The sequence below is a fragment of the Corynebacterium sp. CCM 9203 genome, assembly GCF_041357675.1.
Taxonomy (GTDB): domain Bacteria; phylum Actinomycetota; class Actinomycetes; order Mycobacteriales; family Mycobacteriaceae; genus Corynebacterium.
In genome coordinates this window covers 576714-634384 of record NZ_JAUERY010000001.1, presented here as the reverse complement: position 1 = coordinate 634384, position 57671 = coordinate 576714, and the positions used below count along the sequence as shown (strand labels likewise).

49 protein-coding genes (2 of these 49 cut by a window edge) are annotated in these 57671 nt (G+C 59.5%); 18 read left to right on the top strand and 31 right to left on the bottom strand.

What is annotated here, in order from left to right:
• From QWU44_RS02775 to QWU44_RS02755, 5 genes are all read right to left on the bottom strand, one after another.
• A protein-coding gene (locus QWU44_RS02775) for a dihydrofolate reductase family protein (protein WP_370914166.1) crosses the window boundary here: on the bottom strand, positions 1–106 show its beginning. It extends 521 nt beyond the left edge of the window; 106 of the gene's 627 nt are visible here — the first part of the coding sequence; it begins with the start codon at positions 104–106; its stop codon lies off the left edge, out of view.
• Between the two features lie 283 nt (positions 107–389).
• Positions 390–821, bottom strand: a complete 432-nt coding sequence (locus QWU44_RS02770; protein ID WP_370914165.1) for a cupin domain-containing protein — start codon at positions 819–821, stop codon at positions 390–392.
• Between the two features lie 151 nt (positions 822–972).
• On the bottom strand, positions 973–2067 hold the full coding sequence (gene meaB / locus QWU44_RS02765; protein ID WP_370914164.1) for a methylmalonyl Co-A mutase-associated GTPase MeaB: 1095 nt from the start codon (positions 2065–2067) through the stop codon (positions 973–975).
• Between the two features lie 5 nt (positions 2068–2072).
• Entirely contained in the window at positions 2073–4373 is a 2301-nt protein-coding gene (gene scpA / locus QWU44_RS02760; RefSeq protein WP_370914163.1) for a methylmalonyl-CoA mutase, read from the bottom strand.
• A gap of 8 nt (positions 4374–4381) precedes the next feature.
• The gene (locus QWU44_RS02755) at positions 4382–6229 is read right to left on the bottom strand and encodes a methylmalonyl-CoA mutase family protein (RefSeq protein ID WP_370914305.1); all 1848 of its coding nucleotides are present in this window, start codon (positions 6227–6229) and stop codon (positions 4382–4384) included.
• Between the two features lie 286 nt (positions 6230–6515).
• On the opposite strand from QWU44_RS02755, the gene QWU44_RS02750 reads away from it, so the two are divergent.
• On the top strand, positions 6516–7289 hold the full coding sequence (locus QWU44_RS02750) for a TVP38/TMEM64 family protein (RefSeq protein WP_370914162.1): 774 nt from the start codon (positions 6516–6518) through the stop codon (positions 7287–7289).
• A 132-nt stretch (positions 7290–7421) separates the two neighbouring features.
• On the top strand, positions 7422–8000 hold the full coding sequence (locus QWU44_RS02745; protein ID WP_370914161.1) for a MarR family transcriptional regulator: 579 nt from the start codon (positions 7422–7424) through the stop codon (positions 7998–8000).
• Positions 8001–8070: 70 nt separating this feature from the next.
• On the opposite strand, the gene QWU44_RS02740 is transcribed toward QWU44_RS02745, so the two are convergent.
• From QWU44_RS02740 to QWU44_RS02730, 3 genes are read right to left on the bottom strand one after another with little or no spacing between them, the layout of a single operon-like run.
• Positions 8071–9285, bottom strand: a complete 1215-nt coding sequence (locus QWU44_RS02740; RefSeq protein WP_370914304.1) for an SPFH domain-containing protein — start codon at positions 9283–9285, stop codon at positions 8071–8073.
• 35 nt (positions 9286–9320) lie between these two features.
• A complete protein-coding gene (locus QWU44_RS02735; protein ID WP_370914160.1) occupies positions 9321–9749 on the bottom strand; it encodes an NfeD family protein in 429 nt (142 codons plus the stop codon).
• 44 nt (positions 9750–9793) lie between these two features.
• Positions 9794–10636 carry a DUF3097 domain-containing protein gene (locus QWU44_RS02730; RefSeq protein WP_370914159.1) on the bottom strand — a complete coding sequence of 281 codons (843 nt, stop codon included), beginning with the start codon at positions 10634–10636 and terminating at the stop codon, positions 9794–9796.
• 34 nt (positions 10637–10670) lie between these two features.
• Between QWU44_RS02730 and QWU44_RS02725 the strand changes: the two genes are divergently transcribed.
• Positions 10671–11489, top strand: coding sequence for a hypothetical protein (locus tag QWU44_RS02725; RefSeq protein ID WP_370914158.1), 819 nt, complete (start codon positions 10671–10673; stop codon positions 11487–11489).
• A 10-nt stretch (positions 11490–11499) separates the two neighbouring features.
• Here QWU44_RS02725 and QWU44_RS02720 read toward each other — a convergent pair whose 3' ends face one another.
• The 6 genes from QWU44_RS02720 to QWU44_RS02695 form a co-directional block, all read right to left on the bottom strand.
• Positions 11500–12063, bottom strand: coding sequence for a TetR family transcriptional regulator (locus QWU44_RS02720; RefSeq protein ID WP_370914157.1), 564 nt, complete (start codon positions 12061–12063; stop codon positions 11500–11502).
• 39 nt (positions 12064–12102) lie between these two features.
• Positions 12103–12828, bottom strand: a complete 726-nt coding sequence (locus tag QWU44_RS02715; RefSeq protein WP_370914156.1) for an ABC transporter permease — start codon at positions 12826–12828, stop codon at positions 12103–12105.
• Between the two features lie 5 nt (positions 12829–12833).
• Positions 12834–13589 (bottom strand): ABC transporter ATP-binding protein, encoded by a 756-nt coding sequence (locus QWU44_RS02710; protein ID WP_370914155.1) that lies wholly within the window; start codon positions 13587–13589, stop codon positions 12834–12836.
• A gap of 120 nt (positions 13590–13709) precedes the next feature.
• A complete protein-coding gene (locus tag QWU44_RS02705) occupies positions 13710–14801 on the bottom strand; it encodes a ferrochelatase (RefSeq protein ID WP_370914154.1) in 1092 nt (363 codons plus the stop codon).
• Positions 14802–14888: 87 nt separating this feature from the next.
• On the bottom strand, positions 14889–16835 hold the full coding sequence (locus QWU44_RS02700; protein WP_370914303.1) for a DIP1281 family NlpC/P60 protein: 1947 nt from the start codon (positions 16833–16835) through the stop codon (positions 14889–14891).
• Positions 16836–17486: 651 nt separating this feature from the next.
• On the bottom strand, positions 17487–17966 hold the full coding sequence (locus tag QWU44_RS02695; protein WP_370914153.1) for a DUF6676 family protein: 480 nt from the start codon (positions 17964–17966) through the stop codon (positions 17487–17489).
• Between the two features lie 439 nt (positions 17967–18405).
• On the opposite strand from QWU44_RS02695, the gene acnA reads away from it, so the two are divergent.
• The 3 genes from acnA (at position 18406) to QWU44_RS02680 (ending at position 22849) form a co-directional block, all read left to right on the top strand.
• Positions 18406–21228, top strand: a complete 2823-nt coding sequence (gene acnA, locus QWU44_RS02690) for an aconitate hydratase AcnA (protein WP_370914152.1) — start codon at positions 18406–18408, stop codon at positions 21226–21228.
• A 209-nt stretch (positions 21229–21437) separates the two neighbouring features.
• On the top strand, positions 21438–22037 hold the full coding sequence (locus QWU44_RS02685; RefSeq protein ID WP_370914151.1) for a TetR/AcrR family transcriptional regulator: 600 nt from the start codon (positions 21438–21440) through the stop codon (positions 22035–22037).
• Positions 22038–22105: 68 nt separating this feature from the next.
• Positions 22106–22849 carry a glutamine amidotransferase gene (locus QWU44_RS02680; RefSeq protein WP_370914150.1) on the top strand — a complete coding sequence of 248 codons (744 nt, stop codon included), beginning with the start codon at positions 22106–22108 and terminating at the stop codon, positions 22847–22849.
• A gap of 11 nt (positions 22850–22860) precedes the next feature.
• On the opposite strand, the gene QWU44_RS02675 is transcribed toward QWU44_RS02680, so the two are convergent.
• Positions 22861–23412, bottom strand: coding sequence for a DUF1990 domain-containing protein (locus QWU44_RS02675; RefSeq protein ID WP_370914149.1), 552 nt, complete (start codon positions 23410–23412; stop codon positions 22861–22863).
• Between the two features lie 398 nt (positions 23413–23810).
• Between QWU44_RS02675 and QWU44_RS02670 the strand changes: the two genes are divergently transcribed.
• Positions 23811–24002, top strand: coding sequence for a hypothetical protein (locus QWU44_RS02670; RefSeq protein WP_370914148.1), 192 nt, complete (start codon positions 23811–23813; stop codon positions 24000–24002).
• Between the two features lie 225 nt (positions 24003–24227).
• Here QWU44_RS02670 and QWU44_RS02665 read toward each other — a convergent pair whose 3' ends face one another.
• Positions 24228–25859 carry an ABC-F family ATP-binding cassette domain-containing protein gene (locus QWU44_RS02665; RefSeq protein WP_370914147.1) on the bottom strand — a complete coding sequence of 544 codons (1632 nt, stop codon included), beginning with the start codon at positions 25857–25859 and terminating at the stop codon, positions 24228–24230.
• A 17-nt stretch (positions 25860–25876) separates the two neighbouring features.
• On the opposite strand from QWU44_RS02665, the gene QWU44_RS02660 reads away from it, so the two are divergent.
• On the top strand, positions 25877–27115 hold the full coding sequence (locus QWU44_RS02660) for a lycopene cyclase family protein (protein ID WP_370914146.1): 1239 nt from the start codon (positions 25877–25879) through the stop codon (positions 27113–27115).
• On the opposite strand, the gene QWU44_RS02655 is transcribed toward QWU44_RS02660, so the two are convergent.
• The 9 genes from QWU44_RS02655 to QWU44_RS02615 form a co-directional block, all read right to left on the bottom strand.
• Positions 27112–27690, bottom strand: coding sequence for a hypothetical protein (locus QWU44_RS02655; protein ID WP_370914145.1), 579 nt, complete (start codon positions 27688–27690; stop codon positions 27112–27114). The two genes, QWU44_RS02660 and QWU44_RS02655, sit on opposite strands and share 4 nt — an antisense overlap.
• A 244-nt stretch (positions 27691–27934) precedes the next feature.
• Positions 27935–30766, bottom strand: a complete 2832-nt coding sequence (locus QWU44_RS02650; protein ID WP_370914144.1) for an exo-alpha-sialidase — start codon at positions 30764–30766, stop codon at positions 27935–27937.
• A 415-nt stretch (positions 30767–31181) separates the two neighbouring features.
• Positions 31182–31610, bottom strand: a complete 429-nt coding sequence (locus QWU44_RS02645; protein WP_370914143.1) for a metal-sulfur cluster assembly factor — start codon at positions 31608–31610, stop codon at positions 31182–31184.
• The gene (gene sufU, locus QWU44_RS02640; RefSeq protein WP_370914142.1) at positions 31610–32056 is read right to left on the bottom strand and encodes a Fe-S cluster assembly sulfur transfer protein SufU; all 447 of its coding nucleotides are present in this window, start codon (positions 32054–32056) and stop codon (positions 31610–31612) included. Before sufU ends, QWU44_RS02645 begins: the two co-directional genes overlap by 1 nt.
• Positions 32056–33333, bottom strand: a complete 1278-nt coding sequence (locus QWU44_RS02635) for a SufS family cysteine desulfurase (RefSeq protein ID WP_370914141.1) — start codon at positions 33331–33333, stop codon at positions 32056–32058. Before QWU44_RS02635 ends, sufU begins: the two co-directional genes overlap by 1 nt.
• Complete coding sequence (sufC, locus tag QWU44_RS02630; protein WP_370914140.1) at positions 33333–34088, bottom strand: Fe-S cluster assembly ATPase SufC; 756 nt, start codon at positions 34086–34088, stop codon at positions 33333–33335. Before sufC ends, QWU44_RS02635 begins: the two co-directional genes overlap by 1 nt.
• A gap of 81 nt (positions 34089–34169) precedes the next feature.
• Positions 34170–35354 carry a Fe-S cluster assembly protein SufD gene (sufD, locus tag QWU44_RS02625; protein WP_370914139.1) on the bottom strand — a complete coding sequence of 395 codons (1185 nt, stop codon included), beginning with the start codon at positions 35352–35354 and terminating at the stop codon, positions 34170–34172.
• Positions 35355–35359: 5 nt separating this feature from the next.
• A complete protein-coding gene (sufB, locus tag QWU44_RS02620) occupies positions 35360–36805 on the bottom strand; it encodes a Fe-S cluster assembly protein SufB (protein ID WP_370914138.1) in 1446 nt (481 codons plus the stop codon).
• Positions 36806–37543: a helix-turn-helix transcriptional regulator gene (locus QWU44_RS02615; protein WP_370914137.1), complete on the bottom strand. Its 738-nt coding sequence runs from the start codon at positions 37541–37543 to the stop codon at positions 36806–36808.
• 422 nt (positions 37544–37965) lie between these two features.
• Here QWU44_RS02615 and mptB point away from each other — a divergent pair, with 422 nt between their 5' ends.
• The 5 genes from mptB (at position 37966) to QWU44_RS02590 (ending at position 43561) form a co-directional block, all read left to right on the top strand.
• Complete coding sequence (gene mptB / locus QWU44_RS02610) at positions 37966–39663, top strand: polyprenol phosphomannose-dependent alpha 1,6 mannosyltransferase MptB (protein WP_370914136.1); 1698 nt, start codon at positions 37966–37968, stop codon at positions 39661–39663.
• Positions 39660–40646, top strand: coding sequence for an ABC transporter ATP-binding protein (locus tag QWU44_RS02605; protein WP_370914135.1), 987 nt, complete (start codon positions 39660–39662; stop codon positions 40644–40646). Before mptB ends, QWU44_RS02605 begins: the two co-directional genes overlap by 4 nt.
• A gap of 2 nt (positions 40647–40648) precedes the next feature.
• Entirely contained in the window at positions 40649–41455 is an 807-nt protein-coding gene (locus QWU44_RS02600) for an ABC transporter permease (protein WP_370914134.1), read from the top strand.
• 73 nt (positions 41456–41528) lie between these two features.
• Complete coding sequence (locus tag QWU44_RS02595; protein ID WP_370914302.1) at positions 41529–42527, top strand: heme A synthase; 999 nt, start codon at positions 41529–41531, stop codon at positions 42525–42527.
• 71 nt (positions 42528–42598) lie between these two features.
• Positions 42599–43561, top strand: a complete 963-nt coding sequence (locus QWU44_RS02590) for a quinone oxidoreductase (RefSeq protein WP_370914133.1) — start codon at positions 42599–42601, stop codon at positions 43559–43561.
• Positions 43562–43590: 29 nt separating this feature from the next.
• Here QWU44_RS02590 and QWU44_RS02585 read toward each other — a convergent pair whose 3' ends face one another.
• Entirely contained in the window at positions 43591–44523 is a 933-nt protein-coding gene (locus QWU44_RS02585; RefSeq protein WP_370914132.1) for a heme o synthase, read from the bottom strand.
• Between the two features lie 440 nt (positions 44524–44963).
• On the opposite strand from QWU44_RS02585, the gene tkt reads away from it, so the two are divergent.
• From tkt to pgl, 5 genes are all read left to right on the top strand, one after another.
• Positions 44964–47063, top strand: a complete 2100-nt coding sequence (tkt, locus tag QWU44_RS02580) for a transketolase (RefSeq protein WP_370914131.1) — start codon at positions 44964–44966, stop codon at positions 47061–47063.
• Positions 47064–47241: 178 nt separating this feature from the next.
• Positions 47242–48321, top strand: coding sequence for a transaldolase (gene tal, locus QWU44_RS02575; RefSeq protein WP_370914130.1), 1080 nt, complete (start codon positions 47242–47244; stop codon positions 48319–48321).
• Between the two features lie 98 nt (positions 48322–48419).
• Positions 48420–49976: a glucose-6-phosphate dehydrogenase gene (gene zwf / locus QWU44_RS02570; protein ID WP_370914129.1), complete on the top strand. Its 1557-nt coding sequence runs from the start codon at positions 48420–48422 to the stop codon at positions 49974–49976.
• A gap of 46 nt (positions 49977–50022) precedes the next feature.
• Positions 50023–50991, top strand: coding sequence for a glucose-6-phosphate dehydrogenase assembly protein OpcA (locus QWU44_RS02565; protein ID WP_370914128.1), 969 nt, complete (start codon positions 50023–50025; stop codon positions 50989–50991).
• A 27-nt stretch (positions 50992–51018) separates the two neighbouring features.
• Positions 51019–51771: a 6-phosphogluconolactonase gene (gene pgl / locus QWU44_RS02560; protein ID WP_370914127.1), complete on the top strand. Its 753-nt coding sequence runs from the start codon at positions 51019–51021 to the stop codon at positions 51769–51771.
• Positions 51772–51927: 156 nt separating this feature from the next.
• On the opposite strand, the gene secG is transcribed toward pgl, so the two are convergent.
• The 5 genes from secG to gap form a co-directional block, all read right to left on the bottom strand.
• Positions 51928–52164 carry a preprotein translocase subunit SecG gene (gene secG, locus QWU44_RS02555; protein ID WP_370914126.1) on the bottom strand — a complete coding sequence of 79 codons (237 nt, stop codon included), beginning with the start codon at positions 52162–52164 and terminating at the stop codon, positions 51928–51930.
• A 197-nt stretch (positions 52165–52361) separates the two neighbouring features.
• Complete coding sequence (gene ppc, locus QWU44_RS02550; RefSeq protein ID WP_370914125.1) at positions 52362–55112, bottom strand: phosphoenolpyruvate carboxylase; 2751 nt, start codon at positions 55110–55112, stop codon at positions 52362–52364.
• Between the two features lie 204 nt (positions 55113–55316).
• On the bottom strand, positions 55317–56099 hold the full coding sequence (gene tpiA / locus QWU44_RS02545) for a triose-phosphate isomerase (protein WP_370914124.1): 783 nt from the start codon (positions 56097–56099) through the stop codon (positions 55317–55319).
• Between the two features lie 72 nt (positions 56100–56171).
• Positions 56172–57386 carry a phosphoglycerate kinase gene (pgk, locus tag QWU44_RS02540; protein ID WP_370914123.1) on the bottom strand — a complete coding sequence of 405 codons (1215 nt, stop codon included), beginning with the start codon at positions 57384–57386 and terminating at the stop codon, positions 56172–56174.
• Between the two features lie 180 nt (positions 57387–57566).
• Positions 57567–57671 carry the 3' end of a type I glyceraldehyde-3-phosphate dehydrogenase gene (gap, locus tag QWU44_RS02535; protein ID WP_370914122.1) on the bottom strand. 900 nt of this gene lie beyond the right edge of the window, so the window shows 105 of its 1005 coding nt (coding positions 901–1005); its start codon lies off the right edge, out of view; it ends in the stop codon at positions 57567–57569.

Sequence of the window (57671 nt, the reverse complement as noted above, 5' to 3'; positions counted from 1 at the left end):
CCCCGTGATCCTGGTCGAGGAGCCAGCTCACGTCCCCGTCTGGACGGGTGATGAATCCATCCAGGCTGGTGACGATGAATACGAGGCCTTTCCAGTTGCGCTCCATGCGGTATGTTCCTCTCGGATCGATCTCCGGGCGCCTATCGTCGGACACCCCTCCCCCGGGAAGGATACGTCCTTGATAAACCCCGGGTGATACCCCCAAGCCTAGGTCCGAAGCGGCATAAAGTGTCAACTTCCATACCTACAATCCCACCATTCACCACCCCCAGGGGTGAATGGTGGGATTCGACGGGAAAAGACCGACGCAGGATCTCGTTATAACCCGCGAACAACGGAGACGGTACCCGGAAGTCGGGTACCGTCTCCGAGTCATGCTCATCCGAGGATCAGTGGTCGTGCTGCTCGTTCGGATCGTTGTCGGCATCTTCCTTCGTGGCATGGATCGTGCCGTGAACGTGGTCTGGAGCAGCATAGATCGAGTAGACCTTGAGAGGCTCGGTTCCTTCGTTGACGACATTGTGCCACTTGCCTGCAGGAACGAAGATCGCCCAGTCATCTTCGACAATTCTGTCGATGTCGAGGTTAGCCGGGTCATCACCGATCATGACGTGTCCCGCTCCGGCTTCGACACGGAGGAACTGATCATGGTCATCGTGGACCTCAGCACCGATTTCGCCACCTGCGGGAATGTTCATTACCGTCATCTGGAGGAACTTGCCGGTCCATAGTGTATCCCGGAAATTCTCGTTCTCCTCCGTGGCTTTCTCGATGTTAAGGACATACGGATTGGGGCCGTGGTCGGTACGAAGATCAGACATATAAGTCTCCTTTTATCCATAGAGTTTGCCGCCCTCGAAAACCACTGTACTCAGGTTGCGGGGGTGATGCATTTGAGCTGGTTGATCAGAGCTTCGGGTGTACGGGACAGGAACGCTCAACGCACGAAACGACAATGTTCCGGCATCTACCTCATTCTGAATCGAGGGCCTCAAGTATCTTCTCAGCAGCGAGCGTGGGAGTGATCCGTCCATGCCACAGACGGTCCTCGACCCGCTCTCGGATCTCCCCCACCCGCGCATTCGTGTTGAGTCGCTGGAGGAGGGTTTCATGGACCATCGACCACATCCACCCCACCTGCTGTTCCCGCCTGTTCTCCTCGAACCGACCGCACTCCAGCATCGCGGCATGGTGATCCCGTACGATCTGCCAGAACCTGTCGACACCGTCTCCCTCCACCGCCGACATCGTCAGCGTCGGTGGATGCCAGACAGAATCCTCACTGCGCACCATCCTGAGCGCCGCGGACAGTTCCCGTGCCGCACGTTTCGCGGCTTTGATATTAGAGCCGTCGGCCTTGTTGATGGCCACCAGATCGGCCATCTCCAGCACACCTTTCTTGATGCCCTGAAGCTGATCTCCTGCACCCGCCAATGCAAGGAATGTGAAGCAATCGACCATATTCGATACGGCAACCTCCGATTGCCCCACTCCCACTGTTTCGACGAGAATGACGTCGAAACCGGCAGCCTCGAACACGACCATTGCTTCTCGCGTGGCCTTGGCCACACCGCCGAGAGTGCCGGCAGATGGGGAGGGCCTGATGAACGCATCGTCCTGCGTCGACAGCTTCGACATCCGGGTCTTGTCTCCGAGGATGGACCCACGTGTCCTGGTCGAGGAAGGATCGATTGCGAGAACCGCAACCCGGTGTCCTTCCGTAATCAACTTCATGCCGAGCGCCTCGATGAACGTCGACTTCCCCACCCCCGGAACCCCGGTTATCCCGACTCTGAGCGCATCCCCGGAGAACGGCAGCAACCGCACGAGGAGTTCCTGAGCAAGTACCCGGTGGGCAGGAGCACTCGATTCCAGCAGCGTGATCGCCCGGGATACGCGGGTCCGGTCCCGGTTCCTGACTGCCTCGAACAGCTCATCGACATCTATACGACGTCGGGCACGACGGACCACTTCCGGGGCGATGGCCGTCGCAGAACCGAGATCTGTCCCCGCCGTCGTAGTGAGCGAACCGAGATGGTGTTCAAGGAAACCGTCGTCGATGCTCATTCTGGCTAAAGGCCTTTCTCTGATTCGACCGGTGTACCACAGCAGGGCCCCTCGGCCCTCTCAGCCGTGGCCTGCAGGTCATCGGGTAGATGCAGGTCGAAACCGAGGTTTGCCGATAACTTCGTGATCATGTCGATCGCGGAATCCGCGATGACCGTGCCGGGTGGATAGATCGCAGCAGCGCCGCAGTCGTAGAGTTCCTGGAAGTCCCCTGGGGGGATGACACCACCAACGACGATCATGATGTCCTCGCGACCGAGTTTGGCGAGTTCGTCCTTCAACGCGGGCACCAGGGTGAGATGACCGGCTGCGAGGGAGGACACTCCGACAACGTGCACATCGGCGTCAACGGCTGCCCGGGCTGACTCCGCGGGCGTCTGGAACAAAGGCCCGACATCGACGTCCATTCCGAGATCCGCGTAGGCGGAGGCCACGACCTTCTGGCCACGATCATGTCCGTCCTGGCCCATCTTCGCGATGAAGATGCGCGGTCGACGACCCTCCTCGGCCTCGAAAGCATCGGCCATCGCGATGGCGCGCTGGACGTTGCTCACGGTTCCCTCCTTGCCAACCTCGTCCCTGTAAACCCCGGACAATGTTCGGATCTCAGCTTCGTGGCGCCCGAAGACCTTCTCCATCGCGTAGGAGATCTCCCCTACTGTGGCTTGAACGCGGGCACAGTCGACTGCGAGTTTCAGTAGATTGTGCTCCAGATCGCCGGCATCCTTCGACTCCATCCGGCAGGCTTCAGTGAGCTTGTCCAGTGCGATCTGAACCGCGTCATTGTCACGTTGTGCACGAAGACGATCGAGTTTCTCGAGTTGTTCCTGACGGACCTTGGTGTTATCGACCTTGAGTACCTCGATCTCCTCGTCTTCCTCGGCGATGTACTTGTTGACGCCGATGAGTGCTTGGCGACCGGAATCGATGCGTGCCTGTGTTCGGGCCGCTGATTCCTCGATACGTAGTTTCGGGATGCCTTCAGCCGTAGCTTGGGCCATCCCACCTGCTGCCTCGACCTCTTCAATATGTGCTCGGGCACGATTCGCCAGCTCATTGGTCAACCACTCGATGTAATAGGAACCCGCCCATGGATCGACGGGGCATACCGTTCCAGATTCCTGTTGCAACAGGAGTTGAGTGTTCCGGGCGATGCGTGCGGAGAAATCTGTCGGTAGAGCCAGTGCCTCGTCCAGCGCGTTGGTATGCAGTGATTGGGTGTGTCCCTGCGTCGCAGCCATCGCCTCGATACAGGTGCGCGGGACATTGTTGAAGACATCCTGCGCGGTCAATGACCATCCCGAGGTCTGCGAGTGGGTACGTAGGCTCTGGCTCTTCTTGTTCTTAGGTTCAAAATCGCCGACCAGCTCGCTCCAGAGGAGACGCCCGGCCCGCAGCTTTGCGATCTCCATGAACGTGTACATGGAGATGCCCCAGAAGAACGACAGTCGTGGTGCAAATTTATCGACGTCGAGACCAACCTCCTTACCCGCACGGATGTACTCGACGCCATCTGCGAGGGTGTACGCGAGCTCGAGATCGGCCGTCGCTCCGGCCTCCTGGATATGGTAGCCCGAGATCGAAATCGAGTTGAACCGCGGCATTTTCAGCGATGTGTACTCGAAGATGTTCGAGATGATGCGCATTGAGGGTTTCGGCGGGTAGATGTAGGTGTTGCGGACCATGAACTCCTTGAGGATATCGTTCTGGATGGTCCCCGCGAGCTGTTCCGGTCCGACGCCCTGTTCCTCTGCAGCCACGATGTAGAGGGCGAGGATCGGCAGAACGGCACCGTTCATCGTCATCGATACAGACACCGCCCCAAGATCGATACCCTCGAACAGTTGACGCATGTCGAGAATGGAATCAATCGCCACACCCGCCATACCGACGTCACCGAGGACACGCTCGTTATCCGAGTCGTAACCACGGTGGGTAGCCAGGTCGAAGGCGACGGACAGTCCCTTCTGCCCCGCCGCGAGGTTCCTCCGGTAGAACGCGTTCGATTCCGCCGCAGTGGAGAACCCCGCATACTGGCGGATCGTCCATGGCTGGTTGGTGTACATGGTCGGATACGGGCCACGCATGTACGGAGGAGCGCCGGGAAAGGAATCTAACGGGTACGGTGAATGCCCCCCGTCACCCAGGACGGCGGTATCCCGATCCGAACGGGTGTAAACCCGCTTAACACCGATACCCTCCGGTGTCGCCCAGATCTGACCAGCCTCCGTACCGGGAACATCAACAGGAGAGACGACCTCACCGGTGGTACGCGGGATGTCATGGAAATTCGGGATGGTACTCATGGTAAGTGTCATGCTCCCAGCATCTCGAGCAGGCCAGCCAATGTGGCCGCAGCATCAATGGTCAGGTTGAGATAGTCGTCGGGGGTGTCCTCAGCATCCACGAAAGACTTCGGGGATCCCGCGACCAGGAGTCTGCCTATACCCGCTGCGCGGGCGGCACGGATCGCTTCGGTACCTGTGGCGGTATATTCGGGGTCTGCCCCACAGAGCACTGCGATACGAGCACCTCGTACAGCCTCAGTGAACTCGTCGGTACCCGGTACGAGCTGTCCGGGATTGACAACCTCGATCCCACCGGAGGCGAGGAGGTTCGTGGCAAAGCCCGTCCGCAGGTTGTGCTTGGCCAGGGGTCCGATCGGGATGAGTACCGCCCGGGGCCTGGTGCCGTGTTCCTCCAGGAATGCGTCTGAACGGTTTCTCAGGGCTTCGAAGCCAGCGGCCCACCGCCGGACACCGACCGGTTCAGTACGGAGCTCCACCGGCAGCGGTTTCTCGGCGAGGTTCGGGAACTCGTTGATACCGGTAATCTTCCTGCGTCGATGGGCCACGTCATCCCTGAGCATCTGGTACGACGCATCCAACGAGGACTGGAGATCACCGGATGCACGGTATCTGCGGAACCCCCCTTTCCCCTCGACACACGTGAAGATGTCCCACGCAGCATCAGCCAGCTCCCGGGTCAAGTCCTCGATGAAATAGGATCCTCCTCCCGGGTCAACGACGAATCCGAGATGAGATTCCTCGAGCAGCAGAAGGTTCGTGTTCCGGGCGATTCTGTGTGCGAAGGATCTCGACGTACCCGGGAGCCCACCGGGCACCGCTGAATCGAACGGAAGAACCTCCACATCCGTCGCTCCACCAACTCCGGCGGCGAACGCAGCGACGGTGCTGCGCAACATATTGACCCACGGATCACGTTGACTGAACATGGCCGGAGCAGTCACAGCGTGCTGAGGTGCGGCCCCGGCCTCCGCGTGTCCGATAACTTCGGCAACCCGTGCCCACAGCTCCCGGGCGGCACGAAACTTGGCGATCTGGGCGAACTGCTCATCAGTCGCAGCGAACCGGAAGGACACCTGGCGGAGTGCTGCGTCAGTATCCAGACCGGCATCGACCAGCACACGCAGGTACTCGACACCGGCGGCGAGTGCGAACCCCACCTCTTGAGCATCAGTCGCCCCTTGGTTACTGAAGGCGGCCCCGTCGACGAGAATCGCACGAACATCTCCGGGATGTGCTGCGGCCTCGACCGCCAGCTCGGTCGCCTCGTCGAGACTGATCGAGTCTCCCGAACCGATCATCGCGGTGAGTGGCGTACAGGAAAGTTCCACCGACACCTGCTCCGGGTTATCCGATGCGTCAATGAGCGGGTATAACTCACGAGCCGCCGCCGAGGTACGTACTCCGGCGTGCAGCCGGATCGGTACGAGCTCCAGGAGCACGCCATTCAACAGTTCGGAGAGGTCCTCGGGTGCCGGATCATCAGTGAGATCCAGGATGATGTCCGTGGTTCCGTTATACAGGGCATGGAGAATCTGCTTGTTGATGGTGGGAACATCGCCGAACCCCTCGTTCCCGAAGGTCTCCGACACCCCCCACCCTGCGCGTTGGGCATCCTTGATCTCATTTCCACGGGTGAAGGGAAATACCCCGGGTGCAGCGAGTTCAGCGAACTCGTCAGCGCGGGTGTAAAGGGGACGGATACCGATGCCGTCGTACGTTGTCCTTATCAGTGACCGCCATGCGTCCGGAGGTATCTCGGAGACGTCCTTCCGCTGTACCCGCGCAAAGACCGCAGCCACAGATTGGTACCAGGCGTCCCGGCGATCATTGAAATCAGCGGGGAGCTCCGGGATCCGGTGAAGATCATTCCGCCGATGCTCGTGTTCATTCTGCGTGATGGTCACTGTGATCGAGTCCTGTCCGTCCGGTCAATGTGTCTGTCTTCACGGCAGTTTCCGAGTCTATCCGGTTAAGCGTCATTCCAGTACCATATTTAGGACCGAAATCACCTCCTTCCGGAGGGATTACGCCGCCAGGTTTGAACACTGTTGTCATCTATGATTCTCGGATTTGTGGCGCACCATACTGCCAGTAGGATGGTTACCGAACCACTGTGCAGGGGGCCGTAAGCTGGTACAGGTGGTCAGACTCCGGAGAGCAACAGCTAAGTTCGTCGGCGCCATCGCGATGCCCGCCGCACAACTCCACGAGGGATTTCTCGCATTACCCGCGTTGAAGCGTTTCGCCGTTCTCGGGTTCGCCGCAACTACTGTCATCGTGATTCTCTTCATTGATGTTCCGGGAATCACCCAGATGCGAACCTGGTCAGATGGTGCCGGAAACTGGTTTCCCATTCTTTTCCTCGCCGGATACATCCTTATCACCCAGTTTCCGATCCCCCGAACACTCCTGACTCTCGCCAGTGGGATACTCTTCGGCCCAGCCCTCGGCATACTCATCGCCCTTTCCGCCACGACCTTTTCTGCGGCTCTCTCCCTGACGCTTGTGCGAACCCTCCTCGGTGACTGGATACGACCGCGGATCACTCATCCCACAGCCGTTGGAATCAATGCCCGACTGAAGGCGCGGGGATGGCTCGCGGTGACATCACTCCGGATGATCGCCGTGGTTCCATTTTCCGTTCTCAACTACACTGCGGCATTCACACAGATACCACTCCGTTCGTTCGCGCTCGCCACTCTCGTGGGCTCAGCGCCCGGAACCTCGATGACGGTGGTGCTCGGTGATGCGTTGACCGGGAACACGGATCCAATGGTAATACCCGTCACCATCATCCTCGCACTGGCGGGAATCACGGGCCTGGTTGTCGAATCGCGGCTTCCATCGCCCGGGTGCGGAGAAGGTCTAACATCTCCGGGGCTTAGCAGCGATATCGGGCAGGGGCACAGATGAGACCTCGGATCATGTTCCGACATGGCGGCGGATGCCCGGCGAACCGTACCGACAGTCAAGCCCACGGGGTAGACTGCGGGTAACATGGAGCGTCACTGACCTCGCTTAACATACCTAGCCCCGGGAGAAATCATGTTCGCAGTCCATGCCCGCTACCGAGGCCGGGAGATCCGACGCGCTGACCTTGTTCGGCGCTCAGCCGAAGCGCTGTCGACCCTCGATGGAGTCGGGGAGTTCGAGATGCTCGGCGTCGAGGACATTTGTGCGGTGATCGATTCCGCCGAGGCTGTCACTGACACCACGATGGCACTACTCTCCGCCGGAGATTGGGCGATTGGAATCGGGATATGCCCTGGGGCGGGATGGCCAGTTGCCGAGGTTAGGGAACTTGCCACCACCGCGATCGGGAGACACTGTCGAAGCGGTATCGTCAAGGTGAGATCCTGGACAGGTTCAGACATGAATGACCTCTCCACCGTGTTCATCCTTCTGGCCCACGTTCTCGCGAAGCGCACCACGGAAGGTAGAGAAGCAACCCAACTGATGCGCGGGGGCATGAATCAGAATGAGGCTGCAGCCAAGCTCGGCATTTCGAAACAGGCGATGTCCCAGCGGCTTGCGGCGGCAGGATGGTCCGCAGAGACCGCTGGATGGAAACTGGCCGTCGATCTTCTGAGGAAAGTCGATCAGGGAGCCGTTGAAGAGAGATGAAAACCCCGGTGGATCCCAGAAACCGAAAAGCCCTCCACCGTGACAACAGATGGAGAGCTTTCTCAGGGAGTTAATCGGTGAGCTTCTCATCGGGTCGCGGAGCTCCCGATAAATGAATATCTGGAGATCCCGGAGAAGGCTGCTCCCCGGCGACAGAGCGAGCAGGAATCTCGGGGGACACCGTAGGCTTCCCGGACATCTGATGAGGAGCCGGATCCACTGGCTTATTAGCTACAGCATTCGCCGCAGCCACGGCTGCTGCGATCTCCGGATCGGATTCTGTGGAGAACCACCCCTCGGTGTCGCCATCCTCCGCGATTTCCCTGGTTCGCTCGTCGACATCGGCGGGTTCGAAACGGAAGATACCGTCCTCGTCCTTGTTCGCCATCGCGCGGGCGAATTGCTCCAGGGAGTCACCGAATTGGTTGGGGATCATCCAGACCTTGTTGGCGTCGCCCTCTGCGAGCTTCGGTAGTTTATCGAGGTACTGGTAGGCAAGAACCTCCGGAGTCAATTGTGAGGCCTTGATGGCGGCGTTAATTTTCTGGATTGAACGTGCCTCACCCTGAGCACGGAGAAAACTTGCTGCACGATCCCCCTCGGCACGGAGCATCTCCGCCTGCCGTTCCGCTTCAGCCGCGAGAATCGCGGCATGCTTCTCACCCTCCGCTGCGAGAATACGTGCCTGTTTCTGCCCCTCCGCAGTCTTGATGTAGGCCTCCCGCTGCCCCTCAGCGGTGAGGATCATCGCACGCTTCTCCCGCTCAGCGGTCATCTGCTTCTCCATCGGCTGTTTGATGGAGGGCGGTGGATCGATCGCCTTGAGCTCAACCCGCGCGATACGCAGCCCCCACTTCGTTGTAGCACCGTCAAGCTCGCTGCGCAGCCTGCGGTTGATGACCTCGCGAGACGTCAACGTCTCCTCCAGATCCATGCCGCCAACGACATCACGGAGGGTGGCGACAGAGATCTGCTCGACACCGTAGATGTAATTGTCCACACCGTAGATAGCGAGATGCGGTTCATTGATCTTGAAGGTCACCACAACATCGATGTCCACCGTCAGATTATCCTTGGTGATGACGGCCTGCGGAGGGAAGCTGACGACCCGCTCGCGGGTGTCGACCTTCGCACGGACCCGGTCGATGAACGGGATCAGGAACGTCAGCCCCTGTGCGGTTCGGGTGTAGGAGCCCAGCCTCTCGATGACGGCGGCCTCACCTTCGGGGACGAGCTTCAGGGACTTCGACACCACCAGTCCGATGAGGATGACGATCAACGCCATCAGGACAATTTGGACCAGAGCGACTTCGTCCATGGTCAGATCTCCTTCCAGACGACGGCGACTGCGCCGTCGATCGTGACGACATTCACCCGTTCGCCCGGGGTGAATCTGTGCGTGGGGTCGAGACTTCTCGCGGACCAGATCTCTCCTCCGAGCCGGATCTGACCACTGTGACCGTCCACTTCTTCAAGAACCGTGGCGGTGGTACCGATCAGAGCCTGCGGCGAGGTGTCGAGCACGCCTACGGAGCGGGTTCGGCGCCGGAGGATCGGTCGGACGAATACGAGGAGACCGAACGATGACAGGGCGAACGTCACGATCTCCATCCAGAGGGGAACATCGAAGACGCCTATTCCGGCTGTCGCGAGCGCAGCTCCACCCAGTAACAACAGGGTGAAGTCTCCGGCCAGCAGTTCAAGAGCGGCCAGCAGAATCGCAGCTATCAACCAAACAAGTGCACCCACGTTTTCACCCTACCCGAACATATTCTCTTGCCCCGGAACCGGAATTAGACCAGATCCCGCTTATCGACGCCCGGAATGGTCACGAAATCCACAAGCCTCTCGACAGCACCGATCAAGGCCGAATCAAGATCCCGGTAGCTTTCCACAGCTCCGTACACCCTGTTCCACCCTTCACGTGGTGTCCCCCACTTCAGACGCGAACAAATACCGGTCTTCCAGTCTTCCCCTCGGGGAATCTCTGGCCAGGACCGCAAGCCGAGTTTCTCCGGTTTCACTGCTTCCCAGATATCAATGAAGGGATGCCCGGTGACCAGGACATCCGGCCCCAGAGATTGGGTGAGCCTAGTTTCCTTGGACCCCTCGACGAGGTGGTCAGCGAGTACCCCGACTCGTCGCCCGGGGCCGGGCTGGAACTCATCCAGACGCTCCGGGAGATTGTCGAGGCCTTCTAGGTACTCGACCACTACCCCCTCGACGCGTAGGTCATGGCCCCACACTTTCTCGATGATTGCCGCATCATGGATGCCTTCAACCCAGATTCGCGAGGGTGCTGCGATCTTGGCGGTGACGTTCCCGACTTTCCGGGAACCCGAGTTCGAGCGTAGGGGTCCGTTGTCCGGGACGTATCGGGTGAGTGTCACCCTTTTTCCTTCCACAAGAAACGCACCGTTTCTCAACTTGAACAGACGTTCTCTCCCGTTCCTATCCTCTAGTCCGATGAAATCGCCGTCGTATGTGCGCTCGAATCGGGTGACCGCACCCACGAACCCGTCCGCGATCACCTCCACGACCAGACCAGGTTCCGCAGGGATCGTGGGGTATTCCGGATTACGGCGACGGGCGTGTCCGGAGAGGATGTCTCCGGAATAAGGGTCATGAAAGCTCATGAGATTTCACCCTATCGGCTAAACTCTGACAACCATGGATTTCCGTCCCTTGGTGTACTCGCCCCTCCAGAACGCCGCGATCTGGCTCGCTGGATGGATCTACGGCAAAGTCAGCTACGACGAACTCACCGAAACCTTCACCAGTTATGGATTGCGTCATGTGCTGTGCACGTCTGATACCCGGGGCACACCGCAGACCTCTGAAGGCGACTTCATCGACATACTCCGGCGCCTCCGCAGAATCAGTACTCCTCTAGTGGCGCATCTCCAACCCGGAGAACCAGTTCTCCGACTCGTTTTCGGCGGCCCGGGACAGGTTCCCGGGCTGATCGCGGGTTCACCTTCCGCAGAGACTGCACGACGGATGGGATCCAGCGCACTGATCATCCGGGATGTCGATCCGGATACCAGCCACATCCTCGTACCGGATGAGGGGTTCGGCGATCCCCATCAGGTCGTTTCGTGGCGATGGTTCACCGAACACGGCCGGGTACCGGAACCGGATCATCTGGGTCCCGGTGATGCTGACCGACTCCTCGCGAATGCGACGGAACGTGTAGCCGACAGGATCACGGCCCGAGGTTTCACGCGGAGCTCATTGATAGATCCCCGTCTGACGGTGGGGCGACTCAGCGATTTCTATGCAGGTCCCGGACTCCCGGATTCGGTCACTCCACGGGCCGGTAAGCTTCTCGCCCGTGCGGATCGTGTCGCCGCAATCATCGAGAGCGTGGTGACCGAAGCAGGAGACCACAGTCATGACGCGGAACTCACGGAACTTCTCGGACACCTCCGAAGGGCCCGGATGGCCGGTGTCGCCTATGCGGTCGGTGAGTACGGGCGCGGCTCCTGACTGTGCGGGTTCAGTTGCCGTCGAGGAAACCCTGTACAACAGGACCGAGTGACTTGACGAGATCAGCAGTGGACAATTCCCGGGCGGCAGGAAGACGAAATAGGTAGCGTGTCACGATGATCCCCGCCAACTGCGACTGGGAAAAGGCGATCCGTCGCTCGGCTTCAGCACGGTCGACGCCATTCTCCTTCAGTCTTGCGCGAACCGGCTCCCACAGAACGGACGTGAGGTACTCGGAGAAGGGGGCGGGATCCTCGAGAGCACCACGTGCCATCGCGAGCAATTGGTCGGCGACGGGCGATTCCCACAGAGCGATGATTTCCTTGACCAGTACTGGACCGAGATCGTCGAAAGGCACTGAAGCAAGCACGGCGTGAATGTCTCCTGGGTCCGCCGGGAACTGGATCACCGCTCGGAACAGTCCCTCCTTGTTTCCGAAGTAGTGGGGAACAAGGGCGACGTCACACCCGGCTCCCGTCGCCACGGCACGCAGCGTCGTGCCACGATATCCGCGGGCAGCGAATAGTGCGCTCGCTGATGCGAGTATTCGGTTACGGGCGCTGCTCTTCTCCATCTACGGGATTCTAGCTTCCGGACTGTGTCCTCCCCAGCGTCAGGTCCGTCGCTGCATGAATAGCGCGGCCACAGCCATTCCGCACATTGAAAACCCCGAGAGAATCAGCATGTCCGTTACGAAGCCTGAGTAGACGCTGTTTTCCACAGCGAGGTGTTGTTGTGCCTTCACGGCGTAGGTCAATGGCAGAATATCTGAGATCCACTGGAGTGCTAGGGGCATCGCCGACGTCGGAACGAAAATTCCGGCGAGAAAGAGCTGCGGGCCGATAACCAGGGGAAGCATCTGAACAGCCTGGAATTCGTTCCGGGCGAAACTGCCCGCGACCAGGCCCAACACGGACCCGGTAACACCGGACAAGAGGGTCACAACGCCCGTGCCCAAGATTCCAGAAGGTGGATCCACACCGAGAGCCTGATGAGCGACCCCGAGCATGACCGCCGCCTGCACGACGGCAAAACTACCGAAGGTCAGTGCATAGCCGACCAACAGTTCGGTATGGGTGAGACAGGTCGTCCAGAGGCGTTCCAGACTCCCAGCAGTGCGCTCCCGCTGGACGGCGACAGCAGCGACGATGAACATCATCACCATGGGCATGAGGCCGAGCAACATCTGGGCGACAACCGTGAACCCCGGATGATCCAGGTAAACGAAGTACAGAAGTGTGAGGAGCAGCGTCGGGAGTATCAGCATCTGGGTTGCGAGTCTCCGGTCACGGATGAGCTCCAGGGAAAGCCGTACAGAAGTAGACAGAGTTCGTTTCATCGCACTCACCTCTTCCGTCCCTCTCCGCTTGAGCCGAAGCCTTCCCGTAGCAATGTGAGGAATGCTGACTCAAGATCAGGACGTCCGGTCCGGTGCCGCAGATCGCTCGGTGTTTCGTCCGCGATCAGTTCACCCTGCCTGAGCATCAGCACACGGTCGCACCTGTTGGCCTCCTCGAGAACATGTGAACTCAACAGGAAGGTGACACCGTCGGCTGCGAGGCTCCGGAAGTGATTCCAGAGATATTCCCGGGTCAAGGGATCGAGCCCGATGGTGGGCTCATCGATAACGAGGAGTTTCGCCCGGGAGATGAGTGCACAGGCCAGTGAGACGCGTTTGCGCTGTCCTCCGGAGAGCCTATGCGCGCTTATTTCGGCCACCTCTGCAAGCCCGAGCACCTCCAGGTGCTCATCGATGACCTCACGCGAAGGGACGGAATCATGCCCGAGCGTCCCGTAGTAGCGACAGTGCTCGCGGGCACTGAGTCCGGGATACACCGCGGCCTCCTGCGGGTCGTATCCGATTCTTCCCCGGTTCGCACGATGCCCCGCCCGGCGTCCCAGGACGGTGAGTTCGCCCTGATGAGGCTGCAGGCCGGTGATAGCACGGATCAGTGTGGTCTTACCCGCTCCGGAAGGGCCGACCAACCCGGTGATGCAGCCAGGAGGAACCGTGAAGGACAGAGGTCCGATGATCGTTCTCCGGTGGTGATTCGGACCACGGCTGACCGTAAGGCCAGTGGCGGTGATGACGGGTGGCATGGCGGCCCCCTTCAGTGTTCAACGACTGTTGAATATGTGGACAGTGCTCACACTACGTGAAAATCCCCGGGTGTTCAACAATTGTTGAACACCCGGGGATTGAGAGCCGCCGCGGTAAAACTATCCCGAGCGCTGAGCCGCCGCGGGCCGCCTAGCGGGAGTACAACAGCCCTCGGCGCAGAAAGCACCGTTTACGGTGCACCCCCGCAAGGGCGCACTACCGAGACGCAGAGGATCCCTTTTCTCAATCATTTCGAGAACCAAGGCAACCACCATCTGCGCGAACTCAGTGGTCGGCCCCGCTGTGCCAGTTCTCTCGATGGGAATACCGAACTCCTCAGCCTCTTCTGCAAGCTCAGAATCCAGGTCCCACACAACTTCAATGTGGTCGGAAATGAACCCGATGGGGCAGACCACAGCAGCCGGAAGCCCTGCTCCCTCATGCAGGTCGGTTACGTGATCAACAATGTCCGGCTCCAGCCACGGCGTGTGCGGCGAACCCGACCGCGACTGCCACACGACGTCATAATCCTCCACTCCAACCTCGCGGGCGACCAGCGCCGCAGCTTCGTGCACCTGCCTTGAATAGAGTGGACCGTCAGCCGCAACACCTGCTGCATTGTCGGCTGCTGTCGGAATCGAATGCGCGGTGAACATGAGCCGAGCGGAAGCGCGAACGTCCTCTGACAACCGTGAATAGGCGTCTCTCACCGCGTGTGCCATCGCGCGAATGAACAGCGGGTGATCATAGAACTGACGCAGTTTGGTGAACCGGATCTCCGGTAGCCCCTCCGCAGCCAGACGTTCCCGCATGCCTGCGATATCTTCGTCGTATTGTCTGCAGCCCGAATATCCAGCCCACGCTGATGTGGCGAACACGAGTGCGTTGCGGACGCCGTCCCGCGCCATCTCGGCGGCCGTGTCCGGAGCCATCGGATGCCAGTTCCGGTTGCCGAAATAGACAGGAAGATCAATACCACGGCGGGCGAGTTCAGCACGGACATTGCCTATGATCTCGCGATTCAGTTGGTTGAGCGGACTCACTCCACCAAAGTGGTGGTAGTGCACCTCCACCTCATCCAGGCGCTCCGGGGGAATTCCCCTGCCTCGAGTCACATTCTCGAGGAACGGGCGGACGTCATCGTGACCTTCTGGTCCTCCGAAGGAGAGAAACAGCAGTGCGTCATAATCAGTGGTGCGAGGGTGAGACATAATTTCCAGAATACCCAACACACCATCACTCCACCGACTCAGCGGGTCACCTGCAGTACCGGCGGTGAGGACGTGAAGTACTACTGATCAGATCAGTCGGACCGCGTACGGACTCATACCGGACCACCGGACAGGACTGATCTGAACGTGTCCACCGGATTGCGGAGCCTCGATCATCATTCCGTCACCCAGATAAATGGCCACATGGTATTCAGCGTTGGGCCCCCAAAAGAGCAGATCACCACGCTGAATGTTCGTTGTCGACACTTTGGTTCCGCGCTGGTACTGGTAACCGGTGTAGTGCGGGAGCGCAATTCCCGCTCCTGCGAAAGCGTAGAGAGTCAACCCAGAGCAATCGAATCCGATCTTGTTGTAATCACCATACGAGTCGGCAACTCCCCCGTCCCGGATACCTCGGGTCGGACCTGCTGCATTGCCACCCCCCCAGGCATACGGCGTACCGATCATGGCCGTGGCCCGTGCGATGACCCCCTCAATCTTTTCGGAGCGTGATCCGGAGATGACCTCGGTGGCGGTCTCCGTGATTTCATTCAGGTCGGTCAGGGTCACGTAATCGACCAAAGTGTCGATGGTGCCACTGACGGGATCATCCGCTGTACCGTTTCGAGTGGTCGTCGGTGTGGCCGTCGTGGTCACCGGCGTGACTGTCGTAATCGCCGGAACGGAAGAATCATCATCACGGGTACCGTTCCCTACCAGTGCACTCTCTCTCGCAGCGGTAGGTTCTGGAGCCGCAGAATAGCCGCCACCGAAATTCTCACCAAGTACCGCGACGGTATCGCGAACTGCAGCGATGAGGGTGTCAGCGTCAGATTCCTCACTCGGATAAGGATTTGTCAACGTTGCATGGTCCGGAGAATTCACCGCGACCAACGCCGCTGCCGCCAGAGACGCCGCAGCACTCGCTGCACGACGAAGATCCTCCACCCGCTGTGCGTCCTCACCACTGCTTCCCACGTCAGAGGCGGCTTTTTCCGCGACCTCTTGGGCGCGAACTGCCTGATCAACCGCTTCCTGCGCTTTCTCGCGGGCTTCGCTCCGGTCCGGCGCCTCCAGCGCTGCTGCAGCAGCAGCGCTGGCAGCCGCAGCAGCCTCCTGACGACTGTCTGCCGAATCAACTTCTGCGGCCGCTTTCTGTTTGGCCGCCAACTCGGCCGCAACTTCCGCCGCCTTCCGCTCAGCCTCCGCCCGCGAATACTCCTCGTATTCCCTCCGCTGATTGTTTAGATTCCCGGCTGCTGCACGTGCCGCAGCGAGACGTTCCTCCGCAGCATCTCTTTCCGCAGCGAGCCGATCACGTTGGGCCGTGGCTTCCTCGATCAATCCGGCATTCGTCTCAATGTCGGCACGGGCGGCAGCCTCGGCGGCCTCAGCCTCCGATTCACGGTGTTCCGCAACTCTCCTCGCGGCCCGCAACCGTGATTCTTCATTTGCGTTCTCGGTCCGCAGACGATCGAGCTCGTCGAGAAGAGCCTCTTTCTTCGCGGCAGTGGTACGAATGAAGGTCTGACGCGCTAGAGCATCATCGGCATTCTTAGCTCCGGCAAGACCACTAACTGCCAGTGATGTACTTCCACGACGGTAAGCAGACCGGGAGATCTCATCAAGTTTGGATTGCTCAGCATTCAACCGGTCCTGAGTCTCATCCAGATCAGCTAGGGCGCCGCGAGCGTTCTGCCGTGCCTGTTCCGCGCCAGCCTGTGCGTCGTGAAGATCCACGAGCGCCTTGTTCACCGCCTCGCGGAGACGCCCCATATCGTTCTCCAGACTGACGATCTGTTCCTGCGCCGAGGATAGCCCAGCGGCAAGTGAAGCTACCTCGTTGGAACTCATCCCAACCGCCTGTTCGGCTGCTGCGATCTCCGAGTCATCCGGATTTCGCGGCACTGCCGAGGCCGGAGCCAGGGAGAAAGTGAGCGAAGCGGTCAACAGAACACCGATCGTCCGGTGTACTCGAGGGGTCGAGCCCCCCTCTGCTGCACCGGGTGCCGCTGTACGGCGAGGCGTGAACATTGCCACTGAGTAACTCCTATCCCCGCTTCATCGTTACCTGATGCCAGCCCGTGAACCGGACTAACCCGGGGCAGGGAGGTGCCAGGTTCAGGAGGCGCTGGCGCGACTCCGTCGATAGCGGCGACTGCTTCGTGCATCGTGGGCCGGAACAGCCGGAACAGGAAGTCCGACGATTTCCGGATGGTGGACATTCGGCACAGCCCATGAGTCCCTGACGAGACTCTAGGGATGGGACCCGCCAGGCATGCTTCCCCACGTGCCTCACGAACCACCAACAATCTTCATCTACGTTGATCCGGTGCCGACTGGACGGTTCGGAATCGACGTATCGATAACTGAAGGTAGAACTCACGGAACACATGGGCTGACAACTGAACGTTAATTCACTCCAAAGAACTTGGGTAAACAGTGATCCCACTAGTCACAGCGGTAAAGACTGACGCCGTGACTGGCAAGGTTGCTGACCTGTGCACTTTCACCCCCGAAAAATAGGTGTGATTTTCACCACATTGGATAATTTCTGCACGTGTCCTCCTACATCCACACCCCTCCATAGTATTTTGCCAACGGGAAGTTTTCAGGGGTGCCAATTATCAAACATGGTACGTCAAGCTTCAACACTTGACATACCATGTCATTTCCAATCCGTCACTAACGCCTAGACAGTAGTGCGAGCACCGTCACCATGATCGCACAAAGGACGACGGCCAGAACTCCGAGATTGATGGCCTGCCACGGAACTATCGCACCATCGAGATCATTGACGAAAGTTCTCGTACCCTCCACCAGGTCTGGATTCTGGAAGAGGTCCACCTGGGCGGACTCAATCGCTGCTCGTGAATGGTTGTCACTGACAACAGCACCACCCGCCGGTGAGCGAACTATGACGGTATCCGCCCCAGTGTCCATGAGAAGATCCTGTGCGATATCCCGCTGGTCCGCGGACATCGCGGGAGCTGAATCGAGAAAAACAAAACGGAGCTCACCAAACCCGCTCTGGCGTGCATCATCGATGACATTAGAAAGGGCACTCTCAAGTCCTGGATGCTCGGCCCCCAGTGATCCGATAGCAACATCATCATCGGCAAGATCCTCGACGATGTCCGTCAGATCAATCTCGGTGGGGATCATGTGACGATGATTTCCTCTCAGTGTTTCCGCGTCCGGGATCGACGGTGCCGACGCCCCCGCCCTCCCGACTATGGCACGCTGTCTCCAAAATAGGCAGAGGACACACCGTGTCCACCGACATTCCGCTAAGCCGTTTGCCAAATAACCTTTTGACACCGTGCGCGCGAGGACTATCCATGTTCCGGGGGTGAGCAATCCGCACACTCACGGTTTGCGACCACCCATTATGCGGCTTCAATGATAGATTACGGGGGTGGGGAAACCCACCACGTGCCAGAATTCCCGAACAGAACGCCCGTACTGTTATACTTTACCGCAGACGACGTTCATTCCAGCCTATCGGCGCGATGAACCGATGTTTGACCTGCGTCGGTGCCAGCCGGAGAATCACCCAGCCGATGCGTTAACTCACCCGATTAGTTTAGGAACGGAGCCTACCGTGACTGAGAGCCAGAACTCATTCAACGCCAAGAGCACCCTCAAAGTCGGCGACAAGTCCTACGAGTACTACGCTCTCGATGCTGTGCCCGGCATGGAGAAGCTGCCTTACTCCCTGAAAGTTCTCGGCGAGAACCTTCTTCGCACAGAGGACGGCGCCAACATCACTCGAGACCACATCAAGGCAATCGCGAACTGGGACGCCTCCGCAGAACCCAGTATCGAGATCCAGTTCACCCCAGCCCGGGTGTTGATGCAGGACTTCACCGGCGTTCCTTGTGTCGTTGACCTTGCGACGATGCGTGAGGCGATCAAGGCTCTCGGGGGAGATCCGGATGGCGTCAATCCATTGAACCCCGCAGAGATGGTCATCGATCACTCGGTCATCATCGAGGCGTTCGGTCACTCCGATTCCCTTGAGAAGAACGTCAAGATTGAGTACGAGCGTAATGAGGAGCGCTATCAGTTCCTCCGCTGGGGTTCCAAGGCGTTCTCCAACTTCCGGGTGGTGCCTCCGGGAACCGGCATCGTCCACCAGGTCAACATCGAGAACCTCGCCCGTGTTGTTTTCGACAACGACGGTGTCGCTTACCCAGACACCTGCATTGGTACTGACTCCCACACCACGATGGAAAACGGTCTCGGTATTCTCGGCTGGGGCGTTGGTGGTATCGAGGCAGAGGCAGCGATGCTCGGCCAACCCGTCTCAATGCTCATTCCCCGCGTCGTCGGATTTAAACTCACGGGAGCGATTCCCGCCGGTGTTACCGCTACGGACGTCGTTCTGACAATCACCGAGATGCTTCGCAAGCACGGTGTCGTCCAAAAGTTCGTCGAGTTCTACGGGTCCGGAGTCAAGGAGGTCCCACTCGCGAACCGCGCAACCATCGGCAACATGTCGCCAGAGTTCGGATCCACCTGTGCGATGTTCCCCATCGATGAACAAACCACCAAATACCTCAAGCTGACCGGCCGCTCCGAAGAGCAGATTGAGCTTGTCGAAGCATATGCCAAGGCTCAGGGCATGTGGCTGGATGAGGACTCACTCGAGGCCGAGTACTCCGAGTACCTCGAACTTGATCTGTCGACGGTTGTGCCATCAATCGCAGGTCCAAAGCGCCCGCAGGACCGTATTCTTCTCTCCGAGGCCAAGCAGCAGTTCCGCAAAGATCTGCCGAACTACTGCAGTGACAAGTTCGTCGAGGATGAGAGCCGACCCGCCGTCCGCATGGATGCTGAAGGCGAACTTGACTTTGATGATGCCGACGTCGCGGATCTCTACAACTCCTCTCGCGAAGGCCGCGGTGAGTCTGCTGCGAAGGGTGCGGAGGGACGAGCATCACGACCGGTCACGGTGACCTCTCCCAACGGGGGCGAGTACACGCTTGACCACGGGATGGTGGCGATCGCGTCGATCACCTCCTGCACCAACACCTCCAATCCCTCCGTCATGATCGGGGCGGGTCTGATTGCACGCAAAGCCGCTGCGAAGGGACTCAAGGCAAAACCATGGGTCAAGACTATCTGTGCACCCGGTTCACAGGTCGTTGACGGCTACTACAAGCGCGCTGACCTGTGGAAGGACCTGGAAGCCATGGGCTTCTACCTCGCAGGTTTCGGTTGTACCACCTGTATTGGTAACTCCGGCCCACTCCCGGAGGAAATCTCTGCGGCGATCAACAAGTATGATCTGACCGCCACCGCAGTGCTATCGGGTAACCGTAACTTCGAGGGGCGTATCTCCCCCGACGTGAAAATGAACTATCTCGCATCCCCGATCATGGTGATCGCCTACGCCATCGCAGGCACCATGGACTTCGACTTTGCGACGCAACCGCTTGGACAGGATGAAAACGGCAACGATGTCTTCCTGACCGACATCTGGCCCTCCACCGAGGAGATCGAAGCCACGATCGAGGAATGCATCTCCCGCGAACTTTACGAGGCTGATTACGCTGACGTCTTCAAGGGTGACGAGCAGTGGCAGAACCTCCCCACCCCCGAAGGAAAGACCTTCGACTGGGACGAGTCCTCGACCTACATCCGCAAGGCCCCGTACTTCGACGGTATGACCATGGAACCGGAGCCTGTGGCAGATATCAAGGGCGCCCGCGTTCTGTGCAAGCTCGGCGACTCGGTCACCACCGACCACATCTCCCCGGCTTCGTCGATCAAGCCTGGTACCCCCGCCGCTCAGTACCTGGATGAGAACGGTGTCGAACGCAACGACTACAACTCGCTCGGTTCCCGGCGTGGTAATCACGAGGTGATGATGCGCGGTACATTCGCCAACATTCGCCTTCAAAATCAACTCGTCGATCAGGCCGGTGGCTACACCCGCGATTTCACCCAGGAAGGTGGCCCTCAGGCATTCATTTTCGACGCGTGCCAGAACTACAAGGCAGAGGGCATTCCGCTGGTTGTCCTCGGTGGCAAGGAATACGGTACGGGTTCGTCCCGTGACTGGGCGGCGAAGGGCACGAACCTTCTCGGTGTCCGAGCCGTCATCACCGAGAGCTTCGAACGCATTCACCGCTCGAACCTGATCGGTATGGGTGTCATTCCGCTGCAGTTCCCCGAGGGCGAGACCCACGAGTCCCTCGGGTTGGATGGCACCGAGGTCTTCGATATCGAAGGCATTGAGGAATTCAACAACGACACAATCCCGCAGACCGTGAAGGTAACCGCACACAAGCAGGATGGTGGAGAGGACATCGTCTTTGACGCCAAGGTCCGCGTGGACACCCCCGGTGAGGCCGCGTACTTCCGTAACGGAGGAATCCTGCAGTACGTTCTGCGCAACATGGCACGGGGTGCCGCTTGATCAAGTCCTCCCGAGTCTACGGGAGCCGGGATTGACCCTGGTATCCGGACTCTCACGGGCTCAACCGACGGGGCTGCGTAATGAGGAACGGTCGGCCGCTCCCCATTACGCAGCCCCCTCGTCATCGTTGACACCAGTACAATTCATTCGTGGTACCGCAACCCAGTTGTACTGGACGGATCACAACGCCACTAATAAGGAGAACTGTCGTGCCCAAGGTCAGTTCCTCGGACCTCTCGCAACGGCGTCGGGAGATCCTCGAAGGGGCCCGCCGGTGCTTTGCCGAGTTCGGTTACGACGGCGCGACCGTCAGACGTCTTGAACAGGCCACCGGAAAATCCCGGGGTGCGATCTTCCACCATTTCGCCGACAAGGAGAACCTTTTCCTCGCTCTCGCCCGAGAGGATGCGGCACGTATGGCGGATGTGGTAACTGAGGAAGGTCTGGTTGAGGTGATGCGGGACATGCTTTCCCACCCTGATCGCTATGACTGGCTCTCGACCCGGTTAGAGATAACCCGACTGCTGCGTACTGATCCGGTGTTTTCGGCCCGCTGGGTCGAGCACCAGGCGGTGCTCGACGAAGCTATCCGATCCCGACTCCAAGCCGGGGTGGACGCCGGACGTATGCGGACCGACGTAGCGGTCGAGGTTCTCCACACCTATCTCGAGACGGTGATGGATGGTTTCATCACCCGGCTTGCCAGCGGCGAGCCCACCGAGTGTCTACACCGTGTTCTCGACCTCGTCGAAGCCAGCGTCAGGACACCACACCCGGGAAAAGTTGATTCTCAGAGCAGACCGGTCTGATCATTTTTCCTCAGCTTTTCGTGTGATTGTTCCCATATTTTGGTGAAAAGCCAGTAGTATCACACGGTATGTCCGTCACCGAGATCACCAAACCTTTCCTTCTGCTGAGTACCCGGCCTGAGGATGATGCCGCGGAATCAGAGTTCAGCTCTTTTCTCTCAATGATGGAGCTGAAACCCGATTTTCTTATCCAAAAACGTGTGAATCGGGAACCTCTCGGCAGGGTCATTCTCGATGACTACTCCGGAATCATCGTCGGTGGCGGACCATACAACGCCACTGAACCCGATAAAACAGATCATCAAGTCAGGGTCGAGACCTGTCTGAATACGGTGATCAGGGAGTGCATTGAACGGGATTTCCCGCTCTTTGGAGCCTGCTTCGGCGTCGGTGCAGTCGGAAGCGTAGCCGGTGGTATCATCGACCGGCATTACGGTGAGAAACCCCGGTGCATTCTCGTCGATGTCACCGACGAGGGTAGGGGGGATCCGATCCTTGACGGGCTCCCCCACAGGTTTCCCACCATCGTCGGCCATAAAGAAGCCACGCGGGAGCTTCCACCCGGCGCAACCCTGCTTGTGCGGGGGGAAGACTGTCCGATCCAGATGTACCGAATCAAACGCCACATCTACGTGACCCAATTCCATCCGGAGCTGGAACTGGAGAGCTTCCGTGACCGGCTCGAGGTTTACCGCGATGCCGGATATTACGATCCCGATGAATTCGACTCGATCATCGAATCCTGTTCCGGTCACGATCTTTCGACGGACAACCGGTTACTCCGGAACTTCGCTCACCGTTACGCCCGCTGAACCGTCGGGACTTACGGGCGCATGCCTTCCAGGTAGCGGTCTGTGATCAGATTCTGCACTGAACGCGCCAATGGAGCTGCCAGCCGCGCCGGTAGCCATGCGTGGCGTGAGAATGCGGTGATTCTCCCTCTCACGGTTCCATCCGGTCCCAGTGTGATGGCGAACGCCTCTTCTCCGCACTCCACGTGGCCGGGTAGTGTCCCGTACACCAGTCGTGTCTGTAGCTCATCTACCTCAGCGCACAAGATCAGGCACGGCGAATCTGTTCCGGCGAACCGAACCCGGACAACATCGTCGGTGGTGGCCGGGCGCCAGGATCCGACGCCGACACCAGCGGATTCGTGTGCCCGCCACGTCATGAGGCGCTCGGAGACGGCGTGATAATCCCCTGGCCCCATCCCCAGAATGATGCTTTTGTCAATGACTCGCCAATTGTCCTGCAGAAACCCGCCACCTGGACGCTCGCCGGTGTTGCACAACGTCGTCAGGATAAGCTCGTCCGGATAGGTCAGTTCCTCTGCCCATCGGCATAATCGACCGCATGACCTGTCGCTGCATTCCATGCCCCGAGAATAACGGAAGCTAATTCCGGGTAGTACCCACACCACTGTGCTCCACGCACAGGTGCGCATCCCGTACAGCTAGGGCGTGTCTCCTAAATGTTGTACCCAGGTCAGGATTGCACAGAGGGTGACGGCAGCGATGTTCCGCTTGCGGAACTGGCGGCGGATCGTGCCGGATGAGTACCCCTTGTCGGCGATCACCACGTCCGGACCGGTGCAAGGCCGACCCCGCCCGTCGATGGCACTGTGCATCGTGCTCGTTAGTCCACCACGCGGGCGGCCGATACGGTGACCTGTAGGTTCACACTCTACGACTGGCTGGTTCTTGTGATTCGATTGAGCCCTCTGTGTCCTGCTCGGGGCGCGTTGTGTTCGTGCCATGGTGATGGGCGCGGCAGATGGTGACATCGACCGAGACGTTCCAGTTGATCAACCCGGGCAGTATCCGCGTCAGCGAGAATCGTGTGCAGGACCCGGTCCCAGATGCTCTCGGCGTAGCGTACATGGCGCTTGCACACCGTCTGCCACGGGACGAACTCCTCCCGAGGCGGATCACCGCCACGCAATGCCCGCCCGGTAGCGGTAGATGATCCCTTCGACGAGCGTGCGATTGTCCTGAAACGGATGTCCCTGCCGCCCAGCGTTGGAAGGCAAAAAAGGGACTCGATCCGTTCCCATTGCTCATCGGTGAAATGGTGAAACCTCGATTTTGCTCGTCCCATACGGCCACCGTCTGGCGAATCACCGTTCAGTTAAGACACGCCTAGGAGTACGGCTTCACCGGTTGGATTCCTCTCCCGGGAATTTGGGTGTTCCTAAGCCAGTTCGACGATCTCCATGTACTCGTCACTCCAGAGATCCTCTGTCCCGTCCGGTAGGACAATGACACGCTCGGGATCGAGTGCCTTCACCGCTCCGGGGTCGTGAGTCACCAGAACCACAGCTCCGGTGTACGTACCCAGCGCATTGAGGACCTGTTCACGGGAGACAGGGTCAAGGTTGTTGGTTGGTTCGTCCAGTAGCAGAACATTGGCGCGCGAGCTGACCAAGGCAGCAAGGGCCAGTCGGGTCTTCTCACCGCCTGACAAAGTTCCTGCGGGCTGCTCCAACTGGTCCCCCGAGAACATGAAGGCACCGAGTAACCCCCGTAGATCCTGGGCAGCGGCGTCAGGACATGCCCGGACGGTATTCTCCCAAACGGATACCTCCGGATCAATGGTGTCGTGTTCCTGGGCGAAGTAGCCGATCTTAAGGCCGTGCCCGGAAACGATACCGCCCTCACCGTCGGTACGTTCGACACCGGCCAGGAGCTTGAGCAGGGTGGTTTTACCTGCACCATTGAACCCGAGGACAACCACCCTCGACCCTTTGTCAATCGCCAGATCTACACCGGCGAACACCTCGAGGGATCCGTACATTTTAGTGAGTCCGGTGGCGTTCATGGGGGTTTTGCCGCACGGGGCAGGTTCCGGGAAGGAAATGTGCGCAACTTTGTCGGAACGACGGATTTCATCGGTCTCCGAGATCATTCTCTCGGCTCGGGCGAGCATCTGTTTCGCCGCGGCAGCCTTCGTTGCCTTCGCACCGAGTTTCGCCGCCTGCTGCTTCAGTGCGGACGCTTTCTTCTCCGCGTTGGAACGTTCACGTCGGCGACGTGCCTCGTCTGTCGCTCGGGCGGCAAGGTACTTCTTCCATCCCATGTTGTAGACATCCGCTTCGCCCCGTACCGCATCAAGGAACCAAACTTTATTGCAGACCGCATCGAGTAGGTCGACGTCATGGGAGATCATGATGAGACCCCCCTCATGGCGCGTGAGGAACTCTCGGAGCCATGTGATGGAGTCAGCGTCCAAATGGTTGGTCGGTTCGTCGAGAAGTAACGTCGTGGTGGATTTTCCGGATCCAGCGGAAGCCGCGAAGAGGATCTGCGCAAGTTCCACCCTTCTCCGTTGACCACCGGACAGCGTCTTGAGTTTCTGATCGAGGATACGGGCGGGAAGACCGAGTGCATCACATATCCGTGCCGCCTCGCTGGCCGCCTCGTAGCCACCAAGAGTGTGGTATTCCTCCTCGAGACGTGAATACTTGCGGATAGCAGAATCACGCCGGTTATCATCCGTCGTCGTTTCCATGATCTCCTGCTGTCGCTCCATCGCCGACTGGAGCCGGTCCAGGCCACGTGCAGAGAGCACCCGGTCCCGTGCGGTCACCTCGATGTCACCTTCACGGGAGTCTTGCGGCAGGTAGCCGAGAGTCCCGGAACGAGTAACGGTTCCCGCATAGGCTTCCGCCTCGCCAGCCAGGATTCTCATCGTCGTGGTCTTCCCAGCACCGTTACGGCCGACCAAACCGATACGATCACCGGGTTGGACCCGCAGGTGCTGGCCGGGGGCGGTGAGCAGCGTTCGGGCACCGACACGAACTTCAAGATCACTGGTTACAATCACAGCCGGACAGTGTATCAGTGGCCAGCCGAAATATTCTTTCCACCGCCTTCGATACCACTGGTACCGGAATCAGCGGCACCGGTCTGACTACAACGCAGGGAGGAACGGTGAGCGAGATGGCGACTCCTGCCCGACACGGTGGAAACACCCCGGGGCAGTCCCAGTTCGATATGATCGTTGTCGGTCTCGGCCCCGCGGGGGCGGCGCTTGCGCATCGCGCGCACCGACGTGGCTGGAACGTTCTCGGTGTGGATCCCCGGGAGGAATGGCCGAACACCTACGGGATCTTCAGCGATGAACTACCTGACTGGTTACCAGATCCACCGGCGGCAGCGAGATCCATTCCCGTCATCATCGGCGCGCGTGTCTACACCCCGGGTAGGGAATATCTCATCCTTGACAATCAGAAGCTCCGTAACCGGTTCCTCACCTTTCCGGTTCTGATTTCTCGGGCAACCACGGTGGCACGCCATCACGTCTGTGCCGACGGACACACGATGCAAGCCAGGGTTGTCATCGATGCCCGGGGCGTGGATCCGGGCCGTGCATCCGCTTTTCAGCAAGCTTTCGGGGTAGTTATCGACGATGATGCACCCCCGGTATGGATGGATCTCAGGCAGGTACCGGATACCACCGAGGCGACGTTCCATTACCAGATCCCGGTTTCGGGTGGTGTTCTCCATCAGGAGACGGTTCTCGTGCGGAACTCGCGTCTCCCCTGGTCGGAGTTGGAGACGGCACTGCGCCAGCGGATAGGTGATTTCACAGCCCACCGGATCGTGAGATCCGAGGCGGTGCTCATCCCGATGGACCGGAACAGTCGTCGGCCCGTCATTGACGGTCCTGTGCCCTTCGGAGCACGCGCGGGCTTCATAACCCCCATATCCGGTTTCTCCGTCGCCACATCACTCTCTCTCGTTGAGCCGACCCTCGATGCGCTGGCTGCTGCCGCAATGTCAGGGGGTACGCCACAGAAACTACCGTGGCACACCTTCAGATACCGCACTGACCGGTATCTGATGAGGATGGGACAGAGAGTTCTCAAGGATCTCGACAAATATGAGTTCCCTGATTTCATGGAGCTCGTTTTCCGACTCGACACCTCATCACAGCGACGTTTTCTCAGCCCGGGGGATCCCGTGGGCACCCTGCGAGGGATGATGAGGATCTTCATTCATTCCGACACCCGGTTGAGGTTCAGGATCCTCTGTTCCCTGTCGGGGGTTGGCGGAACAGGACGGGCGCGGTTCTCTTAGCTGCTGGTGGAGAATAGTCCACGGAACCAGAGAATGAGAGCTTCGATGGCTCTCCCGACTCCGGTCAGGTAGTCGGTGATGGATCCCGTCGGATTTTCGTAGCGCGTCTCCGCTCGTGCCGAATCAATGTAGATGAGGTTCTCGGAGTCGACTGCAGTCGGTAACGTCGCGACAATCGTTCCACCTCCGGATCTCGGGGAAAAAGTCACCGTCGCCTCGAAGTCGGAATCCATCACCGCGGTGTACCCGACGCCGTCGATGATGAAGGTGACGGTTTCGCCGACTGTCCCGAAATTCGCCGGGAAGGTCTCTGCTTTCGCGGTGACACTCATCTTCCGGAGTACCCCGCTGGCAGGCCCCACCGTAAGCGAGAGCTCTCGTGCAACGAGGAGCGGATCCACGGGGTTTGGAAAATCGCAGTTCCCCGGTGCCGGTTTGAAGAGACCGGGCGTGATTACACAGGGATCATTCGGTGGGGTGGGCCTCGCGGCGGCGCCTCCTACAGATCCGACCATACCTAGGAAAACAACGTTGGCAACGACTACGGACAGGATACGCTTTGTTCGGCTTCTCATCGTATGCTCCTGGGGGTTCGATTCGGCATCGTGTCGTGAGACGCAGCGTAGTTGCTTTCCCGTCGCTATGGAAGTAACACCAGAGAATCTGTTCCTCATTATTACCATCGGGGCGTATCACCCAGCCGCCGGATTGCTCAGCACTCCTGTCTCGGCCCAGATCAACGGAGATACCCCGGGCAGCCTCCACCTGTGCGCGGCTGCGTTGCCGTGCGAGTGCATGCCCGGGGTCCCTTGGGTCAGATCAGATGTGCGGCGGGCGTACCCACCAACCGAGATCCGTGAAGTGATGGAACCATGGCAGGAAACCGAGCAGGCCCATAATGCCTGCAACGGCAGCGAAAACAGCCCCGATACCGACGATGCCTCCTGAAGAGAGCACATCGTCGCCGGGCGCACCGATGATCGTGGATGCCCCGCTGCTTGTTGTCACCTCCGGCGATTCGGGTTGCGAAACAGGTAGAACATTGAAGGTTGTCTCATCGGTTGCTGCAGCATAGTCGGTGGCATCATCCGACGACTCGGGTACGCTCGCCACCACCGTAACGGTACGTACCTGACCTCCTGCTGGGATTGATTCAACGGTGTAACGAACAACGGCGAGCCCCTCTGTATTAGATATCGCCTCGGCGACGGGTTCACCGTCGATACTAAATGTCACGGTGGCGCCCCGAACCGCCCCATCGGGGCCTGAGACACGCGCAGCCAGAGGAATTGAGCGGGGCTTGCCGTCAGAGTTGATGTCGGGATGTTGCCCGAGGGTCAACGTCCGTTCCGTGACCGGTCGATCCTCCGGAAGGACGGTCACTTCACCGATGGCGTCACTTCCGCGTACCAGGAAGCCTTGAGGAGGTGTAGCGATCAGGCGTGCCCGCAACGTGTGAGTCTCGGCATCGAGCCCGCTGGCTATATTCGCTACGGTGAAGGGAATCGCTGCGGTACCGTCGTCCATGACTTCGGCATCCCCTACTCTGTTGTTGTCGACATAGAGGATAACGCGGGCATCATCCGGTATCGGGGTGCCATCCTCCCGCATGTTCACGGTGACCAGTGCTTCGAGGTCGTGTTGTACTCCCCTGGACTGGACCGGAGCGATCGGTTCAAGATTCAGATCGGCGTGAATGACTACCGGATCTGTGGCATCATCTCCGTTTTCCCCGAAAGTGACTCTGGGAAGGGTCATGGTGATCGTCTTGTATGCCTCTCCCCCGTGCCCGGGCCTACCGATCCGCCATGTGACAGTCGGCTCATAGTAACCCCGTTCAATGTCCTCAGCGGTGACCGTATGAAATGGGAAAGAGCAACTCGCCTCGGTATTTCCGTTGAATGTGTTCCATCGGCAGTTCTTCCGGGGGGACGTGTCCGGGTCAAAGAGTTCCAATTCCCCGTCCGGGAGGATTCCCACCGGGGTGCTGTTGGGATTCGAGACCCTGAAGTTGTAGTGAATGCGGTCGCCTTCCCCGAAGTCGCCCGGATTGGTCACTGACGCGACGATGCTCACATCCCCTGGCTCCGGAATGTACCCATCGATGACATCGACCTTGAAAGAAGCCTGTCGGACCGTTCCGCCGTCGTCAATTCGCATGAGTCCCTGAACTGTACCGCTCGGTGCATCAGCCGGGGCCGTGATCTCGAATGCGACCGGCACGGTAGCGCCGTCAGCGACCGTAACCGCATCCGCCACAGCGGTCCATCCCTCCGGGAGATCCAGTTGAATTCCCCGGTCGACGATGTCGCCACCGAAGTTGTTCGTCAGAGCCCCGGTCACCGTCACCGTCTCACCTGGACGAACCTCGGGTCGGGAAGAGCTCTGGAGGTCCATGCAGGCGGCACCAAGCCATTCGAGATTGAACTTGGCGAAGTGGATGTTGTTGTTGATTCCGCGGTTGTGCTCCTCGAAGAGCAACCCGATGTTTCCGTCCGGAAGCGTGGACATTGAGGTGTACTGAAGATTATCCGACCGGAAGAGACGGGACACAGGCCAGGTCTGTCCGTCATCACAGCTCATACGCACAGTTCCGTTCTCCCGTCCGCTCGAGGAGGCGGTGTTACTGAAAAGCAGTACCTTCGCCTTCGCGGATCCTTCAGGTGCATTGGGGAAAACCCTGATCAACGAAGCATTGTTTCTCGGATCTGGGAGTGCAGGATCGTAGTACGGTTCGGTCCAGGTGACTCCTCCATCATGGCTGTAGCTGATCTTCCGGGCTGACTCACCGGCACCAGACCGCCGGGAGTTGTTCATCAGGGTTCCGTCTGAGAGCTCGACGATCTTGTTTTCGTCCATTCCGGTTCCCCATGCCCTGCCCGCAAACCAGGTTTCACCGTGGTCATCGGAAAGCCACGTGACAGCCCTGAATTCTCCCGAACTGGTGACCACCATCGCCGGTTGGACGAGCCTGCCCGCGTAACGGCCATACTGAAGCTGGATACCGTTCCCCGAGGTGGCGAAACGCCCCCTCCAGGGGTTCTCACGGGTCACAGCACGTGTGATCACATGATCTGGATCCCAGGTTGCACCGTTGTCGCTGCTCCGGGCGAAAGCCGCATGGAGCACGTCACGGTCATCCGGATCGGTTCCAAGTTGAGAATCCCGGATACCCCTATCGAAGCTCTTCACATGGAAGTTGAATATGTCTCCGGTCTGGTAGTCCACGACGATCGACGGATCCGAGAACCCGTATCGTGGTGCCCCTGAGTCACCTTGGGCAATCACCTCCTGAGGCGTCCAACTTTCACCGCTATCCGAGGATTTCCGGAGAACAATGGAGTTTGCCTGGGGTGCATCCGCGCAGCTACCCGGCCGACCATCCCAGGAAGCGAGGACCGTTCCATCTGGAGCCACCCCCAGCGAAGGAATCCGATAGCAGTCGTATCCTTCTTCACCCCCGGTTGCGATCACTTCATCAGTGAAGAAGGCTTGACCCGTCAGCTCATCATTCGCATCAAAACCCGCGGAGCCTGACAGCCGTTCCCCCGCATACGCCCCGGGTGTACCAGATGACGCAAGCATCCCTCCGATCAGGGTGAGGGTACTGATCGCCCCCACCATTGCCTTTCGACGTTTCAGAACTATCATCTTCACTTCCTTGGTGTCATGGATGGACAGGGAACGGCCCCATACGAGGTGACCGTTTTCACATTCTGACATTCTTATGTGCGGAATCACACTAAATTACAGTGTAAATCAACACGCTGGTGCCAGTCCCGAAAATGAACCAGAAACCCAGAAAAGAAGAATCAAATCCCACCCGGCACAGATACAGAACAGTTAATGCAGAAACATGTGCGCAGTGACGAGCGTGGTGAAAATATCACCACCGACCCCCGGAGTTTCATGAGGCTCTCAGAAATCTACGAGCACCATCCCTGATGGACCGGTGGGTCCATCTCGTCGAACTGCAAAAACCTGATGCCCCTTCAACATAAAAACGAGCATGCCCCGGATCGGGGCGATGCTCGTAAAATGGCAGACCGCAGAACAAGGATTCCTGTCAGACGGAGAAACCCAGTGCGCGCAGTTGCTCGCGTCCATCCTCGGTGATCATGTGTGGTCCCCACGGTGGCCGCCAAACCCACTCCAAGTTGAGTTTACTAGCGGTCCCTGAGCCAACGACCGCAGTCTCCGCCTGCTCCTCGAGTATGTCAGTCAACGGGCAGGCAGGGGAGGTAAGAGTCATCTGTACAACAGCTTCATCTCCGTTCTCGATCCAGATATCGTAGACGAGACCAAGATCGACGACGTTGATCCCCAACTCGGGATCGATGACGTCTCGCATGTATTCTTCGACATCACTCGCTTTCGCTAGGTCCGCTTCCGACTGCTCGGGGCGCACCCTCTCGACCTTCTCATCCGAACGATCCGGCGGAAAATCCACCCCTTCGGCGTCGGAGGTGTCCATGTTCTCTGTCTGATCGCTCATTACTTCTCCTTCAGGGATTGAGCAGTCGCGGCTTGGAATGCTTTCCATCCGAGTAACGCACACTTCACCCGTGCCGGATACTTCGCGACACCTGCGAATGCGATGCCATCTCCGATCAGGTCAGCGTCACCCTCCTCGGCACCCCGGGAGGTGACCATCTTCTCGAAGGCGTTAACGGTCTCCATCGCCTCCGCCACACTCGTTCCAACGATTTCTTCCGCCATCACCGATGTGGAGGCTTGGCTGATGGAACAACCGACTGCCTCATAGGAGACGTCTTCGACGGTATGACCGTCAGCGGAGAGGCGGACACGGAGTGTCAGTTCGTCACCGCAGGAGGTGTTCACGTGATGGACCTCTGCGTCGAACGGTTCCCGGAGACCTTTGTGCTGCGGGTGCCGGTAATGATCCAGGATAACCTCCTGGTACATCTGTTCAAGTCGCATCAATTCACCCCAAAGAACTCTTGAGCCCGACGAACACCGACCGCAAGGCGATCCACTTCGTCAAGCGTGTTGTACAGGTAGAAGGAAGCGCGGGCCGTGGCCTGCACTCCGCAGGCCCGGTGAACAGGCCACGCACAATGGTGGCCGACCCGAACCGCGACGGAACCATCATCGAGCACCTGACCGAGATCATGTGGATGGATGCCGTCTACGGTAAAGCTAACCGCGCTACCCCGCATATTGATGTTCGTCGGGCCAATGATCCGAACACCGGGGATCGACGAGAGCGAACCGAGGGCGTGTGACGTCAGTTCCCTCTCATGTTCCTGTATCGCATCCATTCCGATCTCCGAGAGAAAGTCAATGGCCGCACCCAGACCGACGACCTGACTGTTCATCTGGGTACCGGCTTCGAAGCGCTGTGGGGGGTCCGTGTAAGTCGAGGCCTCCATGGTGACCTTCTCGATCATCGAACCACCGGTTAGGAACGGCGGTAGCTCCGCGAGAAGCGACGCTCGTCCATACAACACTCCAACACCACTGGGGCCGCACATTTTGTGACCGGAGAACACCGCAAAGTCCACGTTGAGTTCGTGGAGGTCCACCGTCTGGTGTGGCACCGACTGGCAGGCGTCAAGAACCGTGAGTGCCCCTGCGATGTGCGCACGACGGACGACCTCGTCGACATCCGACACTGCCCCCGTCACATTCGACTGATGAGTGAAGGCGACTACCTTGACCGTATCGTCGAGTTCGAGCGAATCAAGGTCGATTCGACCATCGGCAGTGATTCCGTACCACTTGAGCGTCGCACCGGTCCTTCGACAGAGTTCCTGCCACGGGACCAGGTTCGCATGGTGCTCCAGCTCAGTGACCACGACAGTGTCACCTGCCCTGACACAACGGTCACCGGAACGGTCATCACCGAGAACGTGGGCCACAAGGTTGAGCCCCTCGGTGGCGTTCTTGGTGAAGACGATCTCGGGATCCTCCGCCCCAACGAACCGGGCGATTCGGTCTCGGGCTGATTCGTAAGCGTCGGTCGCCTTCTCCGCGAGCAGATACGCACCCCGATGGACGGGCGCGTTGGTCTGGAGAACGAACTTCTCCTCCGCCCGCCATACCCGCTCCGGGCGCTGCGAGGTCGCACCGGAATCCAGGTAGGCAACCACGGAGCCGTCCCGTCCCGTCTCGGCCAGGATCGGGAACTCGGCGCGTACGGCGTCGACATTGAGTGACCCGTCAGGACGACGGAACATCGCGGATGTCACTGTCATCAGATGAAGCGATCGTAACCGTTGGCCTCAAGCTCGTCAGCCAGTTCCGGTCCACCGGAGGTGACGATACGTCCGTTCGCAAAGACATGCACGTGATCGGGCTTCACATAGTTGAGGATCCGCTTGTAGTGGGTGATCAGGAGCAGCCCACCGTCGTTGCGGTCACGGTAGTTGTTGATGCCTTCGCTCACGACACGCAGAGCATCGACGTCCAGACCGGAATCAGTCTCGTCGAGGATGGCGAACTTCGGGCGGAGCAGACCGAGCTGAAGAATCTCGTGGCGCTTTTTCTCACCACCTGAGAACCCCTCGTTGACGCTGCGCTCAGAGAACGTACGGTCGATGGAGAGCTCGTCCTGTGCCTCACGGACTTCCTTGATCCAGTCACGCAGTTTCGGCGCTTCACCGCGGACCGCGGTAGCCGCGGTACGCAGGAAGTTCGCCATCGAAACACCCGGAACTTCCACCGGGTACTGCATGGCGAGGAACAGTCCCGCGCGGGCACGCTCGTCGACCTCCATGTCTAGGAGATTTTCACCGTCGAGAAGTACTTCACCGCCGGTGACCTCGTACTTTGGATGGCCGGCGATCGTGTAGGAGAGCGTCGATTTACCGGAACCGTTGGGCCCCATGATCGCGTGAGTCTCGCCAGACTTGATCGTCAGGTTGACACCCTTAAGGATCTGCTTGGGTTCACTGTGTTCGTCGGTGGCGGCAACCTGTGCCGAGAGGTTCTTGATTTCAAGAGTGCTCATTATGGGTTCTTTCTTAGGCTATGAGGTGTACTACTGCAGAGAATCCGTGTGGCCGGTACACACGGTGGACGTTTTACGTTCTTAGAGGTGCGTGCCCTCGAGCTCCTCGGCGATCTGCGCTTCGAGCTGGTCACGAACGGCCTTGACCGGGATCCGGCCGATGACCTCGGAGAAGAAGCCACGAACGATCAGACGGCGCGCCTGGTTCGGGTCGATACCACGGGAGAGAAGGTAGAAGAGTTGATCGTCATCAAACCGTCCGACTGTCGCAGCGTGGCCTGCACCAGCGATTTCTCCGGTCTCGATCTCGAGGTTGGGCACCGCGTCCGCACGAGCTCCCTCAGTAAGAACCAGATTTCGGTTCGTCTCGTAGGTGTCGGTGCCCTGGGCATTTGCCCGAATGAGGACGTCACCGACCCAGGCCGTGCGCGCCTCGGGACGATCGGAGTTCGGGTCAGCCTGGAGAGCACCCTTGTAGAGGACGTTGGAACGGCAGTTGGGTTCGGCATGATCGACCAGAAGCCTCTGCTCGAAGAACTGTCCATCATCGGCGAAATAGACACCGAGCAGTTCGGCGTCACCACCCGGTGCGGTGAACTTGACGCTCGGGATCAACCGAACGACGCCCCCACCGAAGCAGGCGACATTGTGGCGGAGTACTGCGTCGCGGCCCATCGTGGCGCGCTGGTTGCCCAGATGAACGGCGGTATCTTCCCAGTCGACGTGGACAACAACCGTCAGTCGAGCATTATCCCCGATGACGTACTCGTGGTTGTCGGCGTGCGTCCCGTCACCCGTGTAATGGATGTTGACCACCGCTTCGGCGCCATCTTCGACGACGATACTGACCGCGGTGAAGGAAGTGGCGCCCTCTCCCTTACCCGTGACTGTGACGGTGACGGGTTCTCGGTTTGTCGAATTCTTCGCGAAGGTGACGAGTGTCGCTTCCTCCATCGACGTCCATGCCTGCGCTCCGACCCTATCGACCGGGGCGCCGGCGGTGCCGATACGTTCGTCATCCCGCGCCACGGTCTCGACGCACACGCCATCAGCGTCATCTGGAACAGCGACGGAGACATCCGCTGTGGTAGCCGTGGCGAACTTACCATCGTGCAGACCCCGCAGTCGACGAAGAGGCGTGAATCGCCAGACTTCGTCACGTCCCCGCGGGACGTCGAAATCATCAACGTTGAAGGAGGTGAACAGGTCACCCTTGGTGTCGTGGTAAGTCGCATTCTTGACACGTTCCACTTTTGTTTCGGTCATCGGGTTTAACCCACCGATCCTTCCATCTGCAATTCAATCAAGCGGTTGAGTTCGAGCGCGTACTCCATCGGAAGTTCCTTGGCGATGGGCTCGACGAAACCACGAACGATCATGGCCATGGCTTCATCCTGTGCGACGCCGCGGCTCATGAGGTAGAAGAGCTGATCCTCGGAGACCTGCGACACCGTCGCCTCGTGTCCGAGAGAAACATGATCGTTACGGATGTCGTTGTAGGGGTACGTGTCCGAACGAGAGATATTGTCGACGAGCAGAGCATCGCACTCCACGTTGGAGGTCGAGTGATGCGCGTTGGTATTGATCTGCACGAGACCCCGGTATGCGGCACGGCCACCCGATCTGGCGACGGACTTACTGACGATATTCGACGACGTGTGCGGCGCCATGTGGACCATCTTCGCGCCGGTATCCTGGAACTGTCCCTCGCCTGCGAAGGCGACGGACAACACCTCACCCTTGGCGTGCGGTCCAGTCATCCAGACCGCCGGGTACTTCATCGTCACCTTCGATCCGATGTTGCCGTCAACCCACTCCATCGTGGCACCTTCTTCACACTTGGTGCGTTTGGTGACAAGGTTGTAGACGTTGTTCGACCAGTTCTGGATTGTCGTGTACCGGCACCGGCCCCCCTTCTTGACGATGATCTCGACGACGGCGGAGTGCAGGGAGTCCGACTTGTAGATCGGCGCAGTGCAGCCCTCGACGTAGTGGACGTACGCATCCTCATCAACGATGATCAGAGTCCGCTCGAACTGGCCCATGTTCTCAGTGTTGATACGGAAGTAGGCCTGCAGTGGGATGTCAACGTGAACCCCCTTCGGGACGTAGACGAACGAACCACCGGACCAGACGGCGGTATTCAATGCTGCGAACTTATTGTCGCCTGCCGGGATGACGGTCCCGAAGTACTCACGGAACAGATCTTCGTGCTCGCGCAGTGCAGTATCGGTGTCGAGGAAGATCACCCCCTGCTCTTCCAGATCCTCACGAATCTGGTGGTAGACGACCTCGGATTCGTACTGTGCGGCGACACCAGCGACGAGACGCTGCTTCTCCGCCTCCGGAATACCGAGCTTGTCGTAGGTCTCCTTGATGTCCGCGGGAAGTTCATCCCACGTTGTCGCCTGCTTCTCCGTCGAACGTACGAAGTACTTGATATTGTCGAAATCGATTCCGGAGAGGTCTGCACCCCAGGTGGGCATCGGCTTACGCTCAAAGATGTTGAGCGCCTTTAGCCGATTCTTGAGCATCCATTCTGGTTCGCTCTTTTTTCCGGAGATGTCTGCGACCACCTCAGCGCTGAGTCCGCGCCTCGCGGATGCGCCGGCGACATCTGTATCGTGCCAACCATAGTTGTAGGCGCCGATGGATTCGATGATTTCCTCATCGGTGCGGGGGGCGTCGACAACCGGCTTTTCTTGGGCCTGGGTCATTTAGCCTCTCCTTTCATCAGGAGTATGAGATATGGGGGTCAAAGTGAGCTGCCCGGCCGGAATATTGGTGGTGCAGATTCCGTGTCCTTCTACGATGGACGCCAGTGGTTGAACATGATTTCCCAGCAATTTGGAGATCGCCTCATGTTCCGCCTCACAGAGTTCCGGGAACTCGGAGGCGACCTGCGAAATCGGACAATGGTGCTGGCAGATCTGCACACCTCCACCGGCGTGGTGCACCGTGGCGGCGTAGCCGTGGGCGGAAAAAGCATCCGCCACCGCGCGGGCTGTCGCGGGGACGGACTCATCATCGTCCGCGGGAGGTATCCCGGCGACGATTGTGGAGATACGCCGACGAGCGAACGCTCGAACGGCCTCCTCACCGCCGGTCTCCCGCAGAGCCTGCAGAGCCGATGCGGCAAGCGAATCATAGTCGTGGCCAAACGTGGCCCGACCGCGGTCAGTGAGACGAAAGGCCTTGGCGGGACGGCCGCGACCGCGACCACGCCCCACAGGTCGAGTGACCTCAACCAGATCTTCTCCGACCAGAATGTCCAGATGGCGACGTACTCCGGCGGCAGAGAAACCGAGGTGCGCGCCGATGGCGGAGGCACTCACCGGAGCGTGCTCGAGTAGCGTCCGAAGGATCGCACGGCGGGTATCGCCGTCCTGATACCGGGAGGTCACCGCTGAAGATTCCCAGGGTGACCCCAACTGATCTTGTCGCACTGTCGTCATCGATGTCACCTCCTGCTCTCTCGGATACGGTTTTCCTGAACCGCCCCCGGAATCAGCCCGTAGTTCCCACAATCACGGAACCAACGGATTCCGGACAATCGGGATACGTCGTTCAACGGTGGGTCACGCCCGCCGTCTGTCATTAGACAACACAAGTGTTCCGTAATTCATTCCCATTGTCCAACCGGTAAGGATACGGCCGACCCCGCATATTTCACGACAGCACCACTTCGCGGGCATCACCTTTCCAGTGCCCTTTGGGAATCCCTGCCCCACCGAACCATCCTCGGGCCACCCGGCCTCCAACGAATCCATACGGGGGTGTGGAAAGAGAACGACAAGCACCCCCGGATGGAAAATAACGCCACCGGCGAGCGCCACTCATACACCTCATTCGGGCAGAACACGGTTAGAATGCCCGTGTGCCAGATGTTCCCCACCGACGAACAGCGATCCTCCGCGCCCTCATCGGGGAACTTCCCAGGTTGGGATCAGCAGGGTCCCGGTCAGCGTCACTTCACCGTCCTGATCGGACCCCGGGCACTCCGGACACTCCGATCGAAGGGTCCGCTTTACTTCCGTTGCGCTTCGCTCTTCTCCGCTGGGTCGGAACCGTCGGTGCCCTGATGCTGAGCTTCGGGGCTCTCGGAGCGGGAGCACTCCCCGTGACGGACAACATCTACCGTTCCTTCCCCGGCGGGTCGCTCATGCAGCGTATGCTCCAGACCTCATCGACCGTCGCACTCACGGGGGTTGCTCTCATCGTCATTGCTTGGGTGCTCATGGCACCGTTCGTCGGAGCGAACCTCCTGCAGAGCCGGAGACACACCATCCGCGTCAGTACCGGGCAGCTACAGCGAACCTGCGTGGCATGGACCCTGCCCATAGCGCTAAGCGCCCCGATGTTCACCCAGGACATCTACTCGTATCTCGCGCAAGGCGCGATTACCGCTCGCGGCCTTGACCCATACAGTGCTGGGCCGGTTGACCTGCTCGGGCCCGACAATCCCCTCGCCCGATCCGTTCCATTGATCTGGTCCCATTCACCGTCCCCCTACGGTCCCGTCGCGAGCGGCATCTCCGCAGCCATCTACGCCATGTCCGGCGAATCGGTATTCGTCGGAGTATATCTTCACCGCGTGCTCGCCGTCCTCGGGATCGCGGCTGCAGGATGGGCGCTGACCAGACTTGCGACGAGATGTGGGGTCGGGGTTCAGGCTGCACTCTGGCTCGGCGTACTGAATCCACTCACACTCCTGCATCTCGTTGGCGGCATTCACAACGAAGCGGTGCTGCTTGGGCTTCTGCTACTCGGGATGGAATTCGGTTTACGGGGCATCGAACGACTATCCCTTCCCATGCTCCGGGACCGGATACCCGGATGGGCGATGATCATATTTTCCGGGATCCTGATTTCCGGAGGAGGCATGGTCAAGATGACCGGATTCATCGCCCTCGGATTCACGGGAATGGCGCTCGCCCGTGCACTACGCACACGCGGCAGGAATCCTGTGGTGTCCGTGACCACCGCGGGTATCATCCAGACCATCATCATGCTCGCTTCCATTGCGTTGCTGACTGCGGCCACCGGCATAGGTCTCGGCTGGGTGACCGGGCAGGGTGGCGCTGTTGCCGTGCGCTCCTGGATGTCCGCGACGACCGCGCTCGGGGTCATCGCCGGTGGTATCGGAATGATCTCCGGCCTCGGTGACCAGACGACGGCCATTCTCGCTGTGACCCGCGCCGTTGGTGTGGCTGTCGCCGGATTGTTCATGATCCGGATGCTGATCGCGGTATACCGCGGGACGATCCACCCGGTCGGCGGGCTGGGCATCTCCACCTTCGTCCTGGTTCTCCTGTTTCCCGTCGTCCAACCCTGGTACATGCTCTGGGCCATCCTGCCCCTGGCCGCATGGGCGAATCGACCCCTGTTCCGGGCATCAGCGACCGCATACTCCGCTGTTGTTTCCTTCTTCGTCCTGCCGCGTGGATTACCTCTCCCACCGGGAACCGTCGCGGGGATCTACCTGTCGACGGTCATCTGTTCTGTCACGGTGGTGACGTTGCTGTGGTGGGCTGTACGACGGCGTCACCCTCGTGTCATAGACTGGCCGACGTGACTGACACAGAACCCGTTCGTCGGCGGACCGGTGAAACTCCCGTGGATGCAGCGTTGGAGACCCGCGCACTGACGCGGAACTTCGGCGACGTCCGAGCCGTCGATCATCTGGATCTCCGTGTTGAACGTGGAACGGTCTTCGCTCTGCTCGGTCCCAACGGCGCGGGGAAGACCACCACGATCGAGATGTGTGAGGGATTCACTGAACCGACCTCCGGGTCGGTTCAGGTCCTCGGACTCGACCCCGTTGCGAATGCGGATGCGGTACGGCGCAGAATCGGTGTGATGCTCCAGGGAGGTGGTGCCTATCCCGGAATCCGGGTCGGAGAGATGCTCGAACTCACGGCTTCCTACAGCGCTCATCCACTCGATCCCACCTGGTTGCTCGAACTCGTTGGTCTCACGCGCCACGTACGGACGTCATACCGACGGCTCTCAGGAGGCCAGCAGCAGCGCCTGTCCCTCGCCTGCGCCCTGGTCGGACGCCCGGAGCTGGTTTTCCTGGACGAACCCACCGCCGGAATGGACACCCAGTCCCGCTTAGCGGTCTGGGAACTGGTGAACTCCCTGCGGCGGGACGGGGTCACCGTGGTCCTAACCACACATCTCATGGACGAGGCTGAAGCACTGGCAGATCATGTCGTGATTCTTGACCGTGGAGTGAAGGTCGCGGAGGGAAGCCCCACGGAGCTGACGGCATTGACGGGCGGAGGGGCTGCACAGATCCGTATCGATACGTCTGCCAGACTCGATCCCGCCGCATTCGGCGTATCACTGGCTTCCATGGGATACCACGAGGGGGCCGGACTGACCGCGACGCGGCCACTCTCCTACAGGATTCAGGCTAGACCCACCCCCGCTCTCGTTGCGGCCATCGCTTCAGCCGCCGCCGAGCAGGATGTACTCATCCGTGGACTGGGTATCGACCACCGGAGCTTGGAGGATGTCTTCCTGGACATCACTGGCCGCGAAATGAGGAGTTGACCGTGACCCGAGAACAACCCGAGGTACGAACCACCGGGGAAGCACGCTTCACGCCGGGTACCTTCTCCCCCGATCCACACCAGGCCGGTCCCCTCGCCATGCTCCTCGCTCAGGCACGGATCGAGACTCGTCTGTTCCTACGACACAGCGAGCAGCAACTGCTCAGCCTGGTGATCCCTCTCGGTTCACTGATCGCACTCTCATTGATGCCACTTCTCGACGCTGAGGAGCCCGTCGCCGTCATTCTGCCCTTGACACTGGCGATTTCTGCAGTCTCCGCAGGTTTCACGGGTCAGGCCATAGCCGTGGCTTTCGACCGGAGGTATGGAGCACTGAAACGGATCGGAGCATCCGGGGTGCCACGATGGGTAATCATCGCAGGGAAGGTCCTCGGGGTACTTGCTGTTTCAGCGGTACAGACGATCCTGCTATGCACAACCGCGCTGGTCCTGGGTTGGCGTCCAGATCCCATGAATCTGCCGTTGGCAGCACTCACGCTGATGATTGGTGTCGCGGCATTCACCGCGTTGGGTCTGTTCATGGGCGGAACACTCAGTTCCGAGATTGTCCTGGCTCTGGCTAACCTTGTCTGGTTCCTTCTGATCGGGATCGCCTCGTACGTCCAGATTCGCTCGGGCAGCATTGGGGACTGGGCGGAATGGACGGTTGTGATCCCCTCTGTCGCGCTGACTCAGGGCTTGAACAACGCAGTCACAGGAGTGTTCCCCACGCCGGAGTTGCTCATCCTCGTCGCCTGGGCACTCATCGCCGGAGCTGCGACAGTCAGAGTGTTCAAGTTCACCGCCTGACCCGCTCCAGCATACGGTTCATTCCCGGGACGCAGGATAGGATCGGATCGTGAGTACCAGCCCAAGTATTTTCCTGTTCACCCATCCGATCCGGTGGTTCCGATCACTCCTCGCTGGACCCGAGGTTCGTGTCCAGCGCAGGTTGGCGATGGTTCTTCTCGTCTGCCAGGCCGGCATCACCGTCACCGGTTCCATCGTCCGGGTCACCGGCTCCGGTCTCGGTTGCGTCACCTGGCCAAACTGCCAACCCGGTTCTCTCGTCCCCGTCGCGGGAGCAGCTCCCTGGATTCACCAAGCCATCGAATGGGGCAATCGTTTGCTCACATTCGTGGTCGCCACTGCGGCACTCCTGGTATTCATCGCGGTACTCCGGTCAGCCAGGAGACGCGAGGTCCTCGTCCTTGCCTTCATCCAGGGGATTGGTGTCATCGTCCAGGCGATTCTCGGCGGCATCTCCGTCCACCTCGAACTCCGGTGGTGGTCGGTGGCCATGCACTTCCTGCCCTCGATGCTGCTCATCTGGTTGGCGGCGGTCCTCTGGGTACGTATCGCGGAACCCGACAACGGGTCACCCACCGAAACATACCCACGTCCGCTGCGGCACCTCGCGATCCTCTCTGCGACCAGTCTCGCCATCGTCCTCGGTACAGGCACCATGGTCACGGGTGCTGGTGTGCACTCAGGTGACCCCGGAGTAGGTATGGAGGGTCGACTGAACATAGATCTCGTCCGTATCGCCAACATCCACGCCCATTTCATGTATCTCTATCTCGGATTGACCGTCGGCCTCGTCATTGCTCTGGTCACCGTCGGGGCAGCGCTCCGGGCGCGCCGGATCGGCTGGATCCTCATCGGCTTCATCATCCTGCAGGCTGCGATCGGCATCATTCAGTTCAACTTCGGCGTTCCGCGATGGACGGTACCGGTACACGTCGGATTGTCCGGTACCGTGGTCGCGTTCACGGGGGTACTGTTCGCGTACGGCCGCGACCGGGTCGGTGGTAAGACAGGTCTCACCGGTTCTCCACGGGGAGACACGGTACGTCGTAGTCGAATCTCCCAGCGGAGCTGAAACCGTCCCCTTAATCCGCGATGACCCGGATCTGCCATCCCAGGGGCTGTATCACGCGTTAAGATTGTCCTATGCGAGCTATCCGGATATCCAGTCACGGCGGGCCCGAGGTTTTGGAATCAGCCGAGGTCCCCCGCCCCGTTCCAAATGAGAATCAGGTTCTGGTGGCTGTCGACGTCGCCGGAGTCAACTACATAGACACCTACTACCGCGAGGGTCTCTACAACGCCGAGCTTCCCTTCATCCCCGGTCTTGAGGGCACCGGGAGAGTGGTGCAGGATCCTCGGGGCCAGATCGTTGAGGGCACCCTCGTCGCGTGGTGCGACGGTTTCGGTTCCTATGCCGAGTATGCCGTTGTGCCCCGGGATCGTCTCGTCGCGGTACCCCGAGGTATCGATCTACACACTGCAGCATCAATGCTGCTGCAGGGGATCACCGCACATTATCTCACCGACGGGGTCTATTCACTCCGGGACGGTGACACCTGCCTGCTCACCGCGGGAGCGGGCGGTGTTGGCCTGCTCGTCACTCAGATGGCGGTGGAACGCGGAGCGAGGGTCTACTCGGTGGTGTCAACCGCCGAGAAGGAAGAACTCGCGCGACGTGCCGGCGCGACCGAGGTGTTCCGCTACTCCGACAATCTCGCGGAACAGGTGCGACAGGTCAACGGAGGAACGGGCGTAGATATCGTCTACGACGGAGTGGGGAGGACAACATTCGACCAGTCACTACGGGCGGTGCGTCCCCGCGGCACGGTGTGTCTTTTCGGTGCTGCATCAGGCCCGGTGGCCCCTATCGATCCCCAACTGTTGAACACACACGGATCGATCTTCCTCACTAGGCCGTCGATCGGTGCATGGACCGCTCGTGAAGGAGAATTCGTGATGCGTGCGCAGGCGGTCACTCAGGCGATAGTCGAGGGACGCATGGAGGTACGGATCGGCTCCGTCCATTCACTGGACGAGGCCGCTTCAGCACACCGTGAGCTGGAGTCCCGGGCGAGCACCGGATCGATCGTCCTGGAGGTTTCCTGATCCTGCCCCTTCTTCCGGGGCACCAGATATCAGAAGAATGTCGTGGAGATACCAATCATCTCTCCCACGGTCTCGAGACCGAAGAATGCGTCGATTGACAGTGCCACGAACACTGCCGCGAGGTAGTTGTTCGAGAGAATGAAGAGTTTCAGTGGCTTGACCTCCACACCGCGAACGACACCTCGGTGCAGGAGGTGTGCCATCACAATGAACCAGACCCCTGCGACCACCGCTACAGCGGCGTAGATGAACCCAGCCGCCGGAACGAGGAGCAGGGTCGTGATGACTGTGGCCCAGGTGTATAGGACGATCTGGCGGGTCACCTCAACCTCAGTGCGCACAACCGGCATCATGGGCACGCCGGCAGCCCGATAATCTTCCTTGTAGCGCATCGCGAGCGCCCAAGTGTGAGGAGGAGTCCAGAAGAAGATGATTAGGAAGAGCACGACCGCCTGCCACCACTGTGGTGGAATTCCCGCAGGTAGATTATCGGTAATCACGGCCCATCCGACAACAACCGGCATGCACCCGGCCGCACCACCCCACACGACGTTCTGCGGTGTCCGACGCTTCAACCATTTCGTATAGATAAAGATGTAGAACGCAATCGTCGCCATCACGAAGAGCGCTGCGAGAAGTGAACGGCAGAGCAGCCACAGCCAGAAGAAACTGACCACGGTGAGCGTCCATGCGAACACTGTCGCATTTCGATTGGTCACAACCATCTTCGCCAGTGGACGACGCTCAGTCCGCTTCATAACCTTGTCGATGTCACTGTCTGCGACCATGTTGAAGGTGTTCGCCGCAGCGGCTCCCATCCAGCCACCAATGACGGTCAGCAGAATCAACCCCACGTGGTTCTCACCACGATCCGCCTGGAGCATCGCAGGGATTGTCGCGACCAGGAGCAACTCGATGACTCTTGGTTTCGTCAGCGCGAGGTACGCCTTTATCGTCTCCAAGGACCATTCCTCCAGCAGATGTCGGGTCGAAGCGTCAGCGGGTCACGGGCTTCGCGGTGTCTCATCGGGGAACGACACCTGGTTGACACCGGATCTTCCCGCGGCAGCACCAGGGGCGGCACACACGGAAAGGATGAACCCACCACGGACGTGGCTGCGTACCCTCGACAATAAATAGAGGGTACACACCCGTTTGATCTTATCTCCCTTCGACCCCGCTTCCCAGTCGGAACAGTGCACCCCCACGGGCTGGGGACACCCCCGGTCGACTACGACAAATTCTCCGGGAATTTTCCGTTGACCCACCGGACCCCGCGGGGCACTGGAGCACAAGTACGGCTGAGCCGTTAAGCTGGTTCTGTTGATTACCGCGGGCGACTCCGTGGTTAATGATCCCAGCCAGTCCTTCTGGCGACCCGAATGAAACGAGGACCCGGACCGTGACCCTGTCTGATGAACTGAAGGAATCCATTCGCCACAATTACCCTGCGGATTGGAGCGACCTAGACACCCGCGCCGTCGATACGGCACGGATTCTGGCTGCTGATGCGGTGCAGAATTGCGGTTCCGGACATCCCGGAACCGCAATGAGTCTCGCACCGCTGGCATACACCCTCTACCAGCGGGCCATGAACGTCAACCCTGATCTTCCGAACTGGGCGGGCCGCGACCGTTTCGTTCTCTCCTGCGGTCATTCCTCCCTGACCCAGTACGTCCAGCTCTTCCTCGGGGGTTTCGGCCTCGAGATGGCGGACCTTGAGGCACTTCGAACCTGGGGAGCCAAGACCCCCGGGCATCCCGAGTACCGACACACAGCCGGTGTAGAGATCACCACCGGTCCTCTCGGCCAGGGGCTCGCCTCTGCGGTCGGTATGGCGATGGCGGCCCGTCGTGAACGTGGCCTCTTCGACCCGGAAGCAGCCGCCGGAGAGTCCCCCTTCGACCACCACATTTTCTGCATCGCCTCGGACGGGGACATTGAGGAGGGCGTTACCAGCGAAGCGAGTTCCCTCGCGGGAACCCAGGCCCTCGGTAACCTCATCGTGTTCTGGGACGACAACCGGATCTCGATTGAGGATGACACCCAGATCGCCTTCACGGAGGACACCGTCGCCAGGTACGCCGCCTACGGCTGGCAGACCCTCGAGGTCGAGTCCGGTGAGGACGTGGTGGCTCTGGAGGCTGCCATCGAGAAAGCCAAGGCAGACACCAGTCGTCCCTCCTTCATCCGTGTCCGTACGATCATCGGATATCCGGCCCCGACCATGATGAACACCGGGGCCGTGCACGGAGCAGCCCTGGGTGATGACGAGGTCGCTGCAACCAAGAAGGTCCTCGGCTTTGACCCGGAGGTGTCCTTCCACATCGATGAGGAAGTTCTCGCACACACCCGTTCCCTCACCGAACGCGGTGCGGAGAAGACCCGAACATGGAATGAAAAGTTCGAGGCGTGGGCGACAGCGAACCCCGAACGCAAGAAACTCTTCGAACGGCTCGCCGCTCGTGAACTTCCCGAGGGGTGGGCTGATGATCTGCCCACCTGGGAACCGGATGCCAAGGGTGTTGCAACCCGGAAAGCCTCTGAAGCGGTACTCCAGGTTCTCGGAGCATCACTTCCCGAGCTGTGGGGCGGTTCCGCGGATCTAGCCGGATCCAACAACACTGTGATCAAGGGAGCACCGTCCTTCGGACCGGAGCACATCACCACCGACACCTGGACTGCGGAGCCTTACGGAAGGAATCTCCATTTCGGTATCCGCGAACACGCGATGGGGTCCATAATGAACGGGATCGCTCTTCACGGTGGTACCCGCCCCTATGGTGGAACTTTCCTGATCTTCTCCGACTACATGCGCCCCGCTGTCCGTCTTGCCGCCCTCATGGGCACTGATGCCTACTACGTATGGACTCACGACTCCATCGGCCTCGGCGAGGATGGCCCGACCCATCAGCCGATCGAACAGCTCGCGAGTCTCCGTGCGATCCCGAACTTCTCCATGCTGCGGCCCGCCGATGCCAATGAGACCTCTGCAGCCTGGAAACACTCCCTGCTCTACCGTGAAGGCCCTAAGGGACTGGCACTCACCCGCCAGAACGTTCCCGTCCTCGAAGGTACGGCGGAGAAGGCTGATGAAGGTGTCGCCCGTGGTGCCTACATTCTGGTTGAAGGATCGAAGGCGCTCCCCGATGTCATTCTCATGGGATCCGGCTCTGAGGTACAGCTCGCGGTCGACGCTGCCAGGGTCCTCGAGAACGAGGGAATCTCGGCCCGTGTCGTCTCCGTTCCTTGCATGGACTGGTTCGCGGAGCAAGACTCCGATTACATCGAGTCCGTACTCCCGTCGACTGTGACTGCAAGGGTGTCCGTCGAAGCCGGTGTCGCGATGCCGTGGTACCGCTGGCTCGGCACCGCTGGGCGTCCGGTGTCGTTGGAGCACTTCGGTGCCTCCGCGCCTTACGAGAAGCTTTTCGCAGAGTTCGGTATCACAACCGAAGCGGTTGTCGCTGCCGCACACGAATCCCTCTCCGCCGCCATCTAACATCCGGGACAATCATTCCGGCCGGGCCATCCCTGACACCGCCAACGGTGATCGGGGTGGCCCGGATCGGTGTCACAGATGCAGTCGAACGCTGCATCACCACGGAAACACGACTACCCTCGTCTCTCGAAGCCGAGGGAACAGACGATTCCCCCTGTCCTTACTAGGAGCCGCCACCATGACCCACATCGATGAACTCGCCGAGATCGGTACCGCAACCTGGCTCGATGACCTCTCCCGAGACCGCCTCGACAGCGGCAACCTCGAGGAGATCGTCGCATCTAAATCCATCGTCGGAGTGACCACCAACCCCGCCATCTTCGCTACCGCAATGACCCGGGGTACCGCCTACGACGAACAGATCGCAGCCTTGAAGTCAGAAGGCGTCGACGCCGACACCGCGGTCTACGCGATGGCGGTTGACGATGTCCGTCGTGCCTGCGACGTGTTCCGGGAGACCTTCGAACGAACCGGAGGGGTAGACGGTCGAGTCTCCATTGAGGTGGATCCTCGACTCTCCGATGACGCAGAAGCCACGATCATCCAGGCTCGTGAACTGTGGGAACGCGTAGAACGGCCGAATCTCCTAATCAAGATTCCAGCGACCCCCGGTTCCCTCCCCGCGATCACGCAGGCTCTCTCCGAAGGTATCAGTGTCAACGTCACTTTAATCTTCTCTTGCGAGCGATATCGCGAGGTCATCGAGGCATATATCGCTGGAATCCGGGCTGCTGCAGAAAACGGCCACGACGTCTCCAAAATCCAGTCGGTCGCTTCCCTCTTCGTCTCCCGCCTTGACGTCGAAGTCGACCGCAGACTGGAAGAGATCGGTACTGACGAAGCTCTTTCCCTCCGCGGTAAGGCGGGAATCGCCAACACACGCCTCGCCTACGATCTGTTCCGGACCTCCTTCGCCGATACTGATCTGCCGCAGGGCGCGACCGTACAGCGTCCACTCTGGGCGTCGACAGGCGTCAAAAACCCCGCTTACCCGGATACTCTATATGTGACGGAGATCGCAGGACCGCAGACCGTGAACACCATGCCAGAGCCGACGATCGACGCAGTTCTGGAGCAGGGCGGCCTGCACGGCGACACCCTCACGGACCGTGCCAATGACTCCCGGGAACTCCTTTCGGCTGTTGAAGCAGTCGGAATCGACCTCGCCGATGTTTTTGCCGTGCTCGAACGTGAGGGTGTCGAGAAATTCGAGCAGAGTTGGAATGAACTTCTCGAATCCATGAGGCAGCGCCTCTGAAGCGCGTAGTAGACAGTACCTTCCGCCCTACCTCCCGCCGTCGAGCCAACGACGTCCACGGCGGATCCCATCCAAAGACGAAGCAGGCAGACATAACCGTGAGTAATACTCTGACCGGCGTCCCCGATAACGCGCCCTGGTTCAACCCTCTGCGAGACCGCCAGGACAAGCGCCTGCCCCGGATCGCCGGACCATGCGGCATGGTCATTTTCGGGGTCACCGGTGACCTGGCCCGTAAGAAGCTGCTCCCGGCCATCTACGACCTGGCCAATCGCGGCCTCCTCCCCGCAGGATTCGCTCTCGTCGGTTACGGTCGGCGCGACTGGTCGAAGCAGGACTTCGAGGCCTACGTCCATGACGCCGTCATCGCAAGCGCCCGTACCGAGGTCCGATCGAGTGTATGGGAACGGCTTGCCGAGGGAATGGAATTCGTTCAGGGTAGTTTCCGTGACGACGAGGCCTTCGACAAACTCGGAGCAAAACTCGAGACACTTGACCGGACTCGGGGGACCGCTGGTAACTGGGGCTTCTATCTGTCTGTCCCACCAGATTATTTCTCGGATGTCTGCAACCAGTTGAAGAGATCGGGTATGGCGAAGGCCCCGGATAATTCCTGGCGCCGGGTTATCATCGAGAAACCCTTCGGCCACGACCAGGAGTCCGCGCATGAACTCAACCGCGTGGTTAATGCAGTGTTCCCGGAGGACTCCGTATTCCGTATCGATCATTACCTGGGTAAAGAAACTGTCCAGAACATCATGGCTCTGCGGTTCGCCAACCAACTCTTCGATCCCCTCTGGAACAGTCACTACATCGACCACGTCCAGATCACCATGGCCGAAGATATCGGACTTGGAGGCCGTGCAGGCTACTATGACGGAATCGGTGCCGCCCGAGACGTCATCCAGAACCACCTCCTCCAACTTCTCGCCCTGACCGCGATGGAGGAGCCGGTGGATTTCACTCCGTCGGAACTCCAGGCTGAGAAAATCAAGGTTCTCCGCGCTACTGCACCGGTTCAACCACTGGCTAAAACCACTGCCCGGGGTCAGTACACCGCAGGTTGGCAGGGTTCGACCAGAGTTCCCGGACTCCGAGAGGAAGAGGGCTTTTCGCAGGACTCCGACACCGAGACCTACGCGGCCTGCACTTTGGAGATCAATTCACGACGTTGGGCCGGTGTACCCTTCTACCTCCGCACCGGTAAGCGCCTCGGACGGCGAGTGACGGAAATCGCCCTGATCTTCAAACCCGCCCCTCATCTTCCTTTCGGTGACGTCATGACATCAGCCCTCGGTCAAAATGCCGTCGTCATTCGTGTCCAACCTGATGAGGGAGTACTCATGCGTTTCGGGTCTAAGGTACCCGGATCCACGATGGAGGTCAGGGACGTCAACATGGACTTCTCCTATTCGGAGGCATTCACGGAAGAATCTCCCGAAGCCTATGAGCGTCTCATTCTCGATGCTCTGTTGGACGAGTCGAGTCTGTTCCCCACCAACGAGGAGGTGGAACTTTCCTGGCGGATACTCGACCCGATCCTCAACTTCTGGAAACAACACGGCCATCCGGAAGACTATGAGGCGGGTACCTGGGGTCCTTTGTCCGCGGAAAAAATGCTCGCCCGCGAGGATCGAACCTGGCGTCGGCCCTGATCCCCCTCGTTCATCCAATCATGCCGTTGCAAGTCGAAAGGCTCCCATGATCTTCAAACTGCCCGACACCGACACCCGGGAGATCGCCGCCGAACTGGTGTCAATCCGCGAATCGGGCGCGCAGGTCACCACAGGACGGGTACTCACCCTCATCGTTGTCGCCGACGCCGACGATGACATCGAATGTCTCATAAAGGCCACGAACGATGCATCCCGTGAACATCCCTCGCGGGTTCTCGTCATGGTGATCGGGGATCCCTCGGCCGAAAAATCCACGGTCGACGCCGAGATCAGAATTGGTGGTGACGCCGGTGCATCCGAGATCATCCTCATGCGTCTCAATGGAGAAGTCGCCAACCATGTTGAGGCAGTCGTAACTCCGCTCCTGCTACCCGATACCCCCATCGTCGCGTGGTGGCCGGGAACGGCACCCGTCAATCCCTCCGCCGACCCGATCGGCGACATCGCCGCGCGTCGAATCACTGATGCGCTCTACGACCCACCCGAGGACTCCATCTATCGACGCCGAAACCACTACAGTCCCGGTGACTCAGACATGGCGTGGTCCCGGATCACCCAGTGGCGGGGTATCGTCGCATCCACTCTCGACCAGCCACCCCACGAGGGGATCCTTGATGCTGAAATCCACGGGCCGGCCGACTCCCCCAGCGTCGATCTCGCCGCAGGCTGGCTCGCTGACAGATTCGGTATCAACATTGTTCGCCATTCGACGGGACAGGATGCCATTCCCGTGGACGCCGATGGTCGTGAATGCATTGCCATCACCCGTGTTGTCCTCTTCCGAAGTCGGTCCACCATCACCGTGGAAGTTCGCGATGCTGAAACACTAGAAGTCACGGTCGACGGTGAACCTTACGGTCTCGTAGCCCTCGGCCGCCGTAGCCAGGCAGACTGCCTGGCCGAGGAACTCCGCCACCTCGACCCTGATCTCGCATACGCCCGAGCATTACGCGGACTGAACCGCGTCCATTACGTTGACGCTTTCACCGACTGATCGAAACCACCCACGTTAGGAATCCGCATGGTCGAAATCATCCGCGTCGCTGACCTCACTGCCCTCATCGACACCACCGCAACACGCATGACTCAAGTCATTGCCTCAGCCCAAGCGACCGGAGGTCTGCACGGTGACGGAATCGCCCGCATCGTCCTCACCGGTGGTGGCGCCGGAATTGGTCTGCTCAACCGGCTTGCTGAGTTCGACGCGACCGCTAGAACAATGAGTCAGGACTTTCCGGTGCTACACATCGACTGGTCACGCATCCACGTCTTCTTCGGCGATGAACGCAATGTCGATGTAACGGATCCTGAATCAAATGAAGGCCAGGCACGTGCCGCGCTCCTCGACCACGTGGACATCCCAGACGGTAATATTCACGGGTACGGACTCGGGGAGATCGACCTGTCAGTCGCCGCCGAGAACCTCGAACGCGATCTGTCGGTATTCGCCCCCCGTGGCTTTGATCTCCATCTCCTCGGCATGGGTGGAGAAGGCCACATCAACTCTATTTTCCCGCACAGTCCTGCGGTAGAGGAAACCGAACGCCTGGTCGCCCCGGTCATCAATTCCCCGAAGCCTCCTGCAGAACGGGTCACACTAACACTCCCCGCCGTCAACCGTGCGGAGCGGGTATGGCTGCTCGTAGCAGGAGAAGAGAAGAAGGAGGCCGCTAAAGCTGTCAGGTCCGGTGCTGCAGCCGAGGATTGGCCTGCTGCCGGGGTCCGGGGGCGCACCGAAACGATTCTCTTCCTCGATGATTCAGCAGCCTGCTGATCTGCGACCACGGTGAGCGACGCCCGGGCGGCGTCGTGTGCGGTGAAGATGCTCATCGGCCAGTGCCCGGGTGCAAGCGAAAGAGAACCGCAGGAACGCTCTCTAGACGGGAGAGCGTTCCTGTGGTTCTCTTTTGCTTGCTTTCCGGATAATACGTCAGCTCACGTAGGCGTGAATGAGGTTGAGCCCGACGATACAGACAATCCAGATCACCGCACAGATGATGGTCACCCGATCGAGGTTCTTCTCCACGACTGTGGAGCCGGAGAGATTCGACTGAACTCCTCCACCGAAGAGGCTCGAAAGACCGCCGCCCTTACCTTTGTGCAGCAACACGAACATGGTCATGCCTAAACAGGAAAGAAAGAGAACGATCTGAAGCGTAAGCACCATGGAAACGTGGATCCTTAGATTGTGGAGAAACGTGTAGGTCCCGGCTGGATTTCTTCGAAGGCTCTCGGCCGGGGGCATCGCCGTATCAACGGCTTTCCGCTACCACCTTACACGGTGCAACCGACAAGATGGTGGTCGCACCGCTAATCCGGAACGCAGCTAGGTATCCGGGTTCCGGACAGTAGCGTAGTTCACGGTTATCCCGAGTTACGAAGAGCAGTGGCGAGTCCATTCATGGTCAACTGGATACCTTCTGGTACACCTGCATCACTTTCGCCCGCGCGGTAACGTCGGAGCAGCTCAAGTTGGATGACATTGAGCGGCAGAAGATACGGGTACCTGCTCCGAACCGAGCGTTCGAGTGTCGGATTGTCTGCTAACAGACGGTCTGCGCCAGTCACCGTCAGAAACATGTCGATTGTCAGATCGTATTCCGCAGCTATTGTCCCGGAGATCCGCTCAGCTACCTTCCGGTCCTTCACCAGTGTGGAATAGAGCTTCATGAGCGGCATTTCGGCTTTGGCTATTACCTGCGCCATATTCGACATCACCGAGGTGAAGAACGGCCAGTCACGGTAAAGTTGCCGTATCTCCGCTAGTCGTTGCGGATCCTCACCGATCCACTCCCGGAGCGCGGTCCCCACACCGAACCAGCCGGGCAACATCACACGGGACTGTGACCATGCCAGCACCCACGGGATCGCCCGGAGATCATCTATTGACGATGTCTGCTTCCTGGCTGAAGGTCTGGATCCGATATTCAGTGCCCCGATCTCCTGAAGCGGTGTCGAAGTGGTGAAATACTCGATGAAGCCGGGATCCTCGTGGACGAGCTGCGAGTACTTCCGTCGGGAAAGTGCAGCAATCTCCCGCATGATCTCATGTGCACGACCTGGGTCCGCGAGATGATCGACCGGGAGGAGCGAAGCTTCGAGTGTCGCGGACACCAACGCTTCAAGATTTCTCCTGGCCGTGATCGGATGGCCGTACTTCGCGGAGATAATCTCTCCCTGCTCGGTGATTCGGACAGACCCGGAGACGGCACCATCAGGTTGCGCGAGAATGGCATCGTAGCTGGGGCCACCACCGCGGCCCACTGTTCCACCCCTGCCGTGGAAGAACCGGAGTCGAATCTGGTTACGACGGCAGGCCTCGACTATGTCGAGTTCTGCATCATAGAGCGCCCAGTTGGCAGCAAAATAGCCGCCATCTTTGTTCGAGTCGGAGTATCCGAGCATGACCTCCTGTATCCCGCCACGCTGATTCACATAGGACCTGTACAAGGACACACCCCAGATATCCTGGAGGATCGAGGCACCTGCCTGGAGGTCCTCGATGGTCTCGAACAACGGGATAATATCAACGGTTCCCCGAAGCAGACCATCCTCGATCCGGATGAGTCCGAATTCCTTGAGAAGGACCATCGGTTCGAGGATATCCGTGACCGACTGGGCCATCGATATAATGCAGTGCGGAACCATCCGCTCCCCGAATTTCGCGACGGCATCAGCGGCCGCAGCAATGATGTCGAGCTCCCGTTGTGTCTCTTCACTGAAGTTCTGCGGATGGGGTGGAATAAGAGGCCTTGGGCAACAAAGTTCGGAAATGAGGAGCTCCCGCTTGGAGTTCTCATCGAGGGAACCGTAATCCCCGGTGACACCGGCACGAGAGAACACCTCAGTGAGTACGTTCTCAAAGGACTCGGAATTCTGCCGAAGATCCAGCGAATAAAGATGGAATCCGAAGCTCTCGACAGCCGAGCGTATCCGTGCGAGGCGGTCGTCCGCGATGAGTCCGTCGTAGGAATCTCGGAGGGCTGAGTCAATGACATCCAGCTCCGCCGCGAACTCCTCCGGATTCTCGTAGGGTGCATGCACCTGGTACCAGGTACCTTCGATCGAGTCGGCACCGATGAGCTTCGCCTGTGTCGCGGCAATGCGTCCGCGAATACCGTGTACCGCCCGTCGGTAGGGCTCATCGACCCTGCTGGGTATGTCATTGTGTCCACGATCAGCCAGCGCAATGAGGTCTTGACTGACTTCAGACAGACGGTCCGAGAGCGACAGTTCGTGCTCGAGCTTGTGGAGTTGCGTCGCGTAGAACTTCAGAACCGTCTGTGCGGCACGGGTCGTTGCATAACGGAGGGTTTTCGCGGTGACGTACGGGTTTCCGTCGTGATCACCGCCGATCCAGGAACCTGGCTTGACCACGGCTGTCGCCGGGATGGCGTTTCCGTATCTCTGCCGCAGTTCATGATGAACATCGTGGTTGATGTCGGGGATCTGGCGGAGCAGACTCAGTTTGTAGTACCTGAGTCCGACCTCGATCTCATCCTCGATCCGAGGGCGGACGACCCTGATCAACGCAGTTTGCCAGAGAATCGTGATCCGTCGTTGGATCGCACGATCGATCTCGACCTTGCGCGCCTCGGTGCGGACATTCCGGGGGCGAGATGCGATGTCGTGCCGCTCCTGCATCAACGCAGTAATGTGCTTCTGGACATCGAACACGGTTCGCCGCCGCGTTTCCGTGGGATGCGCCGTAAGAACCGGAGCAACCTCGGCTGTGGCAATCGCTTCAGCGACCGCCTCTGCGCTGATGTTCGCTTCCTTTAGCTTGACCCAGGTGGCTTCCAGCGTCGAATCGGGTGCGGGCGCACCACCATCGAGTACAGCTTGCCGGGTGTTCTCGTCGTTGAGGTCTTCGACGAGGTTGACAAGAAGTGCAAAATGCGAGAAAGCACGAACGACCTTGATCATCGTGTCGGTGTCGCGGTCCCGGAACATCGCGACGAGATCGTCGAGGGTCCGCTCCCCCTTCACCACGGCGAATGACGCACGCCGGGCGCCTTCTACAAGGTCAAAGATGGCGTCACCCTCTTGCTCACGGATGACGTTCCCGAGAATGCGCCCGAGATGCCGGATGTCCTCGCGAAGTTGTTCTTGCACGGTATTTTTCCTTATCAGTCTGCCGGTGGAGCCGGTGGATGAAGCCGGGCGCCGGTACGGTAACGGGTTCTGCTGGGTGATATGGACAGCACGAAGCCCGGCGCCATCTCGACGGAACCGAAACCGGTGATCACGGTGTCGGTCGCGTGGATGACGCCGGGCACGCGGGGTGATAGCTCGGGTTCGCCCGAACTATCGATGATGTCAGGCCGCCGGGCTTGCGGCGTTGGCGACAAGCTTGGCGAAATCTTCACCGTTGAGTGAAGCCCCACCAACGAGACCACCATCAACGTCAGGCTTCCCAACGATCTCAGCGACGGAGTCCGCCTTCACTGATCCACCGTAGAGGATCCTCATTCCGTCAGCGACTTCATCGTCAGCGAGTTCACGGATGGTGGCACGAATAGCGGCACACACTTCCTGGGCGTCATCAGCACTGGCTACCTTGCCGGTCCCGATCGCCCAGACGGGTTCGTAGGCGACAACAGTCTTCGCGAGCTGCTCAGAGTCTAGGCCGTCGAGGGACGCACGGGTCTGTGCGACAACGTAGTCAACGTGCTTCCCGGCTTCACGGACCTCCAGTGGCTCGCCAACACACACAATGGGACTGATCCCGTGTTTCAGCGCGGTCGCGGCCTTGGCTGCGACGAGCTCATCGGATTCTCCGTGGTACTCACGCCGTTCCGAATGGCCGACAACGACCCAGGAACAACCAAGTTTGGCGAGCATCTCCGCGGAGACCTCTCCGGTGTATGCACCGGATTCGTGCCGGGACACATCCTGTGCACCATAGGTGATCCGGAGTTTGTCACCGTCTACGAGGGTCTGCACGGAACGGATGTCCGTGAACGGAACCGTCAGCGCTACATCGACTTTGTCGTAGTAGTCCTTGGGGAGCGCGAAAGCGAGTTTTTGGACGACGCCGATGGCCTCCAGGTGGTTGAGATTCATCTTCCAGTTGCCGGCGATGAGGGGGGTACGTGCCATCTTCGGACCTTTCTTAGTGGTGGTTTATCGGGTGACGTTCTCGCCGCCAGCTCGGACGGCGTGAATGTTGAGTCAGCTCTCCAGGACGTTGACGCCCGGCAGGGTCTTGCCTTCGAGGAACTCGAGTGATGCCCCACCTCCGGTGGAGATGTGGCTGAAACCGTTCTCATCGAGGCCGAGGGTCCGGACGGAAGCTGCAGAGTCGCCGCCTCCGACGACTGAGAATGCACCGTTCTCGGTCGCGGAAATCATCGCCTGTGCGACTCCCTTCGTGCCTTCGGCGAAGGCCGGGAACTCAAAGACCCCCATCGGACCATTCCAGAAAATCGTCTTGGCGTCCGCGAGCCTCGCAGCGAACAGTTCAACCGATTTCGGCCCCATGTCCAGTCCCATCCATCCCTCCGGAATCTCAGCGACATCGACGATCTGCTTCTCGGCGTCCTTGTCGAATTTCTCTGCGGCAACGATATCGATGGGCAGCACGATAGAATCCCCGAATCGGTCCAACAGATCACGACAGGTATCGATCATCTCCTCCTGGAGGAGGGACTGCTGTACGTTGTGCCCCTTGGCTGCGAGGAAGGTGTAGCACATCCCGCCACCAATGATCAGGGCATCCGTCTTAGGGGCGAGGGCTTCAATGACGCCGAGCTTGTCGGAGACCTTGGATCCGCCGAGAACGACAACATAGGGCTTCGCCGGATTAGCCGCAACCTCACCGAGAACCTTGATTTCTTTCTCGACAAGCTGTCCTGCATAGTGCGGGAGCCGCTGTGCTACGTCATAAACGGAAGCCTGCGCACGGTGAACAACACCGAATCCATCTGATACGAAAGCACCGTTCTCACCCGTTAAGGCGACGAGCTGGTCAGCGAATGCACCACGTTCCCCGGCATCCTTGCTCGTTTCACGGGGGTCGAAACGAACGTTCTCGAGCAGGAGAACATCGCCCTCAGTCAATCCGTTGGCACGCTCATGGGCGTCTTCACCAACAACGTCACCGGCGAGTGCCACGTACTGACCGAGTTCCTCAGAGAGAGCTTCAGCGACCGGCGCGAGGGAGTACTTCTCGTTGACTTCACCTTTCGGACGACCGAGGTGGGCCATAACAATGACCTTGGCACCCGCGTCCACAAGCTTCTTGAGCGTCGGCAGTGACGCGGTGATGCGACCGGAGTCAGTGATCACACGGTTCTCGTCCAGTGGAACATTGAAGTCCGAACGGACGAGAACGTAACGGCCTTCCACGCCTTCGTTGAGCAGATCATTGAGGTTCTTGACGGTCATTGATTCTCCTTGAGGTTCAGGTTGAGTCTGAGTGTTTGTTGTGGTGCGGTCAGGGAACGGTGCCGGTACCGGATGCCGCGTGCGCGAACGGCCCGGGGGCACCACTGAAAGAAGGTGCACATCCCGGGCCGCTAGCGTATTCAGGGCGTCAGCCCGGACAGCGGAAGTTTCCGCTCCGGACTAGAGGCGCTCGCCGACGTATTCGGTCAGGGTAACGAGCTGGTTGGAATAACCCCACTCATTGTCGTACCAGGAGACGACCTTGACCTGGTCACCGATGACGCG

What these genes read in the sequence shown, in the direction of transcription:
- sufB (WP_370914138.1), bottom strand. Translation starts at nt 36,805, where the DNA reads ATGACCCAGGCCCAAGAAAAGCCGGTTGTCGACGCCCCCCGCACCGAT.
- meaB (WP_370914164.1), bottom strand. Translation starts at nt 2,067, where the DNA reads ATGAGCATCGACGACGGTTTCCTTGAACACCATCTCGGTTCGCTCACT.
- QWU44_RS02645 (WP_370914143.1), bottom strand. Translation starts at nt 31,610, where the DNA reads ATGAGCGATCAGACAGAGAACATGGACACCTCCGACGCCGAAGGGGTG.
- QWU44_RS02675 (WP_370914149.1), bottom strand. Translation starts at nt 23,412, where the DNA reads ATGGAATGCAGCGACAGGTCATGCGGTCGATTATGCCGATGGGCAGAG.
- QWU44_RS02615 (WP_370914137.1), bottom strand. Translation starts at nt 37,543, where the DNA reads ATGACGACAGTGCGACAAGATCAGTTGGGGTCACCCTGGGAATCTTCA.
- QWU44_RS02590 (WP_370914133.1), top strand. Translation starts at nt 42,599, where the DNA reads ATGCGAGCTATCCGGATATCCAGTCACGGCGGGCCCGAGGTTTTGGAA.
- QWU44_RS02745 (WP_370914161.1), top strand. Translation starts at nt 7,422, where the DNA reads ATGTTCGCAGTCCATGCCCGCTACCGAGGCCGGGAGATCCGACGCGCT.
- QWU44_RS02670 (WP_370914148.1), top strand. Translation starts at nt 23,811, where the DNA reads ATGGTGACATCGACCGAGACGTTCCAGTTGATCAACCCGGGCAGTATC.
- QWU44_RS02700 (WP_370914303.1), bottom strand. Translation starts at nt 16,835, where the DNA reads ATGTTCACGCCTCGCCGTACAGCGGCACCCGGTGCAGCAGAGGGGGGC.
- QWU44_RS02710 (WP_370914155.1), bottom strand. Translation starts at nt 13,589, where the DNA reads ATGCCACCCGTCATCACCGCCACTGGCCTTACGGTCAGCCGTGGTCCG.
- QWU44_RS02680 (WP_370914150.1), top strand. Translation starts at nt 22,106, where the DNA reads ATGTCCGTCACCGAGATCACCAAACCTTTCCTTCTGCTGAGTACCCGG.
- tal (WP_370914130.1), top strand. Translation starts at nt 47,242, where the DNA reads ATGACCCACATCGATGAACTCGCCGAGATCGGTACCGCAACCTGGCTC.
- sufU (WP_370914142.1), bottom strand. Translation starts at nt 32,056, where the DNA reads ATGCGACTTGAACAGATGTACCAGGAGGTTATCCTGGATCATTACCGG.
- QWU44_RS02565 (WP_370914128.1), top strand. Translation starts at nt 50,023, where the DNA reads ATGATCTTCAAACTGCCCGACACCGACACCCGGGAGATCGCCGCCGAA.
- QWU44_RS02720 (WP_370914157.1), bottom strand. Translation starts at nt 12,063, where the DNA reads ATGGAGAAGAGCAGCGCCCGTAACCGAATACTCGCATCAGCGAGCGCA.
- secG (WP_370914126.1), bottom strand. Translation starts at nt 52,164, where the DNA reads ATGGTGCTTACGCTTCAGATCGTTCTCTTTCTTTCCTGTTTAGGCATG.
- QWU44_RS02650 (WP_370914144.1), bottom strand. Translation starts at nt 30,766, where the DNA reads ATGATAGTTCTGAAACGTCGAAAGGCAATGGTGGGGGCGATCAGTACC.
- scpA (WP_370914163.1), bottom strand. Translation starts at nt 4,373, where the DNA reads ATGAGTACCATCCCGAATTTCCATGACATCCCGCGTACCACCGGTGAG.
- QWU44_RS02695 (WP_370914153.1), bottom strand. Translation starts at nt 17,966, where the DNA reads ATGATCCCCACCGAGATTGATCTGACGGACATCGTCGAGGATCTTGCC.
- QWU44_RS02715 (WP_370914156.1), bottom strand. Translation starts at nt 12,828, where the DNA reads ATGAAACGAACTCTGTCTACTTCTGTACGGCTTTCCCTGGAGCTCATC.
- pgk (WP_370914123.1), bottom strand. Translation starts at nt 57,386, where the DNA reads ATGACCGTCAAGAACCTCAATGATCTGCTCAACGAAGGCGTGGAAGGC.
- QWU44_RS02705 (WP_370914154.1), bottom strand. Translation starts at nt 14,801, where the DNA reads ATGTCTCACCCTCGCACCACTGATTATGACGCACTGCTGTTTCTCTCC.
- QWU44_RS02770 (WP_370914165.1), bottom strand. Translation starts at nt 821, where the DNA reads ATGTCTGATCTTCGTACCGACCACGGCCCCAATCCGTATGTCCTTAAC.
- QWU44_RS02635 (WP_370914141.1), bottom strand. Translation starts at nt 33,333, where the DNA reads ATGACAGTGACATCCGCGATGTTCCGTCGTCCTGACGGGTCACTCAAT.
- pgl (WP_370914127.1), top strand. Translation starts at nt 51,019, where the DNA reads ATGGTCGAAATCATCCGCGTCGCTGACCTCACTGCCCTCATCGACACC.
- QWU44_RS02725 (WP_370914158.1), top strand. Translation starts at nt 10,671, where the DNA reads ATGGATTTCCGTCCCTTGGTGTACTCGCCCCTCCAGAACGCCGCGATC.
- QWU44_RS02740 (WP_370914304.1), bottom strand. Translation starts at nt 9,285, where the DNA reads ATGGCGTTGATCGTCATCCTCATCGGACTGGTGGTGTCGAAGTCCCTG.
- sufC (WP_370914140.1), bottom strand. Translation starts at nt 34,088, where the DNA reads ATGAGCACTCTTGAAATCAAGAACCTCTCGGCACAGGTTGCCGCCACC.
- QWU44_RS02655 (WP_370914145.1), bottom strand. Translation starts at nt 27,690, where the DNA reads ATGAGAAGCCGAACAAAGCGTATCCTGTCCGTAGTCGTTGCCAACGTT.
- QWU44_RS02730 (WP_370914159.1), bottom strand. Translation starts at nt 10,636, where the DNA reads ATGAGCTTTCATGACCCTTATTCCGGAGACATCCTCTCCGGACACGCC.
- sufD (WP_370914139.1), bottom strand. Translation starts at nt 35,354, where the DNA reads ATGACCGAAACAAAAGTGGAACGTGTCAAGAATGCGACTTACCACGAC.
- tpiA (WP_370914124.1), bottom strand. Translation starts at nt 56,099, where the DNA reads ATGGCACGTACCCCCCTCATCGCCGGCAACTGGAAGATGAATCTCAAC.